The following is a 57,671-nucleotide window of genomic DNA, read 5'->3' on the forward strand; positions in this document are numbered from 1 at the left end:
ACCGTGCATACCTACAAGGGCTCGGGCGCGGCCGTGTACGCGGTCAACACCAAGAATCCGCCGTTCGACGACATCAGGGTGCGGCAGGCGGTGGTGATGGCGCTCGACCGGCCGAAGATGTCGCAGGCGATCAGCAGCGGTCTCAGCCGTCCCGCCTCGAACCCCTATGGCGAAGGTTCCTGGGTCAAGTGCAAGGATGACGGCGCGCTGCCGTTCGACCTCGAAAAGGCCAAGGCACTGGTGAAGGATTACGGCAAGCCTGTCGAGTTCAAGATGCTGGTCACGGCAACGCCGCGCGGCCGCACCACCGGACAGGTGCTGCAGCAGTTCTGGAAGCGGGCCGGCATCAACATGGAGATCGAGCAGGTCGACCAGGCCACCATCGTGCCGCGCGCCTTCATGCGCCAGTTCCAGATGACGCCATGGCGCATCGTCGATCTCGCCGATCCCGATCCGCAGATGTATGCGAATTTCCACACCGGCAGCCCGGTGGCGCTCGCCAATTATTCCGATCCAGAGCTGGACCGGCTGCTCGAGCACGCGCGCTCCACCGCCGACGTCGACAAGCGCACCGAGGATTATTGCGCGATCAGCCGCCTGATCAACAAGCAGGCGATCTGGTTCTGGACCTTCCAGAACACCTACTACGCGATCTCGAGCGCAAAGGTGAAGGGTATGCCGAAGATGTTCAACGGAGTGCTCGACGTCTCCACCGCCTGGAAGGAATAGCGTTGCATGCTGTTCTTCGTTGCGCGGAGGCTGCTGTACCTGGTGCCGGTACTGATCGCCGTCTCCGTGCTGACCTTCGTGATCGCCTCGCTGCTGCCCGGTGATCTCGCCTATGTCATCCTCGGCGATCAGGCGACGCCGGAGAACGTCGCCGCCCTGCGTCATGACATGGGGCTCGATCTGCCGATCTGGCAGCGCTATTTCGGCTGGCTCTGGCAGATCCTGCAGGGCGATTTCGGGCGTTCGTTCCGTACCGGGCAGACCGTCTTGCAGGCGGTCGGCGAGCGGGTGCCGGTTTCGTTCGAACTGATGCTCTTTGCAGAGCTGATCGGGCTCGCGATCGGCGTGCCGCTCGCGATCGCCTGTGCGGCGAAGGCCGGCAGCGCGTTCGACCGATTGATGACCGGCTCGGCCTTCGGCATGCTGTCGGTGCCGACCTTCCTGTCCGCGATCCTCCTGATCTATCTGTTCGCGGTCGAGCTGCGCTGGCTGCCGGCGACCGGCTATGTGCCGTTCACCGAGGACCCCGTCGCCAACCTGCGCTTCATGGTGCTGCCGGCCTTGACGCTGGCGCTGGCCGAGTGGCCGGGCATCATGCGCGTGCTGCGCTCCGACATGATCGCGGCGCTGCAGGAGGACTACATCGCGCTCGCCAAGGCGAAGGGCCTGAAGCCGTCACGCATCCTGTTCGTGCATGCGCTGAAGCCGTCGTCGCTGACGCTCGTCACCATCACCGGCATCAATATCGGCCGGCTGATCGGCGGCACGGTGATTGTCGAGACGATCTTCGCTTTGCCGGGGATCGGCCGCCTGCTGGTCGGCGCGATCTATACCCGCGACCTCATCATCCTGCAGGGCGTGGTGCTGCTGGTCGCCGCCGGTTTCGTGATCATGAACTTCATCGTCGACATGCTCTATGCCGTGCTCGACCCGAGGATCCGCCATGGCCACGCTTGAGCTGAGCCTCGACGAGACCGCGACGGCACCGGCGAAGCGCGGGCGCCGGCTCGGCACGCTGTTCTGGGTCGCGATCGGCTGGATGCTGCTGGTGTTCGCGGTCGCGATCCTGGCTGACGTGCTGCCGCTGCCGAGCCCGACCGACATGGATATGCTGGAGCGGCGGGCGCCGTTCTCCGTCGAGCATTGGCTCGGTACCGACGGCCTCGGCCGCGACGAACTGGCCCGGTTGATCTACGGCGCGCGGATCTCGCTGATCGTCGGCCTCTGCGCGCCGGTGATCGGGCTCGTCTTCGGCGGCGCGCTCGGCATGCTCGCGGGCTATTTCCGCGGCCGTTTTGAATCGATCGTGGTCGGCAGCATGGACGTGCTGCTGGCGTTCCCGCCGCTGATCCTGGCGCTGGCGGTGACCGCCTATCTCGGCCAGTCGATCTTCAACCTGACCTGCATCCTCGGCGTGCTCGGCATTCCCGCCTTCATGCGAGTCGCGCGGGCGTCGACCCTGACACTGGCGCGCCGCGAATTCGTCATCGCCGCGCAGGCGCTCGGTGCTTCGCATGCGCGCATTCTGCTGCGCGAACTGCTGCCGAACGTGCTGCTGCCGCTGCTGGCGTTCTTTCTGCTCGGCGTCGCCGTCACCATCGTGGTCGAGGGCGCGTTGTCGTTCCTCGGGCTCGGCGTGCCGCCGCCGATCTCGAGCTGGGGCAGCATGATCGGCGAGGGGCGTGAAAGCCTCGACGTCGCGCCGCGGCTGGCCTTCATTCCGGCGATCGCGATGTTCCTGACCGTGCTCTCGTTCAACCTCATCGGTGACACCATGCGTGCGCTGACCGATCCCAGGCAGGGCGCACTGTGAGCGGCGCGCTGCTCTCGGTCGAGGATGTCGCGGTCGACCTGCCGACGCCGCGCGGCAATCTGCGGGCGGTCGATCATGTCGATCTCGTGGTCGGCGCCGGTAAGACGCTCGGCATCGTCGGCGAGTCCGGCTGCGGCAAGACCATGCTGTCGCGCGCGATCCTGCAGCTCCTGCCGAAAAAGGCAAAGCTGTCCGGCCGGGTGATGTTCGACGGGCAGGACCTGCCGGCGCTTTCGGCGGAGAAATTGCGCAAGCTGCGCGGCCGCTCGCTCGCGGTCGTGTTCCAGGATCCGATGACCTCGCTCAATCCGGTGCTGACCATCGGCACCCAGCTGACCGAGACCATGCAGGAGCATCTCGAGCTCGATCTCGCCAATGCGCGGCAACGGGCCATCGAGCTTTTGGCCGCCGTCGGCATTCCCGCGCCCGAGCAGCGCCTTTCGCAGTATCCTCACCAGCTCTCCGGCGGCATGCGTCAGCGCGTCGCGATCGCGGTGGCGCTGTCCTGCGAGCCGAAGCTCCTGATCGCCGACGAGCCGACCACCGCACTCGACGTCACGATCCAGGCGCAGATTCTCGATCTGTTGGCGCGGGAACAGCAGCGCCGCCACATGGCGATGATCATCATCACGCATGACCTCGGCGTTGTCGCCGGCCGCACCGACGAGGTCGCGGTGATGTATGCCGGGCGCGTGGTCGAGCGCGCGCCGACGCCGTCGCTGTTCAAGCAGATGCGGATGCCCTACACCGAGGCGCTGCTTGCGGCCTTGCCGAAGCTCGATGCCGCGCCGCATACGCCGCTGCCGGCGATCTCGGGCCGTCCGCCCGATCCGACCCGGCCGCTCAAGGGCTGCTCGTTCTCGCCGCGCTGCCGCTATTCCGCCGGCCGTTGCGGCACCGAGAAGCCGCACCTCAGCGCGGCCGAGGCGCCGGACCATCTCTATGCCTGCTTCCACCCGATCGCGGCGGGAGCCAACGCATGATGTTGCAGGCCGTATCCGACCCGCTGCTGAAGGTGGAAAACCTCGTCGTCGAATATTCGGTGGGTGGCAAGACCATCCATGCGGTGTCCGATGTCAGCCTCGACATCGCCCGCGGCGAGACACTGGGGCTGGTCGGAGAATCCGGTTGCGGCAAATCCACGCTCGGCCGCGCCGTGCTGCAATTGCGCCAGGCGGTCTCCGGCAAGGTGCTGTTCGATGGCCACGATCTCACCGAGCTGCGCGGCGAGGCGCTACGCCGGATGCGCCGGCGCGTGCAGCTGATCTTCCAGGATCCGATCGCCTCGCTCAATCCGCGGCGGCGGATCGGCGACATCGTCGCCGAGCCGCTGGTGATCGCGGGCGTCAAGGATCCCGAGGAACGCCGGCAGCGCGTCAACGAGGTGCTGTCGGCGGTCGGCCTCGATCCGGCGCTGGTGAGCGGACGCCTGCCGCATGAATTCTCCGGCGGACAGTGCCAGCGCATCTGCATCGCGCGCGCGCTGGTGCTCAATCCCGAATTCGTGATCTGCGACGAGCCGGTGTCGGCGCTCGACGTCTCGATCCGCGCGCAGATCCTCAATTTGCTGGAGGAGATGAAGACGCGCTATGGCCTGACCCTGCTGTTCATCGCCCATGACCTTGCGGTGGTGAAGGCGGTGAGCGATCGCGTCGCCGTGATGTATCTCGGCCGGCTCTGCGAGGTCGGCCCGTCCGAGCAGCTGTTCGCGCGGCCGGCGCATCCTTATACCGCGCTGCTGATCGAGGCGATTCCGGTGCCCGATCCGGATGTCCGCCCGACCCAGAGCATCCCGGTCGGCGAGCCGCCGTCGCCGATCGCGCCGCCGTCGGGCTGCCGCTTTCGCACCCGCTGTCCGCGGGCTGATGCGCGCTGTTCGAGCGAGGTGCCGGAACTGCGCCTGGTCGCACCCGGCCAGCTCGCGGCTTGCCATCACCCGCTGATCTGAGTAAGGCCCACCCATAGCGTTTTCGGGCGAAGCGGGTACCGGTTCGCGTCAAGAAAACGCGTCCAGCAAAAGAGTCCGCATTTGTCCCGCCGGAGCGGGCGTGGCAAGGTCCGCGGCAAGAACAAAGCTTTCGGGAGAACAGCGATGAAGAGCTTCCAGGTCGTCGATTTCAACGCGCCTCTGAAGGAGGTCGATCAGCCGACGCCGCAGCCGTCGGGCACGCAGGTGCTGATCAAGGTCAAGGCCGCCGGCGTCTGCCACAGCGACCTGCACATCTGGGAAGGCGGCTATGATCTCGGCCACGGCCGCAAGCCGCTGTCGCTGAAGGACCGCGGCGTCTCGCTGCCGCGCACGATGGGCCACGAGACGGTCGGCGAGGTCGTGGCGTTCGGGCCCGACGTCAAGGATTCCGACAAGGGCGGTCTTGCGATCGGCGATGTCGCGCTGGCCTATCCCTGGCTCGGTTGCGGCAAGTGCCCGACCTGCCTCGGCGGCGATGAGAACATGTGCGCGATCAAGCCGAATGCGCTCGGCGTCTATTGCGACGGCGGCTATGCCGATCACATGACGGTGCCGCATCCGAAATATCTGCTCAACCTGAAGGGGCTCGATCCCGTCACCGCCGCGCCCTATGCATGCTCCGGCGTCACCACCTACAGCGCGCTGAAGAAGGTCGAGAACGATCTCGATACCCCGATCGTGATCTTCGGCGCCGGCGGCCTCGGCCTGATGGCGCTGTCGCTATTGAAGGCGATGGGCGGCAAGGGTGCCATCGTGGTCGATATCGATGCCAGGAAGCGCGAGGCGGCGGAAGCGGCCGGTGCGCTCGCGACCGTCGACGGCAAGGCGCCCGATGCGCTGGAGCAACTGATGAAGAAGGCGGGCCAACCGATCCGCGCCGCGATCGACCTCGTCGGCAACGCGCAGACCTCGCAGCTCGGCTTCGATTGCCTGACCAAGGGCGGCAAGCTCGTGATCGTCGGCCTGTTCGGCGGCGGCGCGACCTGGGCGCTGCCGCTGATCCCGATCAAGGCGGTCACGATCCAGGGCAGCTATGTCGGCAATCTGCGCGAGACGCAGGAGTTGCTGGACCTCGTGCGCACCAAGAAAATCCCGGCGATCCCGGTGACCCCGATGCCGCTCGCCAAGGCCAACGAGGCGCTGACCAATCTGCAGAAGGGCCAGCTCGTCGGCCGTGCCGTGCTGACGCCGTAGTTCACATCGTCATTCCGGGGGCGATGCGTTAGCATCGAACCCGGAATCTCGAGATTTCGGGTTCGCTTCGCGCCCCGGAATGACACCTGTGTTTCGGAGAGATCTCATGTCCGCCAACAACGCATTCCACATCGCCGTGCTCGGCGGCGACGGCATCGGCCCGGAGGTGATGGCGCCGGCGCTCGAAGTGTTGCGCAAGATCGAGCAATCGACCGATCTCCGCTTCCGCTTCACCGATGCGCCGGCCGGCGCCAACAATTACAAGGAGACCGGCAAGTCGATGCCCGACTCCACGGTGCGGCTGTGCGAGGAGGCGGATGCAATCCTGCTCGGCGCCTGCGGCCTGCCGTCGGTGCGCTATCCTGACAACACCGAGATCATGCCGCAGGTCGAGCTGCGCTTTCATTTCGATCTCTATGCCGGCGTGCGGCCGGCGCGGCTGATCCCGGGCGTGCCGAGCCCGATCGTCGGCGCCGATCAGAAGGGCATCGATCTCGTCGTGATCAGGGAATCCACCGAAGGCTTGTTCGCCTCGATGGGCAAGGGCGTGGTCACCGACAGCGAGGCGCGCGAGACGCTGGTGATCACGCGCAAGACATCCGAGCGATTGTTCGAGTTCTCGTTTCGCCTCGCCGAGCGGCGCAAGGCGCGCGGCCGCGTCGGCGGCGGGCTGACCTGCGTCGACAAGGCGAACGTGTTCAAGGCATTTGCGTTCTTCCGCGACATGTTCGACGAGGCCGCCAAGCGCCATCCCGACGTCAAGACCGATCGCCTCTACGTCGACGCCTGCTCGGCGCTGCTGGTGAAGCGGCCTTGGGATTTCGACGTGATGGTGATGGAGAACATGTTCGGCGACATCCTGTCCGACCTCACCGCCGGCCTGATCGGCGGCATGGGCATGGCGCCGTCGGCCGACATCGGCGACCGCCACGCCGTGTTCCAGCCGTGCCACGGCACCGCGCCCGACATCATGGGGCAGGGCAAGGCCAACCCGACTGCGATGATCCTCTCGGCCGCGATGATGCTGGACTGGCTCGCCGACAAGCATGGTGTCGAGAGCGCTGCCGAGGCCGGCGAACGGATCGAGCGCGCGGTCGACAAGGCCTATGCCGGCGGTATCAAGCCGATGGAGTTCGGCGGCAGCAACGGCACCGCAGACGTCGCCAAGGCGGTGCTGGCCGCGCTTTAAACGTACAGGATGCGGTCCCCGCGCGCTGGCAGAAAATGAGGGGACACTTAAAATGAGGGGGCTGAAGCCCCCTCATTGATCACGAAAACTTGCGCATGATCTCCGCGCAGATGCTTCGCTTTGTCGCGGGGACAGCCGCTCGAAGCCTTAGCGCCGATGCCCGCCGTGGTGTCCGCCGCCATGGTGGCCGCCATGATGACGGTGCCCGTGATGATGGTGGTGGTGACGGTAGTGCGGCCGATGATGCCATCCGTGATGGCGCGGTCCGTAATAGCCGTAAGGGCCCGGCCGCCACGTGCAGCGGCCCCAGCGATCGCAGACCTGGCGGACCTGATCGACGCTGGACGTTTCGCCTGCGATGTGGCCGGCCTGCGGAAGCCCGTTCGGCATCGCCGATGCCGAACCCGACATCAAGGCAACGCCTCCGAGCGCGGCCAGTCCAATAACAGCAAGCTTGATGTTCATTGAATTCTTCTCCTTGGTTGAAGCCTGAAAACGTCGATGCGGCGGCTTGGTTGCTGCGACAAAAAGCCGAGCCGCGCGCAGTTCGTTTTCAGGGAAGCCGGTTCAACGCAGCAAATGCGGGAGTTGTGAGATGGCGCGGCACGCTGGCGACAATCGGCCGCGCGACAGAATGGCGGCGTGCGGCGTGAACGCGCAGCATGCACGTGCAAACGCGATCAGTAGAAGCTCGCGAATGCGCACATCGGCTCCTGCGCAGCGACACGCCCGATGAGGAGCGGTAGCAATTGAGAAAGAAGAGACGACACAAGAGGAGAAGACAGGACTCAAGAAAAAAAGCGCTGCCATCACAGATAGCAGCGCTTCAAAAATCTACCCAGCCCGAGCGGCGTGTGGCCGTCGCGGTGACCGGCCATCGGCCGGTCCGTTCGCACTGTCAATCGCGTTCGCGGCGTAGCGAACGGACCTGGGTCGCCGCTCAGTCTTCGTTGGCGGCGATCGATTCCATCAGCGAGACCAGCTGGCGCTGCACGGTCTGGTCCTTGATCTTGCTGTAGGCGCGCAGCAACCGCAGGCTGAAAGCGCTGTCCAGGAAGAGCAGGCTCTCGACTTCGCGGGCCTTGTTGTCGCCGTCGTAGAAGAAGGTCACCGGCACATCGAGTGCGGATGCGATCTGCTGAAGACGGGCGGCGCCGACGCGGTTGACACCCTTCTCGTACTTCTGAACCTGCTGGAAGCTGACGCCGAGCTTGTCGCCGAGCTCAGCCTGCGAAATCTTCTGCTCGACGCGGCGCAGACGAATCCGCTTGCCCAACTCAATGTCCGGCTTGCCGGCACTGCGCTGTTTCATCTTCTTTGCTGCTGATCTGTTCATTCTTGTGACCCCGTCCTTCAATCGGGAATCCCTGGCCCGCTTGGGTCAGAGACTCGGCCATGATGTACCGCGTTATGCTCGTATGGACCGTCAGTTCATCGTGAACTACGTAAATCCAAGAAGACCGCGGGATGGTATCCAAACGCTCGCGCGCATTGGAAGCACCCATTTACCGACACGCCCGACTACCTGAAGTCGATCGCGCCAAGGTGTCTACCCGACACCCCGCCCTCAACATTTGGCAAAATATTGACCAAACCACAACTAGCGCGAGTTTGATCGTCACAGATTTTGCGCGCATGCTTACTGGCGGCACTGATACGCGTGTTCCGTATTTCTACGGGCGGTGTGTATATTACGGGCAGCTTATTTAAGATGCAACCCCTGCTGGTGCAGCCTGAGGTCGTGGCCGCCGTGGTCAGGGCGTGCGCCGGAGGCCGCCAATCCGGCGAAAGTTTGAGATAAGTCCAAGTCACGCTTTCGGAATGTTGCTGGACAATTCCCCAAAAGTTCTGAATCATCCGGCCCATTGTGTGCCTACCACCGGCGAACTCTGGCGGGAGGGGCCAATGAAGCGAAAGAGGGGAACACGTCGATCCGACCTCGCGGCTTCGGGAGTACAGGATATGCCGGTCGCAAGTACGGAAGAACGGTTGCTGTCGCTGCTCGCGACGCTGGAGGAATGTCAGGCGTTTCTGCTCGACAGAGGAAGCGCCGAGACTGCGCGGCTGTTGTCGCTCGCCATCCTCGAGCTTCGGATGGAACTCCATAAGGTGACCGATACCGAGCTCAAGGCCCTGTGCGACATGATGGCGTCGAACGAGCAGGCGCAGGGGACGGCCGCGGCCAAGCGCTTCCCGCCGTATCTCAAGCTCGTCAAGTAGACCTCCGCCGACCACGCGCCGTTCGCCCTCCCTTGCGGCGCGCGGCAGCGTCCGGGCGCCTCAGCCCGTCGTCACATCGACCGTTTCGGCGCCGTCGAGCACGCGGCGCGCCTGCTCGCGGTCGAGATCACCTTCCCATGCCGCGACCACCACGGTGGCGACGCAGTTCCCGATCAGGTTGCCGACGGCGCGTGCCATGCCGATGAACCAGTCGACCGAGAGCACCAGCACGAGGCCGATGGCGGGGATGCTGGGTACCGCGTTCAGCGTCGCCGCCAGGATCACGATCGCCGAGCCGGGCACGCCGTGCGCGCCCTTCGAGGTGATCAGCGACACGCCGAGCACCAGCAGCAGGTCGCCGAACGACAGCGGCGTGTTGGTCGCCTGCGCGATGAACACGACCGCCAGCGTCAGATAGATCGAGAAGGCGTCGAGGTTGAAGGAATAGCCGGTCGGAATCACGAGGCCGACCACCGAATCCTTGACGCCGAAGCGCTCCAGCTTGCGCATCACCTGCGGCAGCACCGCGTCGGAGGACGCGGTCGCGACCACGATCATCAGCTCCTCGCGCAGGTAGCCGAGGAATTTGAGGATGTTGACTCCGGCGAGCGCCATCACGGCGCCGAGCACACCGAGCACGAAGATCGCGACCGCAACGTAGAACAGCGCGACCAGCGACAGCAGCTGCTTCAGCGAACCGACGCCGTATTTGCCGACGGTGTAGGCGACGGCGCCGAGCACGCCGATCGGCGCGAAGCGCACGATCAGGCCCATGGCGCGGAACAGCACGGTCGAGACCGCGTCGATGAAGGAGGTGACCTTCTCGCCCTTGTCGCCGCCGACCAGCGCGAGGCTGATGCCGAAGATGATGGCGAAGAACAGCACCTGCAGCACGTCGTTGCGCGACAGCGCGTCGAAGGACGTGGACGGGATGATGTTGAGCAGGAAGCTGCCGATGCCTTCGCCCTTCAGCTTCTGGGCATTGCTGGCATAGTTGCCGAGCGCCGTGGGATCGAGCGTCGAGGCGTCGATGTTCATGCCGTGGCCGGGACCGAACAGATAGGCGAGCAGGAGGCCGATGACGAGCGCGACCGTCGTCATGACCTCGAAATAGACCAGCGCCTTGACGCCGACGCGTCCGACTTTCTTCAGATCGCCGGCGCCCGCGATGCCGTGCACCACGACGCAGAACACGATCGGCGCCACGATCATCGAGATCAGTTTCAGGAAGGCGTCGCTGAAGATCTTCAGGCCGACGGCAAAGTCGGGCGCGGCCATGCCGATCACGATGCCGAGCAGCAGCGCCACCAGCACCTGAACGAACAGCGACGTGTAAAGCGGCTTGCGCGTCTCGGCGGCTACCGCCGTGATGGTCGACATGACTTCCCCCTGATTTTGGCCGGCCCCGACCGCTTGGCTTAGCAACTTGCGTGCCAAAATGTCGCGGTGAGCCGGCCAGGCCGCGCGGGTCAGTCGTCGTCGTTCAGCGCGCAGCTCACGGCGTAGACGACGCCCTCGGGCCGGAAATCGACCTTGGCCTCGCCGCCCAGCTGGTCGCGGGCGCTGCGCTCGATCAGCCGCGAGCCGAAGCCGCGCTGCAGCGGCGGGCTCACCGGCGGGCCGCCGACCTCGGTCCAGATCATCCGCAGCATCCGGCCCGACGCTTCGTCGCGGACCTCCCAGTCCAGCGCCACCGTGCCGGCGTGGTTGGAGAGCGCGCCGTATTTGGCGGCGTTGGTCGCGATCTCATGGACGATCATTGACAGCACCACGGCCAGCCGCGGCGACAGCGGCACGCGCGGCCCGGATACCCCGATGCGCTCCGGAGCGTTGAGCAAAAACGGCTGCAGCACGCGCGCGACCACGTCCTGAAGGTCGGAGCCCTGCCATTTCGCCATGCTGAGCAGATTGTGCGCCTCGGCGAGCGCGCCGAGCCGCCCTTCGAAGGTCTCGCGCTCGGCGCGGCTCGCGTTGCGGAAGGTCTGCATGGTGATCGACTGCAGGATCGCCAGCGTGTTCTTGACGCGGTGGTTGAGCTCCTCGATCAGGAGATCGTGCAGCGCCTCGCCACGCGCGATCGTGGTCGCCATCCGCAGTGCGAAACCGAGCCCGACCAGGAGCAGCACGCCGCCGATTACGCTGGTGATCGCAAGCGAGCGCCACAGCGGCGCAATCAGCGAGCTCTCGGCGATCCCGGCGGCGACGGTCCAGCCGGTAATGCGCGATCGGGTAAAGCCGGTGATCAGCGCTACGCCTTCCAGCGATACGGTCGGCAACGTCGTTTCGTTGCTGCGGAACATCTCGGCGTAGAGCGACGGCGAGGCGCGCTGGCCGATGGTCGCCTGCGGATTGGGGACGCGCGCGAGATTGACGCCGTCGCCGTCGAAGATCGAGATGGTCCAGTCCTGGCTCAGGCGCTGCTTCTCGATCATGGCCTGGAACACTTCGAGCGGCGGGCTGAACGAGATGTCGTAGATGACTTCGCCATCGCGGATCACCGGCACCTCGACGGTGATGATCAGGCTCTGCTTCACCGCGCCGAAGAACAGGTTGGAGTAGACCGGCTGCCGCGTCGTGAACACCTTCTCGACGATATCGAGATTGTTGCGCGGCGGCAGGCTCGCGGTCTCCGTCGTGAGCGAGGAGAATAGCTGGCGACCGCGGCGGTCGGAAACCAGCACCACGCCGTCCTTGCCGTACTGGTCGAGGAAGCCGAACGCGATGCGGCGGAAATTGTCGAAGTCGCCGTTGCGCAGCGAGTTGGTCAGGGCCAGCACCTGCAGGGCGCCGGTCATGCGCTGCATCTCGGCATCGAGCAGCAGGCGGATGCTGCGCGCCGTATCGAGCACGCGCTGCGTGGCGTCCTGGCGATCCTGTTGATAGTTGTGGAAGACGATGCCGGCCGCGAAAATGATCAGCGGCAACATCGTTCCCGCGACCAGCAGCGCGAGACGGACTGGCAATGTCAATTTCGGCACGAACGTCCCGGCTCAAATGCCCATTTTGCCGCAACTTACGAGAAGTCGAAAAAATCCGCCAAGGAAATTACCGGCGGCGGCCGGAAAAATTCCGCGGCGCCCGGTGGGCGCCGCGGAACGGCAGTCGTCAAAGATTGCTGTCGGTGATCGCGGCATAGACCAGGGTGCGCAGCTCGCGCCGCAGCGGGTAGGCGCTCGACGGCAGCACCTGTGTCATGAAGATCATGATCATCTCCTCGGCCGGGTCGATGAAGAACGACGTCGTCGCCGCACCGCCCCAGTTGAATTCGCCGGGGCTGCCGGCGATCAGGGTCTGCGCCGGGTCCATGGTGACGGCGAAACCGAGGCCGAACCCGATGCCGTTATAGGTCGCCTCGCTGAACAGCGAACGTGACATGCCGGGCAGGTCGAGGCCGCCGGGCAGGTGGTTGGAGGTCATCAGCTTCAACGTCTTCGGGCCGAGCAGCCGGACGCCGCCGAGCTCGCCGCCATTGAGCAGCGCGCGGCAGAAGGTGAGGTAGTCGGCCGCGGTCGAGCACAGCCCGCCGCCGCCGGAGATCAGCGAGGGCGGCGACAGGAACGAACTGGTGGTCGGGTCGTCCTGCAGCGTCAGCGTGCCCTTGCGATCGGCAGCCAGCGGATTGAAGCCGCCCTGCGGATCGGCGGAATAGCAGGCGGCGAAGCGGTGCGCCTTGTCGGCCGGCACGAAGAAGTCGGTGTCGTTCATGCCGAGCGGCTTGAAGATGCGCTCCTTGAGGAACTGCTCGAACGGCATGCCCGAGATCTTGCCGACGAGATAGCCGAGCACGTCGGTGGCGACCGAGTAGTTCCAGGCATCGCCCGGCGAGAATTCGAGCGGGATCTTGGCGAGGTCCTCGATCATGGTGTCGAGCGTGCCGGCCTTCTCGACCTCGCCGATCTTCTTCTCGCGATAGGCGGCATCGACGTTGGAGCGCTGCTGGAAGCCGTAGGTGAGGCCCGAGGTGTGACGCAGCAGGTCGACGATCAGCATCGGCCGGCCCGGCGGGCGGGTCAGGAAAGCGGGCGCGTTGCCGGCGACGAACACGCCGAGGTTCTTCCACTCGGGAATGTATCTGGCGACCGGCTCGTCGATCGCGACCTTGCCTTCCTCGACCAGCATCATGAACGCGACCGAGGTGATCGGCTTGGTCATCGAGTAGATGCGGAAGATGGTGTCGTCCTTGACCGGAACCTTGCGCTCGAGATCGGCGAAGCCCTGCACCGTGGAATGCACCACCTTGCCGCGGCGATAGATCAGGAGCTGCGTCCCCGGGAAGCGGCCGGCATCGATGTAGCGGGTCTTCAGATGCGCCTCGAGACGGTTCAGCGCTGCGGTCGACATGCCCGCGGATTCGGGTGAGGCAGAGGTGGGGGCTAGCATCGGGCTCTTCTCCGGCTGACGAGGGAAGGTTTGATAGCCGAAAAGTGTCCGCTGCACCATTCCGCCGGCGCTTACCTGCATACGGTCGGTGGTGTACGGTGCGGCCTGCAATCGTGCTCTGTCCAGGGGCCGGGGATCACGTCAAGGGAAACGCCAGATGACCCAATTCAACGACACCGAGCTGACCGCCGCCGTCATCAAGAGCTTCGACCAGACACCCGATCCGCGGGCCAAGTTCCTGCTGCAGGAACTGGTGAAGTCGCTGCACGACTATGTGCGGAAGACCGATCTCACCTTCGAGGAATGGGACTACGCGATCGGCTTCCTGACCCGGACCGGCCAGAAGTGCACCGACATTCGCCAGGAATTCATCCTGCTGTCGGACGTGCTCGGCGTCTCGATGCTGGTCGATGCGGTCAACCACCGGGATCGCGACGGCGCCACCGAGACCACGGTGCTCGGCCCGTTCTATGTCGGCGAGCACAAGGTGACGCCGCACGGCACCGACATCTCGGCAAGCGTGCCCGGCGAGCGCATGTTCGTGCAGAGCCGCGTCACCGATCTGAAGGGCAAGCCGCTGGCGAATGTGCCGGTCGATGTCTGGCATGCGGACGACGACGGCTTCTACGACTCGCAGAAGGCGAGCTACGCCACCGAGGGCGCCTCGTCGCGCGCGCGCTTCATCACCGATGCCGACGGCCGCTTTAGTTTCCGCACCATCCTGCCGTGCAGCTATCCGATCCCGACCGACGGTCCGGTCGGCCAGATGATCACGCAGACCAACCGCCATCCGATGCGGCCGGCGCATGTGCACTTCCTGGTCAACGCCAAGGGCCATGAGCCGCTGATCACGCATGTCTTCATCGACGGCGACAAGTACATCGACTCTGACGTCGTGTTCGGCGTGAAGGACGAACTGATCGCCAAGGTCGAGAAGCGCAGCAGCGATGCGGTGATGCCGGACGGCAAGACGTCGGATGGGCCGTGGCACCTGATGACCTACGAATTCCATGTGAAGCCGGGCGGCGGCATGGCGCCGGCGCCGCTCGGGACCAAGGTCCCCGAGCACGCCTGATCAATCGCCGAACGCTCTTGCTCAATTCTTGTGCGGAGCACAAGAATTGAGCGGGGCGCCAAATTTGAATGCGCGCGGTGACGCCGCCGCGTGCTGCGACATAGTTCGCAACTCGTTCCCAGCAATCGCATTTTTGCGCTGCAGCGATTTGGCACGCGGCTTGAATAGTTAGTCGCCGACGCCATCGACGCCGTCCCTTGAGACCAATGATCCGAATTGTGCTGCCGCAACCGGGCCACCCCGGAACGCGCCCTCATGCGTGGACAGCGGCGACGCCAGACGGACGGCCATCCTCAGCACCGAAGCAGAAGGACGAGACTGCCCATGACCAAGCGCATCGACCGTAGTTCAGGCCACGGACCGAGCCGACGCCAACTCCTCAAGGCCGCCAGCGGCACCGCGGCGCTGCTTGCCGCCGCGAAGCTGAACTTCCCCGCCGGTGCGTTCGCGCAAGGTGCGGGTCCGGAAGTGAAGGGCGCCAAGCTCGGCTTCATCGCACTCACCGACGCCTCGCCGCTGTTCGTCGCCAAGGAGAAGGGCATCTTCGCCAAATACGGCATGCCCGATGTCGAGGTGCAGAAGCAGGCCTCGTGGGGCACCACGCGCGACAACCTCGTGCTCGGCTCCGAAGGCAACGGCATCGACGGCGCGCATATTCTCACCCCGATGCCGTATCTGATCTCGGCCGGCAAGGTGACGCAGAACAATCAGCCGACGCCGATGTACATCATGGCGCGGCTCAATCTGAACGGCCAGTGCATCTCGGTCGCCAAGGAATATGCCGACCTGAAGATCGGCGTCGACACCGCGCCGTTCAAGCCGGCGCTGGAGAAGAAGAAAGCGGGCGGCAAGGCGGTGAAGGCGGCGATGACCTTCCCCGGCGGCACGCATGATTTGTGGATCCGCTACTGGCTCGCCGCCGGCGGCATCGATCCCGACAAGGACATCGAGACCATCGTGGTGCCGCCCGCGCAGATGGTGGCCAACATGAAGGTCGGCACGATGGATTGCTTCTGCGTCTGCGAGCCGTGGAATCTGCAGCTGATCCACCAGGACATCGGCTACACCGCGATCACCACCGGCGAGCTCTGGGACAAGCACCCCGAGAAGTCGTTCGGCCTGCGCGCCGCCTGGGTCGACAAGAACCCGAAGGCCGCGAAAGCGTTGCTGATGGCTGTCATGGAAGCGCAGCAGTGGTGCGAGACGGCGGAGAATCGCGAGGAGACCGCAGCGATCTGCGCCAAGCGGCAGTGGATCAACTGTCCGGTCGAGGACATCACCGACCGAATGAAGGGCAAGTTCGACTACGGCACCGGGCGCGTGGTCGAGAACTCGCCGCAGCAGATGCGGTTCTGGAAGGACAACGCGTCCTATCCCTATCAGAGCCATGACCTCTGGTTCCTCACCGAGGACATCCGCTGGGGCAAGTACGAGGCAGGCTTCGACACCAAGGCGCTGATCGCCAAGGTCAACCGCGAGGACCTGTGGAAGGAAGCCGCCAAGGAGCTCGGCGTGTCGGACATTCCGGCCTCGACCTCGCGCGGCAAGGAGACCTTCTTCGACGGCAAGGTGTTCGATCCCGCCGATCCCGCAGCCTACCTGAAGTCGCTCTCCATCAAGCGGGTTGAGGTCTGATTTGCCGATATCGGCCGCGCCTGGCGCGGCCGCCCGTCTTTTGATCACGGAGATTCATTTTCGATGTCGATGCCTGCCATGAAGACCGAAGTCACCGCGGTCGCGCTTCCGCCGGCCGCTCACGCGGCGCCGGTCGTGACCATGACGCCGAAGCGGCCGCCGCGCGCCGAGACCTACACCAGGATGGCGAAGGAGGCCGCGGTGCGCGTGGTGCCGCCGCTGATCGTGGTCGCACTGCTGCTCCTCGTGTGGGAGCTGATCTGCCGCCGCGCCGGCTCCAGCCTGCCGCCGCCCTCGAAGGTGTTCAAGGACACCAAGGAGCTGATCCTCGATCCGTTCTTCGACAATGGCGGCATCGACAAGGGTCTGTTCTGGCATCTTTCCGCCAGCCTGCAGCGCGTCGCCTACGGCTATTCGCTGGCGGCGATCGCCGGCATCGCGCTCGGCACGCTGGTCGGCCAGTCGGTCTGGGCGATGCGCGGACTCGATCCGCTGTTCCAGGTACTGCGCACTATCCCGCCGCTGGCCTGGCTGCCGCTGTCGCTCGCCGCGTTCCGAGACGGCCAGCCGTCGGCGATCTTCGTGATCTTCATCACCTCGATCTGGCCGATCATCATCAACACCGCGGTCGGCATCCGCAACATCCCGCAGGACTACCGCAACGTCGCCGCCGTGGTGCAGCTCAATCCGCTGGAATTCTTCACCAAGATCATGATCCCGGCGGCCGCGCCCTACATGTTCACCGGCCTGCGCATCGGCATCGGCCTGTCGTGGCTTGCGATCGTCGCGGCCGAGATGCTGATCGGCGGCGTCGGCATCGGCTTTTTTATTTGGGATGCTTGGAATTCTTCGCACATCAGCGAGATCATACTGGCGCTGTTCTATGTCGGCATCATCGGCTTCGTGCTCGACCGCCTGATCGCGGGGCTGGGCAAGGTCGTGACCCGCGGCACGGCTGCGAACTAAGGGGGCAAGTCATGCAGGCCTATCTGAAGCTCGATCACATCGACAAGACCTTTAGCCGCGGCAATGCCACCACCGAGGTGCTGAAGGAGATCAACCTGACGATCGACAAGGGCGAGTACGTCTCGATCATCGGCCATTCGGGCTGCGGCAAGTCAACCCTGCTCAACATCGTCGCCGGCCTCACCGGCACCACCAACGGCTGCGTGCTGCTGGAGAACCGCGAAGTCAATTCGCCGGGGCCGGATCGGGCCGTGGTGTTCCAGAACCACAGCCTGCTGCCTTGGCTCACTGTCTACGAGAATGTCAGGCTCGGCGTCGACAAGGTGTTCGCCAGGACCAAGAGCCGGGCCGAGCGCGACGCCTGGGTGATGCACAATCTCAGCCTGGTGCAGATGGCGCATGCCAGGGACAAGCGCCCGAGCGAGATTTCCGGCGGCATGAAGCAGCGCGTCGGCATCGCGCGGGCGCTCGCGATGGAGCCGAAGGTGCTGCTGCTCGACGAACCGTTCGGCGCGCTCGACGCGCTGACCCGTGCGCATCTGCAGGATTCGGTGATGGCGCTGCACCAGAAGCTCGGCAACACCATCCTGATGATCACCCACGACGTCGACGAGGCTGTGCTGCTGTCGGACCGCATCGTGATGATGACCAACGGCCCGAGCGCGCGGATCGGCGAGGTGCTCGAGGTGCCGCTGGCGCGGCCGCGCAAGCGGCTCGAGCTCGCCACCAATCCGGCCTACCTGAAATGCCGGCAGCGCGTGCTCGAATTCCTCTACGAGCGTCACAGTTTCGTGGAGGCAGCTTGAAGTCATCCCGCATCGGGCGGCGCAGCGTTGAACCGAAGCGCAGCGCCTGGTTACCAATGCTCATGTTTTGCAAGTCATTTCAGAACCAGGGAGAGTCGAGATGAATCCGGCCCAAATCAAGCTGGTTCAGGACAGTTTCGGCAAGGTCGCGCCGATCTCGGAGCAGGCCGCGGTCATCTTCTACGATCGCTTGTTCGAAGTGGCGCCCGCCGTGAAGGCGATGTTCCCGGCGGACATGAAGGAGCAGCGCAAGAAGTTGATGACGACGCTCGCCGCCGTCGTCAACGGGCTGGGCAATCTCGAGACGATCCTGCCGGCCGCGAGTGCGCTCGCCAAGCGTCATGTCGGCTACGGCGCCAAGCCCGAGCATTATCCGGTGGTCGGCGGCGCATTGCTGTGGACGCTGGAGAAGGGCCTCGGCGAAGCCTGGACGCCTGACGTCGCTGCTGCCTGGACCGCGGCTTATGGCACGCTGTCCGGCTACATGATTTCGGAAGCCTACGGCGCAGCATAGGCGGTCGAGCAGGAGGCGTCGCCGGCGCATGCCGCGCGAATAAATTCCGGTTTGAACTGAATCGCCCTCCGCGTCATTGCGAGGAGCGAAGCGACGAAGCAATCCATCCCTCCGCAAGCGGATAGGTGGATTGCTTCGCTGCGCTCGCAATGACGGAGAGAAGTGACTAAGGTCCACCCGCTCCGCCAACGGGTGAACCAAGAAAATGATGTATCTGGAAACGCCGCCCAAACTGATCCCGACCGAAATCTTCTCCGCTGTTCCCGCCGAATTCCGCCGCAAGGTTGCGACCGAATGGGCCGACGCCAACCGGCCCGGCGCGGTGACCGACTGCTTCATCGAGGGCCCGTCGTTCGATGCTGCCGGCAATCTCTACATCGTCGACATTCCGTTCGGCCGCATCTTCCGGATCGCACCTGACAAGACCTGGTCGCAGGTTGCCGAATATGATGGCTGGCCCAACGGGCTCAAGATCGATGCCAAGGGCCGTATCCTGATCGCCGACTATCGGCATGGCCTGATGGAGCTCGACGCCAAATCAGGCAAGGTCTCGCCGCTGCTGCGCTCGCGCAATTCGGAATCGTTCCGCGGCTGCAACGACCTGCACATTGCGTCGAACGGCGACATCTATTTCACCGACCAGGGCCAGACCGGCCTGCACGATCCGACCGGCCGGGTCTATCGCTTGCGCGCGAGCGGCCAGCTCGACTGCCTGCTCGATACCGGCATCAGCCCGAACGGACTGGTGCTCGATCCGCACGAGGCCGTGCTGTTCGTCGCCATGACGCGCGATAACGCGGTCTGGCGCGCGCCGTTCATGAAGGACGGCAGCATCTCCAAGGTCGGGCGCTTCTGCTCGCTGTTCGGCCCGAGCGGGCCCGACGGCATGACGATGGACGCCGCCGGGCGGCTGTTCGTCGCGCACGCCTCGCTCGGTCATGTCTTCGTGTTCGCGCCGAACGGCGAGTGCATCGCGCGGATCAAGTCCTGCGCCGGGCAAAGCTGCACCAATGTCGCGATCGGCGGCGCCAGGCGCGACCGGCTGTACATCACGGAGTCGGTGACCGGCTCGGTGCTGGTCGCCGATATCAGCGGGCTCGGTTAGATCGTCGCCTTCGATGCGTGCTTTCTACCCGTCATCCTGAGGTGCGAGCGTAGCGAGCCTCGAAGGATCGACGGCCACCGGCGGGGCTGTACATCTATCCATTTGCCATCCATCTCTCCACATCGTCGTCCCGGCGAAAGCCGGGACGACGATGTGGAGCGATCGTCGTTCCATGCCGCTGCGCGGATGCATCACACGGCTGAGGCGACGCCCTTGCGTTCCGGGAAGGGCGAGTCGTACAGCCAGGCCAGCTTATCGCAGAATTGTTCGAGACTGGTCTGCCGCATCAGATGGTTGCGCAGCAGTGCGTGCACGCCGGCCGGATGGTACACATGGGTGCCGAGTTCCCTGGCCTGCAGCTGAACCCGCGCCGTCCGCATCAGGCGAACGTCGCGGTACTTCGCCAGCGCCAGTTCGAAATCATCGGGCATGTCGCCCAGCAACTCCGCCAGCCAGACCGCGTCCTCCAGCGCCATGCAGGCGCCTTGCGCGAAATATTGCAGCATCGGATGCGCGGCGTCGCCGAGCAGGGCCACGCGCCCGTCGACCCAGCGCTCGATGGGGTCTCGATCGCACGTCACCCAGGCCTTCCAATCCTTGCCGTGATGAATAATCGCCTTGGCGCGCGGATGGACATCACGGAAGCCTTCGAGAACCTCCTCGTGGGTGACCGGCTTGGCGGCAAACGCTTCCGGCGGATCGTTGTGGCAGGTGATGGCGAGGTTGAAGACCTTCCAGCCCGACAGCGGATAATGCACCAGATGGCATTTGGCGCCGGCCCATAGCGTCGCGGCGTTCCAGCGCAGATCTTCCGGCATCTGCTCGGTCGGGATCACCGATCGATAGGTGGTGTGGCCGGCAATCCGCGGCGGCCCGTCGTTGACGGCCTGCTGGCGGATGCGCGACCTGAGTCCGTCGGCACCGATCAGGAGGCTGCCCGTGACGCGCTCGCCGGATTTCAGCCGGGCACTGACTGTCTCGCCGTCCTGGTCGTAACCGACCACATCGCAATCGCTGCGCAGCGTGATAGCGGGATGCGCCTCGCAGGCGCGCAGGAATATGCCGTGCAGATCGCCGCGATGGACCACCGCATAGGGATTGCCGAACCGCCGGCGGAAATAGCTGGTGAGGTCGATGCTGGTGATCTCCTCGGCCGAGATCGCATCCATAAGCCGCAATTGGTCGATGAACACCGCCGCCGCGCGGGCGGCCTCGCCGAGATCGAGATGGTCGAAAGCATGGAAGGCGTTCGGGCCGAGCTGGATGCCGGCGCCGATCTCCTGGTAGCGCGGCGCGCGCTCCAGCACGGTGACCTGAAATCCCCTGCGGGCCAGTGCGACCGCCGCGGCCAGTCCGCCAATGCCGCCGCCTGCAATGATGATCGGATCCCTGCGCATGTCGTCTCCCTGTGTTGGTCTATTTCCTCGGTACCTTGCGCCGCCGGCCGGCGCTGCCCTTGGCGTCCGGCTTCGTCTCGCGCGTCTCTTTCGACGTCGCCGCCGGGGGCACCTCGATCAGCCCGGCCTCGACCTCGTGTTCGAGCCGGTCGAGATTTTTGTAGAGCTCGACCAGCACCTGCTTGAGCTCGGCGGCTTCCTTCGCCGACATCGCGCCGGTGGCGACCTCCTCGTAGTACTGGGCGATCGGCATCAGCCGGTTTGCCAGCGCGGCACCTTCAGGCGTCAGCGCGACCTGCAGGCTGCGCTGGTCGTTCTCCGGCCGGTCGCGCGTCAGCAGGCCGGCGCGGCTCATGTCGGCAACGATGCGCGATAGCGTCGAGACGTCGGCCGAGGTCAGCTCCGCGATCTCGCCGAGCCGCAGCGCGTGTCCCTGCTCGGATAGCGCGGCGAGCACGCGGTACATCGGCAGCGTCAACTTCTCGTGACGGATGACGCGCACGAACAGATCGCCCATCCGCACGCCGAGCCGCGCGAGCAGATAGGGAAGCGAATTCGAAAATCGGTACATGGGCTTAGGTCCGGGCTTGATTCCTGGCGGGAGATCGTCGCCCGGAATAGCCAGCGGTCTTCGCATCGGCAATATTTGCATATAAATCATTTGCAAATGCAACTTTCTCATTGACAAATATTTGGACCGGATGTTTTCTCCTGTCAACACGGAAACGAGCCGGGAGGCGGAAAGGACGACGCCATGCAGGGAAAGATCGCGCTGGAGGAGCATTTCGCCATCGAGGAGACGCTGCGCGACAGCGCCGGTTTCTCGCCGGCCGACGACTGGACCGAGCTCAAGGCTCGCCTGCTCGACATCCAGGACCGCCGCCTCGCGGAGATGGATGCGCACGGCATCGAGATCATGCTGCTGTCGCTCAACGCGCCGGCGATCCAGGCCATCCCCGACCGCAGCCGCGCGCTGGAGCTGTCGCGCCGCGCCAATGATTTCCTCGCCGAGCAGGCGGCGCGTCGGCCGCTTCGCTTCCAGGGCCTCGCCGCGCTGCCGATGCAGGATCCCGAGGCCGCGGCACGCGAGCTCGAGCGCTGCGTCAGCGCGCTGAAATTCCGCGGCGCGCTGGTCAACGGCTTCAGCGAGGTCGCGGGCCAGGACGGTGCGGTCTACTACGACCGCAAGGAGTTCTGGCCGTTCTGGTCGGAGGTCGAGCGTCTCGACGTTCCCTTCTATCTGCATCCGCGCAATCCGCTCGCGAAGGATGCCGCGATCTACGACGGCCATCGCTGGCTGATGGGGCCGACCTGGGCGTTCGGCCAGGAAACCGCGGTGCACGCGCTGCGCCTGATGGGCTCCGGCCTGTTCGATGCCCATCCGCGGCTGCAGATCATCGTCGGTCACATGGGCGAGGGCCTGCCGTATTCGATGTGGCGCGTCGACAACCACAACAAGTGGATGCGGGCCCAGAACGTCTATCCGGCCAAACGCAAGATCGCCGATTACTTCCGCGAGAACTTCTACATCACGACATCGGGCAATTTCCGCACCCAGACCCTGATCGATGCGATGCTCGAGATCGGCGCCGACCGCATCCTGTTCTCGGCCGACTGGCCGTTCGAGAACATCGACCATGCCGCCGAGTGGTTCGACACCGCGACCATCTCCGAAGGCGATCGCCTCAAGATCGGCCGCGACAATGCGCTCCGGCTGTTCAAGTTCTAGCACCAGCGAGTTCAACCTGCCGCGAGAGCAGGGCGCATCATCATTTCACATGGAGGAAATCGTGAGCACTTCGTCCGCAATCGACGTGCACGAGGAATTGTCCGGCGCGGCCATCGGCCGGCTGCACAAGATCCTCGGCGTCCTGATCACGCTGATCACGCTGTTCGATGGTTACGACACGTTCAACCCGGCCTACGTCATCCACTACGTGGCGAAACCCTGGGGGCTGTCGCCGAGCCAGGCGGGCCTGCTGGTGAGCTCGGGCCTCGTCGGGTTCCTGTTCGGCGCGATCGGGCACGGCAGCGTCGCCGACCGGCTCGGCCGGCGCGGCACGCTGCTGGCGGGGCTGTGGGTCGTCAATATCTTCACGCTGCTGACCGCGATGGTGGCGAACGATTTCTGGAGTTTCTGCACGCTGCGCTTTGCGACCGGTCTCGGGCTCGGCGTGCTGCTGCCGCTGGGCACGACGTTCGTCAACGAGCTGGCGCCGCGCCGGGTCAGCAACGCGTTCTCGCTGTGGGGGGTGACGCTGGGCTGGTCGCTCGGCGGCGTCTGCGCCGGCCTCGTCGGCGTCTATCTGACGCCGCACTACGGCTGGCAGATCCTGTATTATCTCGGCGCGCTGTCGATCCCGCTGACCTTTGTCGCCCACGCGCTGCTGCCCGAGAGCCCGCAATTCCTGGCGGCGCGGCAGCGCACCGGGGAGCTGCGTACGCTGCTGGCGCGGCTGCGGCCGGAACGGGCGGCGGCCTATCGTGACGCGACTTTCGTCACGGCCGATGCCGCGAGCGTACCGAACCCGATTGCGGCGCTGCTCAGCCCGCGCTATCGCCGCGTCTCGCTGACGATCTGGATCACGGCGTTCCTCTCGCTATTCGCGATCTTCGGCCTGACCGGGTGGATCCCGACGGTGATGCAGAAGCGCGGTGAGACCTTCGCGGCCTCGTTCGGCTTCGGTGCGCTGATGCAGGCGATGTCGTTCGTCGGCGGCCTCACGCTGGCGATGCTGGCCGACCGCAATTTGTTCGCCACGCCGCGCTATCTCGCCACATGGTGGCTCTGCGGCGGCATCGCGGTGCTGGCGCTGGTGTTCGTCAGCGGCCACGGCGTCAACCTCGCCATCGTCGCGATCGCCGGCTTCTGCATCATCGGCGCCCAGCACGTGCTCAACAACTTCACCGCCGGGTCCTACGAGACGCTGCTGCGCGCCAGCGGCGTCGGCATGGAGCTCGGCGTCGGCCGCGTCGGCGCGATCCTCGGTCCCTTCGTGATCGGACTGCTGCAACAGACGACCGGCGGCCCCGACGTCGTGTTCTGGGCAATCGGCGGCGCTGCGATCGTCGGCGCCGTGGCGATCGGATCGCTCAGCCTCGCCGCCGCGCCGCGGCCGGCCGCGGTCGACACCGCGCCGGCAGAGTGACGGGATCATCTGTCATGTCGACCAACGCACCGAGGCGATGCTTGCTGAAAGGAAACCGCTAATGTCCAGTTCCACCCAAATTTCGGTAGGCGCCAAGGCGGCCGGGCTGCCCGACTCCCTCGTCCTGCTGTTTGCCCGCCTCGCCGTCGCGCCGCTGTTTCTCTACAGCGGCACCGGCAAGCTCAGGGCGTTCTCCGCGACCGCCGCGCGCCTCGGCGGCGCCGACGGCATCGGTTCGGTTCTCGCGGCCGGCGCGACGGCGGTCGAGCTCGGCTGCGGCATCGCGCTGCTGCTCGGCCTGTTCGCGCGGCCGGCGGCCATTGCGCTGTTCCTGTTCACGATCGCCGCGACGCTGATGTTTCACAATTTCTGGGCCGCGCCCGAGGCGCAGGTCGTGACCCAGACCATCAACTTCCTGAAGAACCTCGGCCTGCTCGGCGCGCTCGCCATGATCGCCTGCTACGGACCCGGCAGCTATGCCGTCAATGCGGGCAGCAAGCCGGGTGCGGGCTCCTGACTCTACGCGCCTGCGCTGTAGCGCAGCGCGCCGTCCGGCTGTGCGATGCCCAAAAGCCAGTCGCCAAACACCTGCTCGGCCTGCGCGGCGACCGGCCGTGCAAGCCTCTGTGTCGTGGCGCGCAACTCGGGGATCGAGACCTTCGCCGCCGACAGTTCGGCGGCGTGGCCGACGTACCATTCCTCGAGCTGCCGCGGGTCGGCCTCGAGATGGAATTGCAGCGCCAGCGCATTGCGGCCGTGCGCAAAGGCCTGGTTCTGGTAGTTGGCGTTGGATGCGAGCCGCACCGCGCTGCCGGGCAGATCGAACGTGTCCCCATGCCAGTGCAGCACTTCAGTCTGAAGCGCACGCAGGCTGGATGACTTGCCCTCTTGCGTCAGGTCGACGGTGCCCCAGCCGATCTCCTTCACACCGCCCGGGAACACGCGGCTGCCGAGCGCGCGCGCCATCAGCTGGGCGCCGAGGCAGATGCCGAGCGTCGGCAGCCCGCGGGCGAGCCGGCGCTCCAGCAGCACGATCTCGGTGGTGAGGAACGGATAGTTGTCCGTCTCGTAGACCCCGATCGGACCGCCCAGCACGATCAGCAGGTCGGCATCCCTGATCGCGGGATCGGAGAGGTCGTCGACCGGCGCGTCGCAGAACGACACATTCCAGCCCGCGCGCTCCATGATCGGGGCCAGGAGGCCGAGATCCTCGAAAGCCACATGGCGGATGGCGATGGCGGAACGGCGTGGTCGCATCTGTGACGTCCAGTCTTTTCGTTGTATAATATGAAATATAGCGCGTGTCGGCGCGCCGAGTCCAGCAACCCGGGATCGCACGGGATCAGCTAGCGGAATGCATCTTTTCGAGAAAATCCTTCACGCCGCTGACGGCGCCGGTGTTCGAGCCGACGTAGCCGGGCAGGGCGCCGACCGCCTTGTGGAACGCGCTGCTCTTCATGATGTCGAGCACGCGCTGCATCGGCTCGGTCTCCAGGAACGCGCGCTTGCAGACGAAGAAGTAATCCTCGGTGAGCAGCCGGATGAAGTCGAGCCCGAACTGCCGCGCCGCCGCCTCGACGCCGAAGCTCGCATCCGCCATGCCGCTGGCGACATAGGCGGCGACCGCGGCATGGGTGAACTCCATCTGCTGGGCGCCGTTGATTTTGCTTTCGGGAATCTTGTGCAGCGCCAGCAACTGATCGAACAGCAGCCGCGTCCCGGAATCGTGGTCGCGGTTGACGAAGCGGGCCTTGCGCTCGACCAGATCCTTCAGCGAGGTGATCTTCAGCGGATTGCCGCGCTTGACCATCAATCCCATCTCGCGGGTGACGAAATTGATCACGCGGTCCTCGCGCGGATCGAGCCATTCCCGGCAGGCCTTGATGCCCTGCGCCCGCAACTCGCCGTGCGGCAGATGCACGCCGGAGAGATCGCAGGCGCCCTGCGCCAGCGACACCAGCGAGTTCTGGTTGGAGACGTAGCGCAGGTCGACCCCCATGCCGCTCTCGCGATCGAGGAACTCGCGCAGCTTGGACACCGCGAAGCCGTGGCTGGCATGGACGCGGATCACCGAGGGCCGCTGCTCGAGGAACGGCTTGATCTCGGTGACCAGTTCCTGCGCGAGGTTTTCCAGCTGCAGGCCGAGCCGCGCCTGCATGCGCTCGCCGGCCCACACCAGCTTCTCGCCGAACGGCGTCAGCTTCGAGCCCTTGCCGCGCTGCGTCTCGACCAGCGGCACGCCGAAGAATTCCGTCCACTGCTCGATCAGGTTCCAGACATGGCGATACGACAGATGCGCGTCGCTGGCGGCGCTGGTGATCTTCCCGGTCTTCCTGATCTCGTTGAGGATGCCGAGCATCACCACCGCGGTCTGCGGCGAGTTCTCTTTCCGAAATCGCCAGACGGTCTCGATCTCGATCTGCAGCATGCTACCCACCAATTATGAAGTTAACTTCATATACTGGTATGCCAATAGGCACAAGATATCATATTTACTGCAGCAGAAAGCCTCCTAGGTTGAGTCACAACACCAGGAGGAAATATGATGTCTGTTGCATATGACTATGGACACGAACGCCAGGTCCCGGCCGTCAGGGACGAATTGCTGCTGATCGACGGCGCCCGCGTCCGCTCAGTGTCCGGCCGCAGCTTCAAATCCCTCAATCCCGCCACCGAGCAGGTGATCGCGACCGTCGCCGAGGGCAACGAGGCGGATGTCGAGCGCGCCGTCGCCGCCGCCCGCCGCGCCTTCGAGGGGCCGTGGCGCAGCATGCGCGCCGCCGAGCGCGGCCACATCCTGCTGAAATGGGCCGAGCTGTTGAAACAGCACGCCGACGAGATCGCAGCGCTCGAAAGCCTCGATGCCGGCAAGCCGATCTCCGGCGTGCTGCGCCAGGACTTTCCGGCCGCCATCGACACGCTGACCTATTACGCCGGCTGGGCCGACAAGATCAGCGGCGACGTGGTGTCGACGCGCGATGACGCGTTGACCTACACGGTGCGCGAGCCGGTCGGCGTGGTCGCTGCGATCGTGCCGTGGAATTTCCCGCTGATGATCGGGATGTGGAAGCTGGCGCCGGCACTGGCCTGCGGCTGCACCGTGGTGATGAAGCCGGCCGAGCTGACCTCGCTCTCGGCGCTGCGGATCGGCGAGCTCGCGCTTCAGGCCGGCCTGCCGAAGGGTGTGCTCAACATCGTGACCGGCCCGGGCCGTGTCGTCGGCGACGCGCTGGTGAATCATCCCGACGTCGACAAGGTCACGTTCACCGGCTCGCCCGGCGTCGGCCGCGGCATCATGAAAGGCGCCGCCGGCAACTTCAAACGCGTCTCGCTCGAGCTCGGCGGCAAGTCCGCCAACGTGATCTTCGACGATGCCAATCTCGAAGCCGCCGCCAAGGCCGCCGCGTCCGGCATCTTCTTCAACGCGGGGCAGGTCTGCTCGGCCGGCTCGCGCGTGCTGGTGCAGGAGAAGGTCTATGACGAGGTGGTGGAACGCCTGGTCGCCCGCGCGGAAGCGTTGCGCATCGGTGATCCCGCGGATCGCGCCACCGCGCTCGGGCCGGTGATCTCCGAGAAGCAGATGCGCTCGATCCTCGACTATGTCGCGATCGGCAAGGACGAAGGCGCGCAGCTTGCCACCGGCGGCGACCGCGTCGGCGACCGCGGCTATTTCATCCGTCCCACGGTGTTCGCCAATGTCGCGCACGAGATGCGGGTCTCGCAGGAGGAGATCTTCGGTCCCGTCGTCAGCGTGATCAAGTTCAAGGACGAGGCCGACGCGCTGCGCATCGCCAACGGTACCGCCTACAGCCTCGCCGCCGGCGTCTGGAGCGCCGACATCGGCCGCGTCCAGCGTTTTGCCAGGAAGGCCCGCGCCGGCACGGTGTGGATCAACACCTATGGCTACACGGACGTGCGGCTGCCCTGGGGCGGCGAGCGCGACTCCGGCCTCGGCCGCGAGCACGGCACCGCCGCGCTCGATAATTTCACCGAGCCGAAGGCAGTGTGGATGAACCTCAACGTTTGATCGCGCGTAACGCGGACAGACAAGGCGCGGATCGACGGATCCGCGCCGTTGAGGTGGCGGGAGCGCACCACAAATTCACTGTCGTCCCTGCTTTCGCAGGGACGACGATCTGGGTGTGGAGACATTGTCACGTGTTTGCTTTATCGTTCCGCGTGGGGCCGTAACCAAACGTGCAGAACGAGGCGATCGTGCAGACAAAGGCATTCGGGAACAACGGTCCGCAGGTCTCGGCGATCGGGCAGGGCACCTGGTATCTCGATCGCGGCGACCGCAAGGCCGCGGTTGCGGCCCTGAAGCGCGGCATCGACGCCGGCATGACGCATATCGACACTGCCGAGATGTATGGCGACGCTGAGCTCGTGATCGCGGACGCCATCGCCGGCCGGCGCGACGAGGTGTTCCTGGTTTCAAAAGTGCTGCCGAGCAACGCCTCGCGGCGCGGCACCATCACCGCCTGCGAGCGCTCGCTGAAGCGGCTGAAGACCGATCGCCTCGACTGCTATCTGCTGCACTGGCGCGGCACCTATCCCCTGGAGGACACCGTCGCGGCATTCGATGAATTGATCGCAGCCGGCAAGATCCGCTCCTGGGGCGTCAGCAATTTCGACGTCGAGGATCTCGACGAACTGCTCGACGTCGCGGGCGAGGACAAGATCGCCTGCAATCAGGTGCTCTATCATCTGCAGGAGCGCGCGATCGAACACGCCGTGATTCCGTGGTGCGCGCAGCATGGCGTCGCCGTCGTCGCTTATTCGCCATTCGGCCACAATGATTTTCCCTCGGCCTCGAGCAAGGCCGGCGCGGTGCTGCAATCGATCGCGCAGGCGCACAAGGCGACGCCGCGCCAGGTGGCGCTGAGCTTCCTCACCCGCGCGCCGTCGGTGCTGACGATTCCCAAGGCATCAAGTGCGGAACATGCAGCTGAGAACGCCGCGGCAGGCGACCTCAAGCTCAGCGCCGGCGAGATCGACGCGCTCGACCAGGCATTCGCGCGCGGGCCAAAACCGCGCTCGTTGCCGATGCTCTGAATGTGACGTCACACGGTCGAAACGTCTTTCCGATCCGCCTCACACAATTCCTAACAAACTGTTGCAGCTAACGCCGCGCACGCGCTGCGGCAGGCCGCCGCGCGCGCTGACGCATATCGGAGTCCCGTTTTCGGGCATTGTCCTTGCAGCGGAATTGGAGTTCTCTGGCATCAGCACAAATCGCTTTATTTGCCCATCGAGATTGCCGTGACTCCGCCCCCCGCCGCAGCCGCCAGGCTGGACAGCGCTCCACTTGCATTGCCCGAGAAGACTTCCACCGCGCTCAAGGACGTCGCGCTCAAGGACGCCGCGCACAAGGATGTCGCAAACAAAGACGTCGCGACCAAGAACGTTGCACGCAAGACCGCGGCACGCGCCGATCGTCCGTTCAAGGGCATTGCGCTGATCCTGCTGTCGACCGTGTTCCTCGGCACCTCGGACGTCACCGCAAAATATCTCTCATCGACGCTGCCCTCGATCGAGATCACCTGGATCCGCTTCGTGGTGTTCGCGCTGATCATGTCGCCGGCGATGCTGCCGGGCTCGCCGCTGTTTGCGCTGCAGAGCAACCGTATCGGGCTGCATGTGCTGCGTGGCTCCGCGCTGCTCGGCTCATCGCTGCTGTTCATCACGGGCCTGAGCTTCCTGCCGATCGCGGAGGCCTCCGCCACCAGCTTCGTCTCGCCGCTGTTCGTCACCGCGCTGTCGATCGCCTTTCTCGGTGAGAAGGTCGGCCTGCGCAGGTGGATCGCGACCGCGGTCGGTCTCTTCGGCGTCTTCATCATCCTGCGGCCGGGCACCGCCGCGTTTCATCCCGCGGCGTTCTTCCCGATCGTGTCGGCGTTCGCCTGGGCCGGCACGCTGATCCTGACCCGCAAGATGAGCGGCAGCGAACGGCCGATGACCGTGATGGCGTATTCGTCGATCGTGGGTGTCCTCATCGTCTCGGCGCTGGTGCCGTTCGTCTGGGTCGCGCCGACCTGGCACGACGTGATGTTCGGCATCCTGATCGGCGTCGCGTCTACCGCGGGCCAGTGGATTGTGGTGCTGGCGTTCCGCTACGGCGATGCTTCGGTGCTGGCGCCGTTCTCCTACACCCAACTGGTCTGGGTCAGCTTCCTCGGCTTCCTGGTGTTCGGCGAACTGCCCGACGGATGGACCATCGTTGGCGCCGCCTTCATCGTCGCCTCGGGCCTCTACACTGCCCACCGCGAGCGCGTCAGGCGCTCGCAGTTGCTGACCATGGCCGGCGAGTCGTCTCCTAACGCCTGACCTGGTTACCGGGGGATCGTGCACTGGTTGAGAGCGCGGCCGTTCCGAACGTTGCGCGAGTGCAACAGCACGCCCTAAAGTTCCGCTTTCGGGGTTGGCTCGACAGGATTTCCGGAACAAACGCCAAAACAACGAGATGCCGCATGTTATCCTGACCCGGCGCTGCGCAAGGCGGCGCAGTAATGGGGTTTGGGGCGGGTGCGTTCTCATTTCAGACGGCTTGGCGATGCACGGCCGGCGGTATCGATTGTTGCTGCGTCGTTCGCGTTGGCCGTAAGCGTTGTCACACCCGCATCTGCGCAGGACGCCACATGGGTCGGCGGCTCGCCGAGCCCGGCGAACAGCGACTATCTGTCGGGGGCGAACTGGACCCCTAGCATCGTGCCGACCGGCACGGCCACGTTCGGCGCTTCGCCGAACAGCAATATTTCGATCAACAGCTTCACGAGCGTCGGCGGTTGGACCCTCAATCCGGGCGCTTCGAACTACGGTTTCACGATCGGCGCCTTTGGCGGATTGACGTTCACCGGCACGGGCATCACCGTGAACGGTGGCAGTGCCAGCATCACCAATAATTTGAGCCTCGAGTTCCACAACTCGAGCACCGCCGGCGCCGCGAGCATCACGAACAACTTCTCGCTTCTGTTCTACGACCACAGCAGTGCGGGGAGCGCCAGCATCATCAACTCGGGCTCCGTCGAGTTCTTCAACCAGAGCTCGCCTGCCGGCGCCGCCATCACGAACGTGGGTGCGCTCGCCAACGTGCATTTCGAGTTCAGTTCGGGGACCGCCAACGACCACACGCTGACGGTTGGCTCGATCGCCGGAAGCGGCACCTTCAGCCTCGGCCAGAACAGGCTGATCGTCGGTAGCAACAATGCCTCGACCACCGTCGACGGTGTCATCATCGATGGTTTGATCCCGAGCGGCGGCTCGCTGGAAAAGGTCGGCACCGGAACCATGACCTTGGCGGGCGCCAATTCCTACACCGGCGGAACGGTGATCTCGGCCGGAACGATACAGGCGACCAACGCGGATTCGATGGGCAGCGGCACCATCACGCTCAACGGCGGCACCTTCCAGATGGCGCCGACCGTCTCCAGCGTTGCCTTCTCCAACAATGTCGCGGTCAACGCTGTCGGCGGGACCGTCGATGCGAACGGCGCACAGGTCAATCTGCAGGGCGTGATCGCGGACGGTGCCGGTGCAGGGATGCTGCGCCTGATCGATTCCAGCGCGTCGGGATTCTCAAGCATCCAGCTGTCCGGCAACAACACCTACACCGGCGGTACGACGGTGGTCGATACCACCGTCATCGTCACCAACAACCGCTCGGTCGGCACTGGCACGGTCACGCTGGACAATTCGTCGTTCCAGGCCGAGGGCGTCGGCAACCTGAGCTTCGCCAACAATTTCAAGATCAACAGCTCGGCGATCGGCAGCGCGATCGACGCCAACGGCGTGCAGCTCACCATCGCCGGCAACATCGGCGACGGCAACGGTGCCGGCAAGCTGACGGTGCTGGACAATTCGGGCGGCCTCGGCCGCGTGGTGCTGACCGGCAGCAGCACCTATACCGGGGGAACCACGATCTGCGATTGCGCGACATTGCAGCTCGGCGACGCCACGCATACCGCCTCGATCCTCGGCGAGATCGCGGTCGACGGCAAGCTCGACATCGTCAACGCGAATACCAGCGGCATCACCAAGATCGTCAATGACGGCTTCAACGGCATTGCCACCACGACGTTCTATAACTCGACGACGGCCGGGACCGCGACACTCGACACCAAGAATTTTGGCATCACGGAATTCCGCGACAGCAGCACGGCGGGCAACGCCACCGTGCTCACGTCGGACAATGCTCTGACGATTTTCCGTGACACCAGCTCCGCCGGCAATGCCGTGTTCACAACCACCAATGGCGGAACCGTCGTGTTCGGCGACGCGTTCGGGCCTCCCGGCGGCAGCGATACCAGCACCGCCGCAAAGGCCGTGATCGACAATTCCAATGGCGGCTCCGCGGTGTTCCTTGGTCACACCAATGCGGGCGAAGCCAGGATCACCAATCGCGATTTCGGCGCGACGCAGTTCCTCGAATTCTCGTCGGCCGCCTCGGCAAACATCGTCAACACTGCCGGCGGTACCACCTTCTTCTTCATGAACAGCACCGCGGCGAACGCAACGATCGACAACAGCGGCATCCTTTATTTCGGCTCGGGCGGCTTCAGCGCGACCGAGGCGCCCACCGCGGGAAATGCGACGATCGTCAACCGTTCCGGCAGCTTGCTGGGCTTTGGCGCCTTTGCCACCGCCGGCAACGCCACCATCACCACCGAGAGCGGCGGCCTCGTCAGTTTTTCGGACAATGCGACCGGCGGCAACGCGCAGTTCATCACCAGCGGGACCGGCGTCGTCGATTTCGGCGGCAGCCTCGGGCTGAACGGCGATGGCCGCATCACTGCGGGTTCGATCGCGGGCTCTGGCACCTATTACATCGGCGGCGGCAACACGCTGGCCGTCGGCAGCAACAATCTCTCGACCACGGTCAGCGGCCTGATCGCGGATTTCGATCCGTGCGGCTGCGGCGGGCCGGTGGGCGGATCGGGCACGCTCCAGAAGGTCGGCTCCGGTACGCTGACGCTGTCGGGCGCCAACACCTATACCGGCGGGACCATCATTACCGCGGGCACCATCCAGGTGACCAACGCCGGTGCGGTCGGCACCGGCGCCGTCACGCTCGACGGCGGCACATTCAAGGCCGGTGGCGCCAGCAATCTGACCATCACCAACGACTTCAAGATCAACACCACGGGTGGCGGCATCGATAATGGCGGCATCGTGCTGACGATCGCGGGGGGCATCTCGAACGGCAACGGCGGCAATGGCGTGTTGCAACTGATCGACGCGAGCGGCGGTCGCGGCACCACCGTGTTGGCGGGTATCAACACCTATACCGGCGGCACGCTGGTCCGTGGAACGACGGTGCAGGCCGACAACGCCGGCGCGATCAGTACAGGTGCCGTGACGCTCGAGAATGCGGTGTTCAAGTCCGGCAGCACGATCGACGTATTCTTCGCCAACAACTTTGCGATCAACGGCTCGGCCAACGGCAGTGCGATCGACGCCAACGGCGTCAAGCTGACCATCGCCGGCAACATTTCCGACGGCAGCGGCGCCGGCAAGCTGACCGTGCGGGACAGCTCAGCCGGCGGTACGGGCGCCGTGGCGCTGCTCGGCAGCAACAGCTACAGCGGTGGCACCGCCATCAGCACCGGCGCTAGCCTCGTGCTCGGCGATGCGACCCATACCGCGGCGATCATCGGAGAGGTGGTCAACCAGGGGCGTTTCACGATCGCAAACGCCAACACATCCGGCATCACCACGCTGACCAATGACGGCGGCCGCACCACATTCCTCGGCACCTCGACCGCCGGCACGATGACCATCATCACCACCGCCGGCGGCGCGACGTCGTTCCAGGACAATTCGACCGGCGGCGCCGCGCAGTTCATCACCAGCGGCAGCGGCTTTGTCGATTTCGGCGGCAGCCGCGGACTGAGCGGCGACGGCCGCATCAGCGCCGGCTCGATCGCGGGCTCGGGCAGCTACTACATTGGCGCCGGCAACACGCTCGCCGTCGGCGGCAACAACCTCTCGACCTCGGTCAGCGGCGTGATCGCCGACGTCAACCCGTGCTGCGGCCCGGGCCGCGCCGGCGCGCTGGAGAAGATCGGCAGCGGCACGCTGATCCTGGCAGGCACCAACACCTATTCGGGCGGGACCATCATTTCCGCGGGCACCGTGCAGGTGACCAATGGCAATTCGGTCGGCAGCGGCGCGGTGACCCTGAATGGCGGCACCTTCAAGACCGATGGCGCCAGCAACCTGACCTTCGCCAACGCGTTCAAGATCAACACTGCGGGCGGCGTCATCGACAACAACGGCACCGTGCTGAATTTGTCCGGCGTCATCTCCAACGGCAACGGCAGCACCGGCAGTCTGCAGCTAGCCAATACCGGAAGCGCGGTCGGCACCACCGTGCTGTCGGCCGCCAACACCTACACCGGCGCCACCACGGTCAATGGCGGCATCCTGCGGGTCGACGGCTCGATCGCGTCGTCGAGCCTGACGACGGTGAATTCCGGCGGCCTGCTGACCGGCACCGGCACGGTCGGCAACACCACCATCGCCAGCGGCGGCATCCTGCTGCCCGGCATCATGCCGGCTACGCCGGGCAGTTCGCTCACGGTATCGGGCAATCTCGCGTTCCAGTCGGGCGCGCTCTATCTGGTCGCGATCAATTCGACGGCGTCGAGCCTTGCCAAGGTCAGCGGCAGCGCCGCGCTCGGTGGATCGGTCGGCATCGCCATCGCCGCCGGCAGCACGGTCACCAAGCAATACACCATCCTGTCGGCGGCCGGCGGCCGCAACGGCACCTTCAGCGGCGTCGATATGACCGGTGCGCCGTCGGGCCTGGTCGCGACGCTCGGCTATGACGCGAACAATGCCTATTTGAACTTCGCGCTCGACTACGGCCGGATGAACCTCAACATCAATCAGCAGAACGTCGCGACCACGCTGCAGAACTTCTTCAACGCCAACGGCGGCATCAATGCGACCTATACCGGGCTGTCGCCGAACGGCCTGACCCAAGCCTCGGGCGAGGGCGCAACCGGCGCGCAGCAGGCGACCTTCAACGCGATGGGCCAGTTCCTCGGGCTGCTGACCGATCCGTTCGTCGCCGGCCGCGACGGCGGCATTGGCGGTGGCGCTGGGGCAACTCCGTTCGCCGAGGAGAGCGCTGCGCTCGCCTATGCCGCGCGCAACACCGATGCGCGCGACGCCTTCGCCAGCATCGCCCGCAAGGCCCCGCCGCTCGCGCCCGATTTCGACCAGCGCTGGAGCGTGTGGGCGGCCGGCTATGGCGGCTCGCAGAACACCAGCGGCAATGCGGTGCTCGGCTCCAACAACACCACGAGCAGCGTCTACGGCACGGCCGTCGGCGTCGACTACCGCCTGTCGCCGAACACGCTGGCCGGCTTCGCGCTCGCCGGCGGCGGCACCAGCTTCAGCGTCAACGGTCTCGGCTGGGGCCGCTCCGACCTGTTCCAGGCCGGCGCGTTCCTGCGCCACAATATCGGGCCGGCCTATCTGAGCGGCGCGCTGGCCTATGGCTGGCAGGACGTCACGACCGATCGCATCGTCACCGCCGCGGGCGTCGACCACCTGCGCGCCGAGTTCAATGCCAACGCCTGGTCGGGCCGCCTCGAGGGCGGCTATCGCTACGCGACGCCGTTGATGGGCCTGACGCCGTACTGGGCGGCGCAGTTCACGACCTTCAGCCTGCCGAACTATGTCGAGACTGTGGTTTCCGGCGGCGGTGCCTTTGCGCTGAACTATACCGCCAAAAGCGTCACCGACACCCGCAGCGAGCTCGGCCTGCGCAGCGACAAGTCGTTCGCGGTCGAGGGCGGCATCGTGACGCTGCGCGGGCGCGTTGCATGGGCGCACGACTTCAACCCGGATCGCGGCGTCGCGGCCGTGTTCCAGGCGCTGCCCGGGGCGGCGTTCGTCGTCAACGGCGCGGCGCTGGCGCGCGATTCCGCGCTGACCACGGCCTCCGCCGAGGTCAGATGGCGTAATGGCTGGTCGGCGTCAGCGACGTTCGAAGGCGAATTTTCCGACGTGACGCAATCCTACGCCGGCAAGGGTGTTATGCGCTATTCATGGTGATCCTCCGTGCTATCACTGGAAAAAACCAGTGGGAGGACCTATGCGCGCAGCGATCTTCAGGAACGGCGAGATTGTCGTCGACACCATGCCCGAGCCGAAGCCGGGCGCCGGCCAGGTGCTGGTCAAATCGCTCGCCTGCGGTATCTGCGGCTCTGACCTGCACGCGCGCAAGCATGCTCACCGCATGGTGGAGCTGAGCAAGTTCCTGCCCGGCCGCCAGCCGATGGACCTCTCGCGCGACGTCGTGTTCGGCCATGAGTTCTGCTGCGAGATCCTCGACTACGGTGCCGACACCACGCGCAAGCTGAAGCCGGGCACCAGGGTCTGCTCGCTGCCGGCGCTGCTGACGCCGGAAGGGCCGCGGGGCATCGGCTATTCCAACGACAATCCCGGCGCCTATGCCGAGCAGATGCTGCTCTCCGAGCCGCTGCTGCTCGAAGTGCCGAACGGCCTCGGCGCCGAGCACGCTGCGCTCACCGAGCCGCTCGCGGTCGGCGTGCATGCGGTGGCCAAGGCCGATATCAGGGGCGGCGAGGTGCCGCTGGTGATCGGCTGCGGCCCGGTCGGCCTCGCAGTGATCGCGGCGCTGAAGATCAAGGGCCTCGGTCCGATCATCGCCGCGGACTACTCGCCGGCGCGGCGGCAACTCGCCGAGAAGATGGGCGCCGATGTCGTGATCGATCCGGCGAAGACCCAGCCCTATGCGAGCTGGGCCGAGCACGCCCAGATGACGGAGGCGGAGAAGGCCGCGCGGCCGCCGATGCAGGCGCTGCTGCCGCCGCTGAAGCCCGCGCTGATCTTCGAATGCGTCGGCGTGCCCGGCGTGCTGCAACAGGTGTTCGAGGGCGCGCCGCGTGATGCCCGCGTCGTCGTGGTCGGCGTCTGCATGGAGACCGACCGCTCCGAGCCGATGCTCGGCATCCTGAAGGAGCTCAACGTCCAGTACGTGCTCGGCTACACCCCGGAGGAGTTTGCCTATTCGCTGCGCCTGATCGCGGAAGGCCAGGTCGATGCCGCCTCGCTGGTGACCGGCCGCGTCGGCATCGACGGTGTCGCGCAGGCCTTTGCCGATCTCGCCAATCCCGAGGCACATACCAAGATCCTGGTCGAGCCGTGGCGGTAGTTCTTATTTCGTAGGGTGGGCAAAGGAGCGTCGCGACGTGCCCACCATCACGAGCACGCCGAGAATGGTGGGCACGCTAACGCTTTGCCCACCCTACGGACTGCCGCGGTAAAGCCATCGCGTGGCGGTTGGTGCGTGCAGGATTTCGGAATAATGAAAAAATACCCCTGAGTTGCCCGACGTGTCAAGCCGCCTCTCCGAGTGCTGGCCGCGCCTGCTACTTTGCATGGGGTTGTTCTTCGAGATTTTGGGGCGCGTACCGTGACGGCCCGCAATTGCATTTCGCGACACCGCTCCTATAGTTCCTCTTCCTCTGAATACCACTGACACCTCATGCGAGTTTCGATCATCACGGGAGGCGGCTCCGGCATCGGCGCTGCGGTTGCACGCCGGCTAGCCACCTCAGATCAGTGCCTGATGCTGCATGGACAGGGCGCGGAGGCCGCCGGGCGCGCGCGGCTCGATGCGGTGGCGGAAGAATGCCGCAGCAAGGGCGCCAAGGTCGAACTCCGCACCGGCGATCTCGCCAAAGCCGGCGCCGGCACCGAGCTCGTCAACGCAACGCGCGCTGCGTTCGGGCCGATCGACAGCATCGTACACGCTGCCGGCTTTGCCGACCGCCGCGAGTTCGCCACACTGCCGCGCGAGGCGCTGGAGCGGGCGTTCGCGGTGATGGCGGCGGCGTTCCACGAGATCGCGGCTGCGGCGCTGCCCGACCTCACACGCGGCGCGCAGGGACGCGTGGTCGCGGTCTCCAGCTTCGGGCCGCACCGCTTCGTGCCGGGTGCGACCTATCCGGGATCGGCCGCCGCCAAGGCCGCGCTCGAAGTGCTGGTGAAGTCGCTCGCGATCGAGCTCGCGGCATCGGGCGCCACCGCCAATGCGGTGATGCCCGGCTACACGCGCAAGGATCCCGGCCTGTTCGGCGCGCTCGATACTACGACCTGGGAGCGCGTCGCGAAGATCAACCCGATGCAGCGCCTCGCCGAGCCCGACGAGGTCGCCGCCGTCGTCGCCTTCCTGCTGTCGCCGGAGGCGGGCCACGTCACCGGCGCTACGCTGCCGGTCGATGGCGGCCTGACCTTGATGTGACCGGCATGAGCGAGGCTGCAGCGGGACAACAGGCAGATGTCGTCGTGCTCGGCGCCGGTATGGTCGGCGTGTCGGCTGCGCTTTCGGCGTGGCAGCGCGGCCTCTCCGTGATCGTCGTCGACCGCCGTCCGCCCGGCAGCGAGACCTCCTACGGCAATGCGGGCATCCTCTCGTCCGGATCGATCCTGCCGCTGAACACGCCTTCGCTCTGGAAGAACCTGCCGAAATATCTCAGCAACACCCATCCGGCGCTGCGCTGGAACATTCCCTGGGCCGTCGCCAACGCCGGCTGGGTGATCCGCTTCCTAGCCAGCGCCGCGCCGTCGCAGACCAGGCCGCGCGCCACAGCGCTCCATGGCCTGATCGGCACCTCGCTGCAGCTGCATCGCGACTGGATCGTCAAGGCCGGCGCCGCGCACCGCATCCGCGAGACCGGCTGGCTGAAGGCGTGGCGCGGCGATGGCCTTGCGGCGGCCAAGGCCGAGCAGGCGGCACTCGCCGAATTCGGCATCGCCAGCGAGGTGCTCGACCGTCAGGGTATCTCGGCGCTGGAGCCGAACATCATCCCTGCCTACAGCGTCGGCCTGCTGCATACGCAGACGGCATCGGTGGATTCACCGGGCGCGGTGGTCAAGGCCTATGCGCAGATGCTCGCGGACGGCGGCGGCATCGTGCGGCAATCCGAGATCAGGCGGATCGAGCCGCAAGGCGAGGGTTGGCGCGCGCTGCTCGCCGACGGCAGCATCGCCGCGCGCCATGTCGTGGTCGCGCTCGGGCCGTGGTCGGCCGAACTGTTGCAGCCGCTCGGCTATCGCGTGCCGCTGGCGTTCGAGCGCGGCTATCACCAGCATTTCGTGCCGAACCCGGTGCGCAAATTGCTGCGGCCGATCCATGATTCCGATGGCGGTTTCCTGATGACGCCGATGGAGCAAGGCATTCGCGTCACCAGCGGCGTCGAGCTCACCGCGCGCGATGCGCCGTCGAATTTTGCGCAACTCGAGGCCGTGGTGCCGATGGCGCGCAGCGTCGCCGAGTTCGGCGATGCCGTCGGCGAGCGCTGGCGCGGCGCGCGGCCGACCTTGCCGGACAGCCTGCCGATGATCGGCGCGGCGCCACGTCATCGCGGGCTCTGGCTCGCCTTCGGCAACCAGCATATCGGCTTCACCACCGGCCCCGGAACCGGCGCTGCGATCGCGGCGATGATCGCGGGCGATGCGCCGCCGTTCGATGTCAGTGCGTTTGCACCGCGCCGGTATATCGCGTGACACGCGCGGGCTCGCCTGCAATGCTCGAACGTCGGGTTGGCCGGGGCACGTTCGATAACCGAGGGGCAGGATGAACTACGTCTGGGATTTCGCGATCCTCGCCAAGTACAGCCATCTGTTCTGGCTCGGGCTCGGCTGGACCATCGCCTACACGATCGGCACCATCATCCTCGGCACGCTGATCGGTCTGATCGTCGGTATGCTGCGCTTGCGGCGCATTCCGGTGATCGACTGGCTCCTGATCGCCTATATCGAGACCTTCCGCTGCACGCCGCTCTTGGTGCAGATCATCTGGTTCTACTACGCGTTCCCGGTCGTGATCGGCGTCAACATCCCGGCGCATGTCGCCGCGGTCAGCGTGCTCTCGCTCTATGGCGGCGCGTTCTATGCGGAGATCGTGCGCGGCTCGATCGAGAGCGTGCCGGTCGGGCAGTGGGATGCGGCGAAGGCGCTCGGCTTTCGCGGCTGGCGGCTGATGCGGCTCGTGATCCTGCCGCAGGCGCTGAAGCCGATGATGGCGCCCTACGTCAACCAGTCGGTGACGCAGCTCAAGAACACCTCGCTGGTGTCGATCATCGCGGTGCCGGACCTCGTCTACAACGCGACACTGATCAACGCCGACACATATCGCCCGCTCGAGGTCTACACCATCGTCGCGCTGATCTATTTCGCGATCCTGTTCCCGTCGACGCTGGTGGCGCGGCGGCTGGAGCGCGGGCTGACCTACGACAAGGTGTGATGTTCTCCCTCTCCCCGTTCTTCACGGGGAGAGGGCTGGGGTGAGGGGCTTCCATCCGGCGAGCAGTTCGTTGCTTGTTGAGCAGTGTGCACCGCCCCTCACCCGGATTGCATCTAACGATGCAATCCGACCTCTCCCCGCAAAGAGCGGGAAGAGGTGAAGGAACTAGATATTCAGCTCCACGGGCACATCCTCCGGCTTGACGCCGGCGAGGCTGAGGCCCTTGACGAACCATTCGCGCATCTGGCCGATGCCGCGGTTGTAGTCGATCCACACCGAGAGGAAATCGCGCCAGCGCTTGTCCTGCTCGCGGCGCACCGCCGTGCCGCTGGCGATCGTCACCGAGGGCGAGGCGAGGATCTTGTAGGTGCCGAGATTCGGGTTCTTGGCGATAGCGGTCAGACCCAGCACCAGCGCGTTGACCACGCAATCGACCCGGCCGGACGACATTTCCAGCATCACCTCGTCGCGCGACTTCAGCGATTTGATCGTGGCGTTGGGTGCAAAGCGCCGCGCCACCGCCTCGTTGGCGGAGCCGACGTCGACCGCGATCTTGACCTCGGGCTTGTTGATGTCGGCCCAGGTCTTGGCCTCCAGCCCCTTCTTCAGCATCGCGCCGAACGGATGCGGGAACACGAGGCTGGTGAAATCGACCACCAGCGCTCGCTGCGGGGTCGGGTTCAGCGCGAAGCCGAGATCGATCTTGTTGGCCTGCAGGTCGAGGATCGAATTGCCGTAGGTGGATTCGACATACTCCAGCTTGACGTCGAGCAGCTTGGCGAGGTCGTTGGCCATCTCGATCGAGAAGCCCGACCAGGTGCCGGAGGCGAGATCCTTGTTGAAATAGGGCAGTTCGCCCGGCAGCACGGCGATCCGCAGCACCTTGTTGGCCCTGATACGGTCCAGCGTGTTGTCGGCCTGCGCCTGCGCCGAGGCCGGCGTCGTCAGCGCGGCCGCCAGCGCGGCGCCGCTGCCGATCCCGAGCGCATAACGCAGCGCGTCGCGGCGGTCTTCGGAGATTTTTGTGTCGTCGGATTGAGTCACGAGAGGCCTCCCTGCACCAGATCGGGCAAGCCTAGCGTCGGTGCGTGGGGGCGGCAATACCGCTAGCCTGCGCCATTGGTAGGCGAGGTGATGCCTCTCGCGTCACCTCTCCCCGCTCTTTGCGGGGAGAGGTGCGAGGGAGCAGAGTGTGCTCGCTGAGATCAATACCGTCCCGGCACGTACATCTCCGGCGGGATCGGGCCGCGGTGATAGTCGGGGTTGCGCACCCGCGGCGGCAGGATCACCGGCTCGTGCTGCACCGCTTGGTACGGGATCTGGCTCAAGAAATGCGAGATGCAGTTGAGGCGGGCGCGCTTCTTGTCGACGGCGTCGACGATCCACCACGGCGAGTCCGGGAGGTGGGTGCGCTCCAGCATGGTCTCCTTGGCCTTGGTGTAGAGCTCCCAGCGCGTGCGCGCCTCGACGTCCATCGGGCTCAGCTTCCACTGCTTCAGCGGATCCTGGATCCGCATCGAGAAGCGGAACGCCTGTTCCTCGTCGGTGATCGAGAACCAGTATTTCAGAAGGATGGTGCCGGAACGGATCAGCATCCGCTCGAACTCCGGCACCGACTTGAAGAACTCCTCATACTGATCGTCGTTGCAGAACCCCATCACCTTCTCGACGCCGGCGCGGTTGTACCAGCTGCGGTCGAACAGCACGATCTCGCCGCCGGCCGGCAGATGCGAGACATAGCGCTGGAAGTACCATTGCGTGCGCTCACGCTCGTTCGGCGCCGGCAGCGCTGCGATGCGGCAGACCCGCGGGTTGAGCCGCTGCGTGATGCGCTTGATGACGCCGCCCTTGCCGGCGGAGTCGCGGCCCTCGAACAGCACCACCACCTTCTTCTTCTCGTGCTGCACCCAGTCCTGCAGCTTCACCAGTTCGCCCTGCAGCCGCAGCAGCTCGCGGAAATAGAACTTGCGGTCGATGCCGGGCTGGCCGGCGCCGATCTCGTGCTCCAGCTCGTCGAGCCGCATATCGTCGAGCTCGAGTTCGAGCTCCTCGTCGAGGCTGTCGGCCATCTCCTGGTGGATGCGGGCGCGAAGGGCTTCGTCGGTCAGGTCGGAGGTGGTCATGAAGGTCCGTCTCTCAATGTGTTAGATGGAGCGGACGGGAGCATTGACGGGCGATGTTACCCCTATGTGACATCGCCATGACGATCGTTGCACGCCATCCCTGGGACTGTGCTAACAACGCCCAACAAGACAAAAAGGGAGACCGCCGATGATTTCGCTCACGCCGAAAGACGTTCTGCCGCAGGACGGAACGTCAGGAACACTGGTCGGCCGGGTCTTTCTGCCGCAGGCCGGCGGGCCCGCAGTCGTCGCGGTCCGCGCCGATGGCGTGTTCGATGTCACCGCCGCCTTTCCGACGGTCAGCGCGCTCTGCGAGGAGGCCGATCCAGCCGCGGCATTGCGCGCGACCAGGGGCGAGCGGATCGGCGACCTCGAGGCGGTCCTTGCCAACACGCCGCCCGACGGCCGCGACCGTGCAAAGCCGCATCTGCTCGCGCCGGTCGACTTGCAGGTCTTGAAAGCCGCCGGCGTCACCTTCGCGATCTCGATGCTGGAGCGCGTGATCGAGGAGCGGGCGCGCGGCAACCCGGCCTCGGCAGAGGCGATCCGTAAGGAAGTGGTGCGTCTGGTCGGTGACGATCTCTCAAAGCTGAAGCCCGGCTCCGAACAGGCGATGAGGCTGAAGCAGGTGCTGATCGATCAGAACGCCTGGAGCCAGTATCTGGAAGTCGGCATCGGTCCCGACGCCGAGGTGTTCACAAAAGCGCCAACGATGTCCTCGGTCGGATCAGGCATGGATGCCGGGCTGCATCCGAAATCGACCTGGAACAACCCGGAGCCGGAGGTCGTGCTGATCGTCTCCAGCGGCGGCAAGATCGTCGGCGCCGCGCTCGGCAACGACGTCAACCTGCGCGACTTCGAGGGCCGCTCGGCGCTGTTGCTGTCGAAGGCCAAGGACAACAACGCCTCCTGCGCCATCGGCCCGCTGCTCCGCCTGTTCGATGCGACGTTCTCGCTCGATGATGTGCGCAAGATGGATGTCGGCCTCACCGTGCAGGGTGCCGACGGCTTCGTGCTCGAGGGCCATTCCTCGATCAGCAAGATCAGCCGCGACCCGACCGACCTCGTCGCCCAGACCATCGGCGCCGTGCATCAATACCCTGACGGCTTCGCCCTGTTCCTCGGCACGATGTTCGCACCGGTGAAGGACCGTGACGCAAAGGGCGAGGGCTTCACCCACAAGCGCGACGACATCGTCACCATCGCCGCGCCCCAGCTCGGCAAGCTCGTCAACCGCATGCGCACCAGCGACGAGTGCGAACCGTGGACCTTCGGCGTAGGCGCGCTGATGAAGAATTTGGCGCAGCGCAAGGTGCTATAGTGAGATGCAGGAAAAATCGATGTGAGGTGAGCACGCTGCTCAGGCTCCTTCCTCTGTAAGGGGAGGGAACCCTTCCGCCGGTGGCTTCCTCACACGCACGCCTGTGCCTTGCCCAGCCTGCGCGTTCACTCACAAGCCCATCATACGGAAGATCATGCCTCCGACATTGGGCCCGTGATGGCGGCGGCGTTGATGGCGTCGCGGGGGCTCGTCGTTGCTCGCGGCCATGGCCGACCTGCCGCCATTCCGCTCGGGACCGATCGCGTCGAACGCCGCCTTCTGTTCGTCGGTGAGCGAACCGTAGAAACTGTCGAGCGCGGGGCGCACCGTTCCGATCGCCTGAAGCATGGTGTCCAACCTCGCTTCTATCGCCGCAAGGCGGGCCGGCGGCGTACGCGCATCGGTGGGCGGGCAGGACGATTTCAGTGTTTCCTCGGCCTTTGTTGCGGCGTCCCGAAGCGCATCGAGGCTGGCGCGCTGCGCGTCGGTCGGCCTGACCTGGCGTTCAATGATGTCGCTCGGCCAGCCGATCGCGGCGGGCTGCGGTGTCGTGCAGGTGCCGGTATCAGACGTGTTTTCACTGCGTGCGCGCCGTTGGCTTGCCGCCAGCGCGGTCACCTTGGCCTTCTGATCGTCGCTGAGTAGCCCGTAGAACTTGTCCAGTGCCGGTTGCAAGATGCCGACGGCGGTACGCATCGCCTCCACGCGCTGTTGCATCGCGCCGAGCCTGCTCGGCGCGGTCAGCGGCACGTCCCTGGGACAAGAATTGAGAATCGTCTCGGAGGCTTTCTGCGACGCGCTCGCGAGTTCATCGAGTGCGGCGCTCTGCGAGTCGTTCGGCTGTATAGCTGTGCGGAATTGCTCGATGGGGAAGCCTGCGATGTCGCCTCTGTCGCTGCCACACATGTCAGCCAGCGTCGTCGCCGGCGCGGAGCGGCGGGAATTGTTCGACGTGGTCGGCGGCATCGATCCGCCACGACCGGGCAGATAATCGGCATAGCCGCTCAAGGCATCGTAATCGTAGAGGCCGAACAGGCCGCCATAGATGTCGCCGTATCCATAGTCCCAGAAATACGGATCATAGCCGCCGCCCCACCAGGCGTAGCCATAGAGATCGTAATAGGCATAGGGCCAGAACACCGGACCGACCCAGCCGAAGCCGCCATGAGGATGGCCCCACCACGCGCCGCCGCGGTAACTTCCAAAGGCAGCGCCTGCGGCGGCGGTCGTGATCGCCGCGCGCACCATCGGATTGCGCAGGCCGCCCGGTCTGCGCAATGCGCTGCTGATCTGACGCGAGGATAATGCGCGCCCCACGGCTCCGGCATTGCGCCGCATCATCGCGGGCGAAGCGGCGCGACGGCCGGCGGCGACCCCCTGCGCAGCGCCTGGATTGCGGGTGTTGGCATGGAACCGGGTCGAGCGTGCATCAAAGCTGCGCCCCGTTCGCGGCGCGGCATGCACGGAGTGGAAGCCGCCGCTGCGAACGCCTCCGCCTCGAAAGTGGCCGCCGCGCAAAGCGCCTGCATGGGAGCCGCCGGCGTGGAAACCACCCCCGCCACGGAAACCACCCCCGCCACGGAAGCCGCCGCCGCCATGGAAGCCGCCGCCGTGGCCTCCGCCGCCATGACCGCCGCCGCCACCGTGACCGCCGCCACCACCGTGGCCGCCGCCACCACCACGCGCAAGGACGGGGGTGCCGAACAGCGCCACCACTGCGGCTGCGAGCAGGGCAAGGAGTACCAGTGATGTGCGCTTGCTGCGGATGCTGCCAGGCATGTTTGTCCTCACCCTGTGTCAGGGACGTTCAGGCCCTGACGTTAACAATTTGCGACGCCGCCCAGTTCCCGAGGTGGCGCGAATCGTCACGATTTTCTCGCGACGGTGTTCGCCGGCGAGCCCTGCTGAGGCGCTTTCTACACCGGCAGCGCCGTCGAATACTTCACCTGGCTCAGCGCAAAGCTCGACTCGATCGAGGCGATGCCGTCGAGCCGGGTCAGCTTGTTCTTCAGGAACGCTTCATAGGAGGAGAGGTCGGCGGCGACGACGCGCAGCAGGTAGTCGCGGTTGCCGGTCATCAGATAGCACTCCAGCACCTCGTCCCATTTAGAGATCGCGCGGGCGAAGCGGTTGAGGTCCTCTTCCTTCTGCCGCGCCAGCTTGATCGAGATGAACACCGAGACGTGCAGCCCGATCGATTTCTGGTCCACCGTCGCGATGTAGCGGGAGATCACGCCGCGTTCCTCGAGCAGCTTCACCCGGCGATGGCACGGCGACACCGACAGCCCCACCTTGTCGGCGAGCTCCTGCATGGTCATGCGGCTGTCGGTCTGGAGCAGGGCGAGGATCTTGCGGTCGATGGCATCGAGGGCGGACATTGGGATGAACTCGTCGGTTGGGGCGGGATCGTGGGAATTTATCCTAATTTTTCCTGCGCTGTCGCGTAGAATTGAGATTTTCGCGGCCGTCCGCAGCAGTAACATCCGGTATCTTGCCTCGGAGCCCTGCCATGGGATTAGCGCCTGAACGTCTCGACATGCTGTCCGCTCTGGCCCGCAAGGTGCTGTGGCTGTCGTCGTGGACCATCCACCACGCCAACCATGTGCGGCCGAGCAGCGACGGGCTGAAGGTCGGCGGCCATCAGGCCTCGTCGGCCTCGCTCGCCAACATCATGTCGGCGCTCTATTTCTCCGTGCTGCGGCCGCAGGACCGTGTCGCGGTGAAGCCGCATGCGAGCCCGGTGTTCCACGCCATCCAGTATCTCTACGGCCACCAGACCCGCGACAAGCTGGAGAATTTCCGCGGCTACAAGGGCGCGCAGTCCTACCCTTCGCGCACGAAGGACGTTGACGACGTCGACTTCTCGACCGGCTCGGTCGGGCTCGGCGTCGCGCAGACGCTGTTCGCCTCGCTGGTGCAGGACTACGTCAAGGCGCATGGCTGGATGCAGGACCGGCCCGAGGGCCGCATGATCGCGCTGGTCGGCGATGCCGAGATGGACGAGGGCAACATCTTCGAGGCGCTGCTCGAAGGCTGGAAGCACGCGCTGCGCAACACCTGGTGGGTGGTCGACTATAACAGGCAATCACTCGACGCCGTGGTGCGCGAGGGGCTGTGGTCGAAGTTCGAGACCATGTTCCGCAATTTCGGCTGGGACGTGGTGATCGTGAAGTACGGCAAGCTGATGCTCGAAGCATTCGCCGAGCCGGGCGGTGAGGCGCTCAAACGCTGGATCGACAACTGCCCGAACCAGATGTACGCGGCACTCTGCTTTCAGGGCGGCGCGGCGTTCCGCAAGCACCTGCACGACGACATCGGCGACCAGGGACAGGTCACCGCGCTGATCGATCGCCGCAGCGACGATGAATTGCTGGCGCTGATGTCGAACCTCGGCGGCCACGACATGGCGAGCATGATCGAGGCCTTCGAATCGATCGACCACGATCGCCCGGTCTGCTTCATCGCCTATACCATCAAGGGCGTCGGCCTGCCGATGCAAGGCCACAAGGACAACCATGCCGGCCTGATGACGGTCTCGCAGATGGAGAAGTGGCGCGCGGCGCAGAACATCCGCCCGGGTCATGAGTGGGACAAGTTCGAAGGGCTGTCGCAGGACCCCGCGAAGCTCGAGGCATTCCTGGCGGAGGCGTCGTTCAACCGCGAGGGTCGCCGCCGCCTGTCGGCGCCGGTGATCGATGTGCCGGAGCGACTGGCCTTCAAGGCCTCGGCGCAGATGTCGACGCAGCAGGGTTTCGGCCTCGTGCTGCACGAACTGGCCAAGGGCGACAGCGCGCTGGCCTCGCGCATCGTCACCGCATCGCCCGACGTGACCGTGTCGACCAATCTCGGTGGTTGGGTCAACCGGCGCGGCCTGTTCGCAAAGGCCGAGAACCACGATCTGTTCCGGCAGGAGAAGATCCCGTCGGCCTACACCTGGGAGTATTCGCCGAAGGGGCAGCACATCGAGCTCGGCATCGCCGAGATGAACCTGTTCATCATGCTGTCGGCGCTCGGCCTGTCGCACCAGATCAACGGCGCGCGGCTGCTGCCGGTCGGCACGCTCTACGATCCCTTCATCGAGCGCGGCCTCGATGCGCTGAACTATGCCTGCTACCAGGACGCCCGCTTCATGGTCGCGGCGACGCCGTCGGGCATCTCGCTGGCGCCGGAGGGCGGCGCGCATCAGTCGATCAAGACGCCGCTGATCGGCCTCGGGCAGGACGGGCTCGCCTCGTTCGATCCGGCGTTCGTCGATGAACTCGCCGTGATCATGGGCTGGGGGTTCGGCCACATGCAGCGCGAGGGCGCGGACGGCGGTTCGGTGTACCTGCGGCTCTCGACCCGCGCGCTGGAGCAGCCGCAGCGCATCATGACGCCGGACCTGCAGCGCGACATCACCGACGGCGCATACTGGATGCGCAAGCCGGGCCCGAACTGCGACCTCGTGATCGCCTATACCGGCACCGTCGCGCCGGAGGCGATCGAGGCGGTCGGGCTGATCGGCGAGAGCCATCGCGACGTCGGTTTACTCGCGGTGACCTCGGCGGACCGGCTCTATGCCGGATGGTCCGCCGCACGGAATTTGCGCCGCGATCGCCGCGGCGTGCAGCATTTGAGTCATATCGAGCAGATGCTGGCGCCGCTCGGCCGCGACTGCGGCATAGTGACCGTGATCGACGGCCACCCGGCCTCGCTCGGCTGGCTCGGCAGTGTGCGCGGCCACCGCGTCGAGGCGCTCGGCGTCGAGCATTTCGGCCAGACCGGTACGATTTCCGATCTCTACCGCCACTACGGCATCGACGCCAACGCCATCATCGATGCGGCGGAAAGCCTCTCCACCGGCGCTCCGGTGCGGCATCGGAAAATGGCGGTGTGAGGTAGTCAACCCGCTCTCGCCATTACCTGATGCGCAATGCGCATCTGAAGGCTCGCGACTTCCTCGCGCCCCGGAATGACGGCGGTTGGAGCCTTGCCACCCCTCGGGCAGTAGTCTTATATCCCGACTGCGCGCACGAGCCGCGCCCCGCATGTGGCGGGTTCAATTCGCCGGGCTTTCGTGCAAGGATGCCGGCTGAACGCTTCCGTTCCCCTTTCCATACGCCCCGTACAAGAGGTTTCCGATGGTCAATCGTATGCAATTCTACATCGATGGCGCCTGGGTCGATCCCGCCGTCAAGAAGTCCACCCCGGTCGTCAATCCCGCGACCGAAGAGGCGATGTATGAGGTTGCGCTCGGCTCGAAGGCCGATGTCGACAAGGCGGTCGCCGCTGCCAAGCGCGCCTTCGAGACCTATTCCCAGACCAGCCGCGAGGAGCGCATCGCGCTACTCACCAAGGTGATCGAGGTCTACAAGGGGCGCATGAAGGAGATCGGCGCCGCCGTTTCCGACGAGATGGGCGCGCCGCTGCCGATGGCCGAGAAGCTGCAGGCCGGCGCCGGCCTCGGCCATCTCATGAACACCCTCGAAGTGCTCAAGAAGTACGAGTTCGAGGAGACCATGGGCACCGCCGTGATCGTGCGCGAGCCGGTCGGCGTCGTCGGCATGATCACGCCCTGGAACTGGCCGCTCAACCAGATCGCCTGCAAGGTCGCGCCTGCGCTCGCCGCCGGCTGCACCATGATCCTCAAGCCGTCGGAGTTCACCCCGACCTCGGCGCTGATCTTCGCGGAAATCCTCCATGAAGCCGGCGTGCCGAAGGGCGTGTTCAACCTGCTCAACGGCCTCGGCCCGGAGGTCGGTGCTGCGATGAGCGAGCACCCGGACATCGACATGATCTCGTTCACCGGCTCGACCCGCGCCGGCGTCGACGTCGCCAAGCGTGCTGCGCCGACCGTGAAGCGCGTCAGCCAGGAGCTCGGCGGCAAGTCGCCGAACGTGATCCTCGAAGGCGCCGACCTTGCCAAGGCGGTGACCGGCGGCGTGATGCACATGTTCAACAACTCCGGCCAGTCCTGCAACGCGCCGTCGCGCATGATCGTGCCGCTCTCGAAGATGAAGGAAGTGGCCGCGATCGCGAAGGGCGTCGCCGACAAGACCAAGGCGGGCGATCCGCGCGCTGCCGACACCAACATCGGCCCGGTGGTCAACCGCGGCCAGTGGGACAAGATCCAGGCACTGATCCAGAAGGGCATCGACGAGGGCGCAACGCTCGTCGCCGGTGGCGTGGGCCTGCCCGAGGGCGTCAACAAGGGCTTCTACGTTCGTCCGACCATCTTCGCCGACGTCACCAACGACATGACGATCGCCCGCGAGGAAATCTTCGGACCGGTGCTGACCATCCTCGGCGCCAAGGACGAAGCTGAAGCCGTCAAGATCGCCAACGACACGCCGTTCGGTCTCGCCGGTTATGTCTCGGGCGACACCGTGGAGAGCGCGCGCCGCGTCGGCCGCCAGATCCGCGCCGGCAACGTCAACCTGCAGGGCGTGCCGAACGAGCGCACCGCGCCGTTCGGTGGCTACAAGCAGTCCGGCAACGGCCGCGAGTGGGGCCGCTACGGTCTGGAAGAATATCTAGAGGCCAAGGCCGTCGCCGGCTTCAACGCCGCGTAAGCCGAGCTGCGAGAAACGAGATGCCGACGCCGGGGCAGGCAACTGCTCCGGCGTCGGACGTTTGAGGAGGTGCTCATTTCTTCGTCGTCCCGGCGAAGGCCGGGACCCATTACCCCAGGCCTTCGTTGTACGAAGACTGCGACCTCAGCGCGCTCAACCAATATCCATTGGTGGTTATTGGGTCCCGGCCTTCGCCGGGACGACAAGCCGTAGGGTGGGCAACGGAGCGCAGCGACGTGCCCACCATTCACGACGTGCTCGTGAAGGTGGGCACGCTTGCGCTTTGCCCACCCTACGGTCTGCCGTCGCGGCAACTACCCGCCCAGCGCGCCCTGGGTGTTGACGTAGAGCGCGTAGATCGACTGGCTCGCCGCCATGAACAGGCGGTTGCGCTTCAGGCCGCCGAAGCAGAGGTTGGCGCAGCGCTCCGGCAGCGCGATGCGGCCGATCATGACGCCGTCGGGCGCGAACACGACGACGCCGTCGAGCTCGGGATCGCCCATGCCCCAGCCGCACCACAGATTGCCGTCGATGTCGCAGCGCATGCCGTCCGGCGTGCCGGGGCCGGCATCGATGAACACGCGCTTGTTGGAGATCGTCGTGCCATCGGCGGAGACGTCATAGGCGAGGATCTTGCGGTTCGGGACGCCGCGGGATTCCACGACGTAGAGGATCTTCTCGTCCGGCGAGAAGCACAGCCCGTTCGGCCCCAGCACGCCCTCGGCGACGATGGTCGCCTTGCCGGTTTCGGGATCGAGCCGGTAGACGTTGGGATCGATCTCGGGCTCCGCCTTGTAGCCCTCGTAATTGCCGAGCAGGCCGAAGGTCGGATCGGTGAACCAGATCGAGCCGTCGGATTTCACCACGACATCGTTCGGCGAGTTTAGCCGCTTGCCGCCGAAGGAGTCGATCAGCACCGTAATCGATCCGTCATATTCGGTGCGCACCACGCGGCGGCCGCCGTGCTCGCAGGTGATCAGCCGGCCCTGGCGGTCGCGGGTGTTGCCGTTGCCGAAGCCCGAGGGCTTGCGATAGATGCTGACCGCGCCGGTCTCTTCTTCCCACTTGATGATGCGCTGGTTCGGAATATCGCTGCACAAGAGATAGCGGCCGTCGCCGAACCACACCGGACCCTCGGCCCAGCGCAGGCCGGTGGCGATACGCTCGATCGCCGAGAGTTTCAGCCAGTATTTCTCGAAGCGCGGGTCGAGTGCATGGATCGCGGGATCGGGGTAATAGGTCGCGGGACGCCAGCCTGCGGAATGGACATCGGACATTTGCTGTTCTCGTTGTTGTGTTTCCTCTGCGGCTGGTTTGCTATCATTGTCGGCCTGCGACCGCAATTCGGTCGCAGCACACAGCACATATGAGGGATGGAATGGCACGCATATTGATGACCGGCGCAGCGGGTGGAATCGGCACGAGCCTGCGGAAGCTGCTGCCGCCGATCTATCCGGACCTCCTGCTGAGCGACATCAAGCAGCCCGCCGATCTCGGCGCGGGCGAAAAGTTCAAGGCGGCCGATCTCGCCGATCTCGCGCAGGTCGAGGCGATCTGCGAGGGCGTCGACGGCATCCTGCATTTCGGCGGCTATTCGGTCGAGGGCAGCTGGGACCAGATCCACCAGGCCAACATCATCGGCTGCTACAATCTGTTCGAGGCGGCGCGCAGGAAAGGCGTCAAGCGCGTGATCTTCGCCTCGTCGAACCACGCGGTCGGCTTCTACCCGCGCCATCACCGCATCGGCACCGACGTGACGCCGCGGCCGGACAGCCGCTACGGCGTCAGCAAGGTGTTCGGCGAGGCGGTCGGCGCGCTCTATGCCGACAAGCATGGAATGAAGGTGACGTGCCTGCGCATCGGCAATTTCGGCGAGGCGCCGCTCGACCACCGCCGGCTTTCGATCTGGCTGAAGCCGGAAGATCTGGTGCAGCTCTGCCGCATCGGGCTCGAACACCCCGACATCCATTTCGAGGTGTTTTACGGCGCGTCCTACAATGAGCGCTCATGGTGGGACAATCATCGCGCCTACGACCTCGGCTACCGCCCGACCGGGCGCGGCGAAGATTATCGCGAGCATGCGATGGCCGAGCAGGCCAAGCTGCCGCCGGACCCGGTCGGCGATTTCTACCAGGGCGGCACGTTCTGCAGCATGGAGTTCGACGGCGACAAGAGCGGGATCATCGACTGGAAGAAGTGATCAGTTCTCGCATTGCGGCAGTTGCTTGAAGGAAGCCGCGCGCTGCTGCGCTTCCTTCAACTCCTGCGCGGATTTTTCGAGCACCTTGGTCTCGCTGCCGGGTCCGTCAAAGGTCTCGGCGAAGTGGGTGAGGGGAAAGGCAAGGCTGATCTTCTGACCGGTCAGGTTCGTGGCTTCCACCGTGATCGTCTGCGCGTGCTTCAGCCGCTCGATCAACTCGCTATTGGCCTCGAGCGTGCCGCCGCAGCCTAGCGTGTAGCAATGCGGCTTGGCGATCTGGATCGGTTCGTCCTGGTCGATCCTCAGGCTGATCGTGCCTTCCAGCATGGTCCGTGTTCCGACATTCGCGCTCAGGATCGCGCGCTTGCTGTTCTGCGGCGACACGCTGATGGTGCCGCCCGAGGGCGAGCACTGTCCGCGCGCCGCAGCGCCGACGAAGCAGCTCGCCTGCGTCAGGCAAACCTTGGTCCAGGGCTCATAGGTCAGCTGCGTGGCGCGCGGATCGGCGGCCTCGCCGATGCCGCCGAGCGCGAACTGGGCGGCGAGCGACCCGAGCAAAACAACCAGATGACGCATCGCCGCCTCCTTCACGATCGGGGCCGCGTATCGCGCGCTATTGCGGCTTTTTGTCGTTGGCGATGCGGGTGAGATAATCCGCCTTGCTGTACGCCATGTGATCGACGCAGAGCTGCGCCAGCGCCCAGCTGTCGCGTCCCCTCAGCAGCTCGATCATCAATTCGTGTTGGCGCCGCGACAGTGCGAGGCCCTCGCTGTCGGCGAGATTCTTCGCCCGCATCGGCAAGGTCAGGCTCATATAGTCCTGCAGCGAGCGGACCAGATAGGGATTGCCGCAGGCCGCGAACAGCGCGATGTGGAACGCATCGTTGGTCTCGTGGATGCCGCGCATGTCCTGCGCATCAGCCATGGCGCAATAGTGCCGCTGCAATTCGCTGAGCTGATCGATCAGGCCGGCCGGCGCCGGGAGCGGGATCATCAGCGCGGCCTGGCGCGTCAGCATCTCGCGCACCTCGTAGATCTGTCGTACTTCCTCGGCCGAATAGAACCGCACCGTGGCGCCGACGTTCTTCTCACGCAGCACGATGCCCTGGCGCTCGAGCTGGAACAGCGCCTGGCGGACAAAATGCCGGCTCGCGCCATAGCGCTGCATCAGCGTATCCTCGACCAGCCGCAAGCCCGGCGCGAAGCGGCCGAAGATGATGTCCTCCTCCAGCCGGCGGATCACCTCGGCCTGTTCCTCCTCGCGCGAGAGGGCAGGGATGTCGGATGCGGTCGGGGCTGTCATGCTCATCTGCTTCGGAAAAGGCGATGGAAGACACCACGGCCTCGCAGTCATTGTCAATAATGGGGGTGAATTTGCCGCAGATCAGCTCCACTCTGCGGCGGGATTATCTCATATTGACAATAATTCCCCGCGCTCCTTAAGTGCGGACTGATAACCACAGGATACAAGAAAATGGCCGACGGACTGCGCAAGGGACTGACGAGTTATGGTGACGCCGGCTTCTCGCTGTTCCTGCGCAAGGCCTTCATCAAGGCGATGGGCTATTCCGACGATGCGCTCAACCGCCCGATCGTCGGCATCACCAACACTTACAGCGACTACAATCCCTGCCACGGCAACGTTCCGCAGATCATCGAGGCGGTGAAGCGCGGCGTGATGCTGTCGGGCGCGATGCCGTTCGTGTTCCCGACCATCTCGATCGCCGAAAGCTTTGCGCATCCGACCTCGATGTATCTGCGCAATCTGATGGCGATGGACACCGAGGAGATGATCCGCGCGCAGCCGATGGACTCTGTGATCGTCATCGGCGGCTGCGACAAGACGCTGCCGGCGCAGATCATGGCCGCCGTCAGCGCCGATCTGCCGACTGTCGTGATTCCGGTCGGGCCGATGGTGGTCGGCCATCACAAGGGCGAGGTGCTCGGCGCCTGCACCGATTGCCGCCGGCTCTGGGGCAAGTATCGCGCCGGCGAGATCGACGACGTCGAGATCGAGGCGGTGAACGGCCGCCTCGCGCCGTCGGTCGGCACCTGCATGGTGATGGGCACGGCCTCGACCATGGCCTGCGTCACCGAGGCGCTCGGCCTGTCGCTGCCGATGAGTGCGACGATCCCGGCGCCGCATGCGGAACGCTTCCGCTCCGCGGAGGCGAGCGGTCGCGTCGCCGCCGAGATGGCGAAGACCAAGGGTCCGAAGCCGAGCGAGATCCTGACGCCGTCCTCGTTCCGCAACGCCCAGATCGTGATGCAGGCGATCGGCGGCTCGACCAACGGCCTCATTCATTTGACGGCGATCGCCAACCGCACCCCGCACAAGATCGATCTCGAAGCGTTCGACAAGCTCGGCCGCGAAGTGCCTGTTCTCGTCGATCTCAAGCCGTCGGGCGAGCATTACATGGAGCACTTCCATCACGCCGGCGGCCTGCCGAAGCTGATGGCGCAGCTCGGTGATCTGCTCGATCTCGATGCCAAGACCATCACCGGTCAGACCCTGCGCGAGGTCGTCGCCGGCGCCGAGGAGGTGCCGGGTCAGGACGCGATCCGCTCCAAGGCGAACCCGATCAAGTCGGAAGGCGCGATGGCGATCCTGCACGGCAACCTCGCGCCGCGCGGTGCCGTCATCAAGCAGTCAGCGGCGAGCGAGAGGCTGCTGCAGCATACCGGCCGTGCCGTGGTGTTCGAGTCGGTCGAGGACATGACGCTGCGGGTCGACGATCCCGCGCTGGACGTGACCGCCGACGACGTGCTGGTGCTGCGCAATGCCGGCCCCAAGGGCGCGCCGGGCATGCCGGAGGCGGGCTATCTTCCGATCCCGAAGAAGCTGGCGCGGACCGGAGTGAAGGACATGGTCCGCATCTCGGATGCGCGGATGAGCGGCACTGCGTTCGGCACTATCGTGCTGCACATCACACCGGAGTCCGCGGTCGGCGGTCCGCTGGGGCTGGTGCGGAACGGCGACATGATCCGGCTCGATGTCGCCAGGCGCAGCATCGACCTGCTGGTCGATGAGGCCGAACTCGAGAAGCGCCGCAGTGCGCTGGCGCCGGCCGGCACCCCCGACTGGGCCAAGCGCGGCTACGCCCATCTGTTCAACGAGACGATCCTGCAGGCCGACGAAGGCTGCGATTTCGATTTCATGCGCGCCAAGGGAAAGTGACGAGTCCCCTCGGGGGACGAAATTGTCGATAATATCTGCATCGCGGCCCAATAGGGAGGCGATGTTCGGCCCAATCCCTCTGTTTTATTGACAATCCCGCGAGAGTGATGGGATGATCAAGCCAACAAACAAAACAGGGGGAACGTCGCGATGGGCCATCCAGCCAAGATCGTCGGGTTAGCCATGGCTGCGGCAGCGCTGCTGCTGTCCGCGGCCGCGGGAGCGCAGGAGGTCAAGCACTTCCGCTTCGCCTACGATCAGCCGCGCAACACCGGCTATTCGATCGCCGGCGATCTGTTTGCCGACAAGCTCAAGGAATTGAGCAAGGGCACCATGATCGTCGACCAATATCCTGGCGCCCAGCTCGGCCAGGAGCCGCAGCTGCTGCAACTCGTCAAGGCAGGCGATATCGAGTTTGCGATCATCTCCTCCGCCAACACGGCGACGATCTCGCCGCAGGCCGGCGTGATGTCGCTGCACTTCCTGTTCCGCGACGAGGCCCATGTAATCAAGGCGCTGGCGGACCCGAAAGTGTTCGACGCGATCAAGACCATGATCGACGAGACGGCCCAGGGCCTGCATGTGATCGGCACCGGCTCGCAGGGTGTGCGGCACATCTACAGCAAGAAGGAGGTCCACAACGTCGGCGACCTCAAGGGGATGAAGGTCCGGGTGCAGGCGACGGCGACCGAGGACACCATGTTCCCGGCCTACAGCGCCCAGACCGTGCACATGCCGTTCGGCAGCGTCTACACCTCGCTGCAGACCGGCGTGGTCGACGCCGCCGAGAACAGCATCAACGTCTATCTCGTCAACAAGCATTACGAGGTGGCGCCGGTGCTCTCGATCACCGAGCATGAGGCCAACAACGCGCTGCTGTTCGTCTCCGACAAGCTGTGGCAGAGCCTCTCCGCCGAGCAGAAGCAGTGGGTCCAGACCGCCGCCAACGAGGTCAGCGCCAAGGAGCCGGCCAAGGCGTTCGACCTCGAGCACAGCGCGCTGAAGAAGCTGAAGGGATTCGGGGTCAAGGTGGTCGAGGACGTCGACAAGAAGAGCTTCACCGCGATCGCCGATCCCTATCTCGACAAGCTCGCCAAGGACCTGGCCCGCATGCCGAGAAGATCAAGAACCTGATCCGCGCGGTCAATTAGCCCGCTTCATGCGTCGTCCCGGCGAAGGCCGGGACCCATGCGCCGCGGCCTATCAAGTTGGGTGATTTGGGTCGCCGCCTTGTGTAAACAACCTGAGCCGGGGGTAATGGGTCCCGGCCTTCGCCGGGACGACGGAGACATTTCGAGCCATGGCCATCGCCGACAAACTGGTGCTGCAACGGCAGCGGCATCTGAAGTGGCGTGCGCTGGACCGGCTCGAGCTCATCCTGATGGTGCTGTGCGGGCTGCTCTGTTTCGGCTTCTCGCTCTCCGTCACCGCCGACATCGTCACCCGCACCATCGGCCATCCCTGGCTGTGGCTGCAGGAGGTGACGTCGACGCTGTTCATCTACGCGATCTTCATCGGCACCGCGGTCGCGACACGGCGCAACGATCACCTCTATCTCACCGCGATCTCGGAGGCGATGCACGGCCGGTCGCGGATGGTCGTCGAGATCATCATCCGCATCGTGGTGCTGGGCGTCGCGTTCTGCCTCGTCTGGTACGGCTATCAGAACTACCTGCGCGGCTTCGGCAGTTTCCGGCTGCCGTCGGGCACGCCGATCGCCTCGCTCTATGCGATCATTCCGCTGTCCGGCATCCTGATCGGCCTGTTCACCATCGAGCAGCTCGTCAACGGCCTTCGCAACGGCTTTGACCATCCGGAGCCGCCGGAGCAGGACATTGCGATCCAGGCGATCGACACTGGCACGACGACCGGAGC

48 protein-coding genes and 1 pseudogene (2 of these 49 cut by a window edge) are annotated in these 57,671 nt (G+C 65.4%); 33 read left to right on the forward strand and 16 right to left on the reverse strand.

The window, feature by feature from the left end; all coding sequences use genetic code 11:
• The 7 genes from JQ633_RS16840 to JQ633_RS16870 form a co-directional block, all read left to right on the forward strand.
• Positions 1-729, forward strand: the end of a protein-coding gene (locus tag JQ633_RS16840; protein ID WP_211986171.1) for an ABC transporter substrate-binding protein. Its footprint begins 813 nt before the window's first position; only the last 729 of its 1,542 coding nucleotides appear in the window; its start codon lies off the left edge, out of view; its stop codon occupies positions 727-729.
• A 6-nt stretch (positions 730-735) separates the two neighbouring features.
• A complete protein-coding gene (locus JQ633_RS16845) occupies positions 736-1,686 on the forward strand; it encodes an ABC transporter permease (RefSeq protein ID WP_211986172.1) in 951 nt (316 codons plus the stop codon).
• Positions 1,673-2,542 carry an ABC transporter permease gene (locus JQ633_RS16850; protein WP_211986173.1) on the forward strand — a complete coding sequence of 290 codons (870 nt, stop codon included), beginning with the start codon at positions 1,673-1,675 and terminating at the stop codon, positions 2,540-2,542. The genes JQ633_RS16845 and JQ633_RS16850 overlap by 14 nt, the downstream gene beginning before the upstream one ends.
• The gene (locus tag JQ633_RS16855; RefSeq protein ID WP_211986174.1) at positions 2,539-3,525 is read left to right on the forward strand and encodes an ABC transporter ATP-binding protein; all 987 of its coding nucleotides are present in this window, start codon (positions 2,539-2,541) and stop codon (positions 3,523-3,525) included. The genes JQ633_RS16850 and JQ633_RS16855 overlap by 4 nt, the downstream gene beginning before the upstream one ends.
• On the forward strand, positions 3,522-4,490 hold the full coding sequence (locus tag JQ633_RS16860) for an ABC transporter ATP-binding protein (RefSeq protein WP_211986175.1): 969 nt from the start codon (positions 3,522-3,524) through the stop codon (positions 4,488-4,490). Before JQ633_RS16855 ends, JQ633_RS16860 begins: the two co-directional genes overlap by 4 nt.
• Positions 4,491-4,634: 144 nt before the next feature.
• Positions 4,635-5,705: an alcohol dehydrogenase gene (locus JQ633_RS16865; RefSeq protein WP_211986176.1), complete on the forward strand. Its 1,071-nt coding sequence runs from the start codon at positions 4,635-4,637 to the stop codon at positions 5,703-5,705.
• A gap of 106 nt (positions 5,706-5,811) precedes the next feature.
• Complete coding sequence (locus tag JQ633_RS16870) at positions 5,812-6,894, forward strand: isocitrate/isopropylmalate dehydrogenase family protein (protein WP_211986177.1); 1,083 nt, start codon at positions 5,812-5,814, stop codon at positions 6,892-6,894.
• A 147-nt stretch (positions 6,895-7,041) separates the two neighbouring features.
• Here JQ633_RS16870 and JQ633_RS16875 read toward each other — a convergent pair whose 3' ends face one another.
• On the reverse strand, positions 7,042-7,359 hold the full coding sequence (locus tag JQ633_RS16875; protein WP_249159426.1) for a hypothetical protein: 318 nt from the start codon (positions 7,357-7,359) through the stop codon (positions 7,042-7,044).
• A 475-nt stretch (positions 7,360-7,834) separates the two neighbouring features.
• The gene (locus tag JQ633_RS16880; protein ID WP_094194089.1) at positions 7,835-8,230 is read right to left on the reverse strand and encodes a helix-turn-helix domain-containing protein; all 396 of its coding nucleotides are present in this window, start codon (positions 8,228-8,230) and stop codon (positions 7,835-7,837) included.
• A gap of 569 nt (positions 8,231-8,799) precedes the next feature.
• Between JQ633_RS16880 and JQ633_RS16885 the strand changes: the two genes are divergently transcribed.
• Positions 8,800-9,114, forward strand: coding sequence for a hypothetical protein (locus tag JQ633_RS16885; RefSeq protein ID WP_211986178.1), 315 nt, complete (start codon positions 8,800-8,802; stop codon positions 9,112-9,114).
• Positions 9,115-9,174: 60 nt separating this feature from the next.
• Here the strand turns inward: JQ633_RS16885 and JQ633_RS16890 are convergent, their stop codons facing one another.
• The 3 genes from JQ633_RS16890 to JQ633_RS16900 form a co-directional block, all read right to left on the reverse strand.
• The gene (locus JQ633_RS16890; protein WP_211986179.1) at positions 9,175-10,494 is read right to left on the reverse strand and encodes a dicarboxylate/amino acid:cation symporter; all 1,320 of its coding nucleotides are present in this window, start codon (positions 10,492-10,494) and stop codon (positions 9,175-9,177) included.
• 89 nt (positions 10,495-10,583) lie between these two features.
• A complete protein-coding gene (locus tag JQ633_RS16895; RefSeq protein WP_249159451.1) occupies positions 10,584-12,041 on the reverse strand; it encodes a sensor histidine kinase in 1,458 nt (485 codons plus the stop codon).
• Between the two features lie 178 nt (positions 12,042-12,219).
• Positions 12,220-13,494: a serine hydrolase domain-containing protein gene (locus JQ633_RS16900; protein ID WP_211986181.1), complete on the reverse strand. Its 1,275-nt coding sequence runs from the start codon at positions 13,492-13,494 to the stop codon at positions 12,220-12,222.
• Between the two features lie 157 nt (positions 13,495-13,651).
• On the opposite strand from JQ633_RS16900, the gene JQ633_RS16905 reads away from it, so the two are divergent.
• The 6 genes from JQ633_RS16905 (at position 13,652) to JQ633_RS16930 (ending at position 19,595) form a co-directional block, all read left to right on the forward strand.
• Positions 13,652-14,569 carry an intradiol ring-cleavage dioxygenase gene (locus JQ633_RS16905; RefSeq protein ID WP_211986182.1) on the forward strand — a complete coding sequence of 306 codons (918 nt, stop codon included), beginning with the start codon at positions 13,652-13,654 and terminating at the stop codon, positions 14,567-14,569.
• Positions 14,570-14,893: 324 nt separating this feature from the next.
• Positions 14,894-16,204 carry a CmpA/NrtA family ABC transporter substrate-binding protein gene (locus tag JQ633_RS16910; RefSeq protein WP_211986183.1) on the forward strand — a complete coding sequence of 437 codons (1,311 nt, stop codon included), beginning with the start codon at positions 14,894-14,896 and terminating at the stop codon, positions 16,202-16,204.
• Between the two features lie 63 nt (positions 16,205-16,267).
• Positions 16,268-17,170, forward strand: coding sequence for a nitrate ABC transporter permease (gene ntrB / locus JQ633_RS16915; protein WP_211986184.1), 903 nt, complete (start codon positions 16,268-16,270; stop codon positions 17,168-17,170).
• Between the two features lie 11 nt (positions 17,171-17,181).
• Complete coding sequence (locus JQ633_RS16920) at positions 17,182-17,976, forward strand: ABC transporter ATP-binding protein (protein ID WP_211986185.1); 795 nt, start codon at positions 17,182-17,184, stop codon at positions 17,974-17,976.
• A 100-nt stretch (positions 17,977-18,076) separates the two neighbouring features.
• Positions 18,077-18,490: a globin family protein gene (locus JQ633_RS16925; RefSeq protein ID WP_211986186.1), complete on the forward strand. Its 414-nt coding sequence runs from the start codon at positions 18,077-18,079 to the stop codon at positions 18,488-18,490.
• A gap of 205 nt (positions 18,491-18,695) precedes the next feature.
• Positions 18,696-19,595 carry an SMP-30/gluconolactonase/LRE family protein gene (locus tag JQ633_RS16930; protein WP_211986187.1) on the forward strand — a complete coding sequence of 300 codons (900 nt, stop codon included), beginning with the start codon at positions 18,696-18,698 and terminating at the stop codon, positions 19,593-19,595.
• A 191-nt stretch (positions 19,596-19,786) separates the two neighbouring features.
• On the opposite strand, the gene JQ633_RS16935 is transcribed toward JQ633_RS16930, so the two are convergent.
• A complete protein-coding gene (locus tag JQ633_RS16935) occupies positions 19,787-20,992 on the reverse strand; it encodes a 3-hydroxybenzoate 6-monooxygenase (protein ID WP_211986188.1) in 1,206 nt (401 codons plus the stop codon).
• Positions 20,993-21,011: 19 nt separating this feature from the next.
• Complete coding sequence (locus tag JQ633_RS16940) at positions 21,012-21,563, reverse strand: MarR family winged helix-turn-helix transcriptional regulator (protein WP_211986189.1); 552 nt, start codon at positions 21,561-21,563, stop codon at positions 21,012-21,014.
• A 183-nt stretch (positions 21,564-21,746) separates the two neighbouring features.
• Between JQ633_RS16940 and JQ633_RS16945 the strand changes: the two genes are divergently transcribed.
• The 3 genes from JQ633_RS16945 (at position 21,747) to JQ633_RS16955 (ending at position 24,658) form a co-directional block, all read left to right on the forward strand.
• Positions 21,747-22,721, forward strand: a complete 975-nt coding sequence (locus JQ633_RS16945) for an amidohydrolase family protein (RefSeq protein WP_211986190.1) — start codon at positions 21,747-21,749, stop codon at positions 22,719-22,721.
• A 61-nt stretch (positions 22,722-22,782) separates the two neighbouring features.
• On the forward strand, positions 22,783-24,141 hold the full coding sequence (locus JQ633_RS16950) for an MFS transporter (protein WP_211986191.1): 1,359 nt from the start codon (positions 22,783-22,785) through the stop codon (positions 24,139-24,141).
• A gap of 61 nt (positions 24,142-24,202) precedes the next feature.
• Positions 24,203-24,658 carry a DoxX family protein gene (locus JQ633_RS16955; protein WP_211986192.1) on the forward strand — a complete coding sequence of 152 codons (456 nt, stop codon included), beginning with the start codon at positions 24,203-24,205 and terminating at the stop codon, positions 24,656-24,658.
• Between the two features lie 2 nt (positions 24,659-24,660).
• Here JQ633_RS16955 and JQ633_RS16960 read toward each other — a convergent pair whose 3' ends face one another.
• On the reverse strand, positions 24,661-25,398 hold the full coding sequence (locus tag JQ633_RS16960; protein WP_211986193.1) for a glutamine amidotransferase: 738 nt from the start codon (positions 25,396-25,398) through the stop codon (positions 24,661-24,663).
• A gap of 85 nt (positions 25,399-25,483) precedes the next feature.
• A complete protein-coding gene (locus JQ633_RS16965; protein ID WP_211986194.1) occupies positions 25,484-26,569 on the reverse strand; it encodes a substrate-binding domain-containing protein in 1,086 nt (361 codons plus the stop codon).
• A gap of 117 nt (positions 26,570-26,686) precedes the next feature.
• Here JQ633_RS16965 and JQ633_RS16970 point away from each other — a divergent pair, with 117 nt between their 5' ends.
• The 8 genes from JQ633_RS16970 to JQ633_RS17005 all read left to right on the forward strand — a co-directional run bounded on the left by JQ633_RS16970 (position 26,687) and on the right by JQ633_RS17005 (position 40,423).
• Positions 26,687-28,168 (forward strand): aldehyde dehydrogenase family protein, encoded by a 1,482-nt coding sequence (locus tag JQ633_RS16970; protein ID WP_211986447.1) that lies wholly within the window; start codon positions 26,687-26,689, stop codon positions 28,166-28,168.
• Between the two features lie 188 nt (positions 28,169-28,356).
• Positions 28,357-29,196 (forward strand): aldo/keto reductase, encoded by an 840-nt coding sequence (locus JQ633_RS16975; RefSeq protein WP_211986195.1) that lies wholly within the window; start codon positions 28,357-28,359, stop codon positions 29,194-29,196.
• A gap of 396 nt (positions 29,197-29,592) precedes the next feature.
• Complete coding sequence (locus JQ633_RS16980) at positions 29,593-30,468, forward strand: DMT family transporter (RefSeq protein ID WP_433995662.1); 876 nt, start codon at positions 29,593-29,595, stop codon at positions 30,466-30,468.
• Between the two features lie 267 nt (positions 30,469-30,735).
• Positions 30,736-36,204: an autotransporter domain-containing protein gene (locus JQ633_RS16985; RefSeq protein ID WP_211986197.1), complete on the forward strand. Its 5,469-nt coding sequence runs from the start codon at positions 30,736-30,738 to the stop codon at positions 36,202-36,204.
• Between the two features lie 40 nt (positions 36,205-36,244).
• Entirely contained in the window at positions 36,245-37,327 is a 1,083-nt protein-coding gene (locus tag JQ633_RS16990) for a zinc-binding dehydrogenase (RefSeq protein ID WP_211986198.1), read from the forward strand.
• 333 nt (positions 37,328-37,660) lie between these two features.
• Positions 37,661-38,419, forward strand: coding sequence for an SDR family NAD(P)-dependent oxidoreductase (locus tag JQ633_RS16995; protein ID WP_211986199.1), 759 nt, complete (start codon positions 37,661-37,663; stop codon positions 38,417-38,419).
• Between the two features lie 5 nt (positions 38,420-38,424).
• Positions 38,425-39,684: an NAD(P)/FAD-dependent oxidoreductase gene (locus JQ633_RS17000; RefSeq protein ID WP_211986200.1), complete on the forward strand. Its 1,260-nt coding sequence runs from the start codon at positions 38,425-38,427 to the stop codon at positions 39,682-39,684.
• 70 nt (positions 39,685-39,754) lie between these two features.
• Positions 39,755-40,423, forward strand: coding sequence for an amino acid ABC transporter permease (locus JQ633_RS17005; protein ID WP_211986201.1), 669 nt, complete (start codon positions 39,755-39,757; stop codon positions 40,421-40,423).
• 165 nt (positions 40,424-40,588) lie between these two features.
• On the opposite strand, the gene JQ633_RS17010 is transcribed toward JQ633_RS17005, so the two are convergent.
• A complete protein-coding gene (locus JQ633_RS17010) occupies positions 40,589-41,467 on the reverse strand; it encodes a transporter substrate-binding domain-containing protein (protein ID WP_211986202.1) in 879 nt (292 codons plus the stop codon).
• A gap of 161 nt (positions 41,468-41,628) precedes the next feature.
• Positions 41,629-42,546 (reverse strand): polyphosphate kinase 2, encoded by a 918-nt coding sequence (ppk2, locus tag JQ633_RS17015; protein ID WP_211986203.1) that lies wholly within the window; start codon positions 42,544-42,546, stop codon positions 41,629-41,631.
• 148 nt (positions 42,547-42,694) lie between these two features.
• Here ppk2 and JQ633_RS17020 point away from each other — a divergent pair, with 148 nt between their 5' ends.
• Positions 42,695-43,867 carry a fumarylacetoacetate hydrolase family protein gene (locus JQ633_RS17020; protein WP_211986204.1) on the forward strand — a complete coding sequence of 391 codons (1,173 nt, stop codon included), beginning with the start codon at positions 42,695-42,697 and terminating at the stop codon, positions 43,865-43,867.
• A 129-nt stretch (positions 43,868-43,996) separates the two neighbouring features.
• On the opposite strand, the gene JQ633_RS17025 is transcribed toward JQ633_RS17020, so the two are convergent.
• On the reverse strand, positions 43,997-45,331 hold the full coding sequence (locus JQ633_RS17025) for a Spy/CpxP family protein refolding chaperone (RefSeq protein ID WP_349631568.1): 1,335 nt from the start codon (positions 45,329-45,331) through the stop codon (positions 43,997-43,999).
• 3 nt (positions 45,332-45,334) lie between these two features.
• Between JQ633_RS17025 and JQ633_RS35205 the strand changes: the two genes are divergently transcribed.
• Complete coding sequence (locus tag JQ633_RS35205; protein WP_249159427.1) at positions 45,335-45,616, forward strand: hypothetical protein; 282 nt, start codon at positions 45,335-45,337, stop codon at positions 45,614-45,616.
• Positions 45,617-45,783: 167 nt separating this feature from the next.
• On the opposite strand, the gene JQ633_RS17030 is transcribed toward JQ633_RS35205, so the two are convergent.
• Entirely contained in the window at positions 45,784-46,245 is a 462-nt protein-coding gene (locus JQ633_RS17030) for an Lrp/AsnC family transcriptional regulator (protein ID WP_211986206.1), read from the reverse strand.
• Between the two features lie 131 nt (positions 46,246-46,376).
• Between JQ633_RS17030 and JQ633_RS17035 the strand changes: the two genes are divergently transcribed.
• Together JQ633_RS17035 and JQ633_RS17040 are read left to right on the forward strand one after the other, a co-directional pair.
• Positions 46,377-48,743 carry a transketolase gene (locus tag JQ633_RS17035; protein WP_211986207.1) on the forward strand — a complete coding sequence of 789 codons (2,367 nt, stop codon included), beginning with the start codon at positions 46,377-46,379 and terminating at the stop codon, positions 48,741-48,743.
• A 244-nt stretch (positions 48,744-48,987) separates the two neighbouring features.
• A complete protein-coding gene (locus tag JQ633_RS17040) occupies positions 48,988-50,418 on the forward strand; it encodes an aldehyde dehydrogenase family protein (RefSeq protein ID WP_211986208.1) in 1,431 nt (476 codons plus the stop codon).
• A gap of 314 nt (positions 50,419-50,732) precedes the next feature.
• On the opposite strand, the gene JQ633_RS17045 is transcribed toward JQ633_RS17040, so the two are convergent.
• Positions 50,733-51,695 (reverse strand): SMP-30/gluconolactonase/LRE family protein, encoded by a 963-nt coding sequence (locus tag JQ633_RS17045; protein ID WP_211986209.1) that lies wholly within the window; start codon positions 51,693-51,695, stop codon positions 50,733-50,735.
• A gap of 101 nt (positions 51,696-51,796) precedes the next feature.
• Between JQ633_RS17045 and JQ633_RS17050 the strand changes: the two genes are divergently transcribed.
• Positions 51,797-52,618, forward strand: a complete 822-nt coding sequence (locus JQ633_RS17050; RefSeq protein ID WP_211986210.1) for an NAD-dependent epimerase/dehydratase family protein — start codon at positions 51,797-51,799, stop codon at positions 52,616-52,618.
• Here JQ633_RS17050 and JQ633_RS17055 read toward each other — a convergent pair whose 3' ends face one another.
• Positions 52,619-53,194, reverse strand: coding sequence for an invasion associated locus B family protein (locus JQ633_RS17055; RefSeq protein WP_211986211.1), 576 nt, complete (start codon positions 53,192-53,194; stop codon positions 52,619-52,621). It lies immediately after the preceding gene.
• A 37-nt stretch (positions 53,195-53,231) separates the two neighbouring features.
• Positions 53,232-53,921, reverse strand: a complete 690-nt coding sequence (locus JQ633_RS17060) for a GntR family transcriptional regulator (RefSeq protein WP_211986212.1) — start codon at positions 53,919-53,921, stop codon at positions 53,232-53,234.
• Positions 53,922-54,092: 171 nt separating this feature from the next.
• Here JQ633_RS17060 and JQ633_RS17065 point away from each other — a divergent pair, with 171 nt between their 5' ends.
• From JQ633_RS17065 to JQ633_RS17075, 3 genes and pseudogenes are all read left to right on the forward strand, one after another.
• A complete protein-coding gene (locus JQ633_RS17065) occupies positions 54,093-55,796 on the forward strand; it encodes an IlvD/Edd family dehydratase (protein WP_211986213.1) in 1,704 nt (567 codons plus the stop codon).
• Positions 55,797-55,946: 150 nt separating this feature from the next.
• Positions 55,947-56,947: pseudogene (locus JQ633_RS17070) on the forward strand (TRAP transporter substrate-binding protein).
• Positions 56,948-57,096: 149 nt separating this feature from the next.
• Positions 57,097-57,671 carry the 5' portion of a TRAP transporter small permease gene (locus JQ633_RS17075; protein WP_211986214.1) on the forward strand. It continues 10 nt past the right edge of the window, so only the first 575 of its 585 coding nucleotides appear in the window; it begins with the start codon at positions 57,097-57,099; its stop codon lies off the right edge, out of view.

The organism is Bradyrhizobium tropiciagri (assembly GCF_018130505.1).
Classification (GTDB): domain Bacteria; phylum Pseudomonadota; class Alphaproteobacteria; order Rhizobiales; family Xanthobacteraceae; genus Bradyrhizobium; species Bradyrhizobium tropiciagri_B.

What these genes read in the sequence shown, in the direction of transcription:
- JQ633_RS16845 (WP_211986172.1), top strand. Translation starts at nt 736, where the DNA reads ATGCTGTTCTTCGTTGCGCGGAGGCTGCTGTACCTGGTGCCGGTACTG.
- JQ633_RS16850 (WP_211986173.1), top strand. Translation starts at nt 1,673, where the DNA reads ATGGCCACGCTTGAGCTGAGCCTCGACGAGACCGCGACGGCACCGGCG.
- JQ633_RS16860 (WP_211986175.1), top strand. Translation starts at nt 3,522, where the DNA reads ATGATGTTGCAGGCCGTATCCGACCCGCTGCTGAAGGTGGAAAACCTC.
- JQ633_RS16865 (WP_211986176.1), top strand. Translation starts at nt 4,635, where the DNA reads ATGAAGAGCTTCCAGGTCGTCGATTTCAACGCGCCTCTGAAGGAGGTC.
- JQ633_RS16870 (WP_211986177.1), top strand. Translation starts at nt 5,812, where the DNA reads ATGTCCGCCAACAACGCATTCCACATCGCCGTGCTCGGCGGCGACGGC.
- JQ633_RS16875 (WP_249159426.1), bottom strand. Translation starts at nt 7,359, where the DNA reads ATGAACATCAAGCTTGCTGTTATTGGACTGGCCGCGCTCGGAGGCGTT.
- JQ633_RS16880 (WP_094194089.1), bottom strand. Translation starts at nt 8,230, where the DNA reads ATGAACAGATCAGCAGCAAAGAAGATGAAACAGCGCAGTGCCGGCAAG.
- JQ633_RS16885 (WP_211986178.1), top strand. Translation starts at nt 8,800, where the DNA reads ATGAAGCGAAAGAGGGGAACACGTCGATCCGACCTCGCGGCTTCGGGA.
- JQ633_RS16890 (WP_211986179.1), bottom strand. Translation starts at nt 10,494, where the DNA reads ATGTCGACCATCACGGCGGTAGCCGCCGAGACGCGCAAGCCGCTTTAC.
- JQ633_RS16895 (WP_249159451.1), bottom strand. Translation starts at nt 12,041, where the DNA reads ATGTTGCCGCTGATCATTTTCGCGGCCGGCATCGTCTTCCACAACTAT.
- JQ633_RS16900 (WP_211986181.1), bottom strand. Translation starts at nt 13,494, where the DNA reads ATGCTAGCCCCCACCTCTGCCTCACCCGAATCCGCGGGCATGTCGACC.
- JQ633_RS16905 (WP_211986182.1), top strand. Translation starts at nt 13,652, where the DNA reads ATGACCCAATTCAACGACACCGAGCTGACCGCCGCCGTCATCAAGAGC.
- JQ633_RS16910 (WP_211986183.1), top strand. Translation starts at nt 14,894, where the DNA reads ATGACCAAGCGCATCGACCGTAGTTCAGGCCACGGACCGAGCCGACGC.
- ntrB (WP_211986184.1), top strand. Translation starts at nt 16,268, where the DNA reads ATGTCGATGCCTGCCATGAAGACCGAAGTCACCGCGGTCGCGCTTCCG.
- JQ633_RS16920 (WP_211986185.1), top strand. Translation starts at nt 17,182, where the DNA reads ATGCAGGCCTATCTGAAGCTCGATCACATCGACAAGACCTTTAGCCGC.
- JQ633_RS16925 (WP_211986186.1), top strand. Translation starts at nt 18,077, where the DNA reads ATGAATCCGGCCCAAATCAAGCTGGTTCAGGACAGTTTCGGCAAGGTC.
- JQ633_RS16930 (WP_211986187.1), top strand. Translation starts at nt 18,696, where the DNA reads ATGATGTATCTGGAAACGCCGCCCAAACTGATCCCGACCGAAATCTTC.
- JQ633_RS16935 (WP_211986188.1), bottom strand. Translation starts at nt 20,992, where the DNA reads ATGCGCAGGGATCCGATCATCATTGCAGGCGGCGGCATTGGCGGACTG.
- JQ633_RS16940 (WP_211986189.1), bottom strand. Translation starts at nt 21,563, where the DNA reads ATGTACCGATTTTCGAATTCGCTTCCCTATCTGCTCGCGCGGCTCGGC.
- JQ633_RS16945 (WP_211986190.1), top strand. Translation starts at nt 21,747, where the DNA reads ATGCAGGGAAAGATCGCGCTGGAGGAGCATTTCGCCATCGAGGAGACG.
- JQ633_RS16955 (WP_211986192.1), top strand. Translation starts at nt 24,203, where the DNA reads ATGTCCAGTTCCACCCAAATTTCGGTAGGCGCCAAGGCGGCCGGGCTG.
- JQ633_RS16960 (WP_211986193.1), bottom strand. Translation starts at nt 25,398, where the DNA reads ATGCGACCACGCCGTTCCGCCATCGCCATCCGCCATGTGGCTTTCGAG.
- JQ633_RS16965 (WP_211986194.1), bottom strand. Translation starts at nt 26,569, where the DNA reads ATGCTGCAGATCGAGATCGAGACCGTCTGGCGATTTCGGAAAGAGAAC.
- JQ633_RS16970 (WP_211986447.1), top strand. Translation starts at nt 26,687, where the DNA reads ATGTCTGTTGCATATGACTATGGACACGAACGCCAGGTCCCGGCCGTC.
- JQ633_RS16990 (WP_211986198.1), top strand. Translation starts at nt 36,245, where the DNA reads ATGCGCGCAGCGATCTTCAGGAACGGCGAGATTGTCGTCGACACCATG.
- JQ633_RS16995 (WP_211986199.1), top strand. Translation starts at nt 37,661, where the DNA reads ATGCGAGTTTCGATCATCACGGGAGGCGGCTCCGGCATCGGCGCTGCG.
- JQ633_RS17000 (WP_211986200.1), top strand. Translation starts at nt 38,425, where the DNA reads ATGAGCGAGGCTGCAGCGGGACAACAGGCAGATGTCGTCGTGCTCGGC.
- JQ633_RS17005 (WP_211986201.1), top strand. Translation starts at nt 39,755, where the DNA reads ATGAACTACGTCTGGGATTTCGCGATCCTCGCCAAGTACAGCCATCTG.
- ppk2 (WP_211986203.1), bottom strand. Translation starts at nt 42,546, where the DNA reads ATGACCACCTCCGACCTGACCGACGAAGCCCTTCGCGCCCGCATCCAC.
- JQ633_RS17020 (WP_211986204.1), top strand. Translation starts at nt 42,695, where the DNA reads ATGATTTCGCTCACGCCGAAAGACGTTCTGCCGCAGGACGGAACGTCA.
- JQ633_RS17030 (WP_211986206.1), bottom strand. Translation starts at nt 46,245, where the DNA reads ATGTCCGCCCTCGATGCCATCGACCGCAAGATCCTCGCCCTGCTCCAG.
- JQ633_RS17035 (WP_211986207.1), top strand. Translation starts at nt 46,377, where the DNA reads ATGGGATTAGCGCCTGAACGTCTCGACATGCTGTCCGCTCTGGCCCGC.
- JQ633_RS17040 (WP_211986208.1), top strand. Translation starts at nt 48,988, where the DNA reads ATGGTCAATCGTATGCAATTCTACATCGATGGCGCCTGGGTCGATCCC.
- JQ633_RS17045 (WP_211986209.1), bottom strand. Translation starts at nt 51,695, where the DNA reads ATGTCCGATGTCCATTCCGCAGGCTGGCGTCCCGCGACCTATTACCCC.
- JQ633_RS17050 (WP_211986210.1), top strand. Translation starts at nt 51,797, where the DNA reads ATGGCACGCATATTGATGACCGGCGCAGCGGGTGGAATCGGCACGAGC.
- JQ633_RS17055 (WP_211986211.1), bottom strand. Translation starts at nt 53,194, where the DNA reads ATGCGTCATCTGGTTGTTTTGCTCGGGTCGCTCGCCGCCCAGTTCGCG.
- JQ633_RS17060 (WP_211986212.1), bottom strand. Translation starts at nt 53,921, where the DNA reads ATGACAGCCCCGACCGCATCCGACATCCCTGCCCTCTCGCGCGAGGAG.
- JQ633_RS17065 (WP_211986213.1), top strand. Translation starts at nt 54,093, where the DNA reads ATGGCCGACGGACTGCGCAAGGGACTGACGAGTTATGGTGACGCCGGC.